48 protein-coding genes (1 of these 48 running past the window's edge) are annotated in these 56,537 nt (G+C 69.4%); 21 read left to right on the plus strand and 27 right to left on the minus strand.

The window, feature by feature from the left end; translation table 11 throughout:
- Positions 1-479 precede the first annotated feature (479 nt).
- Both ligD and ACOJUJ_RS16345 read right to left on the minus strand, forming a co-directional pair.
- Positions 480-3,260: a DNA ligase D gene (gene ligD, locus ACOJUJ_RS16340; protein WP_420127963.1), complete on the minus strand. Its 2,781-nt coding sequence runs from the start codon at positions 3,258-3,260 to the stop codon at positions 480-482.
- 11 nt (positions 3,261-3,271) lie between these two features.
- Positions 3,272-4,432, minus strand: coding sequence for a Ku protein (locus tag ACOJUJ_RS16345; protein WP_420127964.1), 1,161 nt, complete (start codon positions 4,430-4,432; stop codon positions 3,272-3,274).
- A gap of 1,029 nt (positions 4,433-5,461) precedes the next feature.
- Between ACOJUJ_RS16345 and ACOJUJ_RS16350 the strand changes: the two genes are divergently transcribed.
- Positions 5,462-6,589: a carboxypeptidase-like regulatory domain-containing protein gene (locus tag ACOJUJ_RS16350; RefSeq protein ID WP_420127965.1), complete on the plus strand. Its 1,128-nt coding sequence runs from the start codon at positions 5,462-5,464 to the stop codon at positions 6,587-6,589.
- 81 nt (positions 6,590-6,670) lie between these two features.
- Here the strand turns inward: ACOJUJ_RS16350 and ACOJUJ_RS16355 are convergent, their stop codons facing one another.
- Entirely contained in the window at positions 6,671-8,428 is a 1,758-nt protein-coding gene (locus tag ACOJUJ_RS16355) for a HEAT repeat domain-containing protein (protein ID WP_420127966.1), read from the minus strand.
- Positions 8,429-9,213: 785 nt separating this feature from the next.
- On the opposite strand from ACOJUJ_RS16355, the gene ACOJUJ_RS16360 reads away from it, so the two are divergent.
- The 3 genes from ACOJUJ_RS16360 to ACOJUJ_RS16370 are packed head-to-tail and all read left to right on the plus strand — an operon-like array spanning position 9,214 to position 11,257.
- Positions 9,214-9,756 carry an RNA polymerase sigma factor gene (locus ACOJUJ_RS16360; RefSeq protein WP_420127967.1) on the plus strand — a complete coding sequence of 181 codons (543 nt, stop codon included), beginning with the start codon at positions 9,214-9,216 and terminating at the stop codon, positions 9,754-9,756.
- A gap of 2 nt (positions 9,757-9,758) precedes the next feature.
- On the plus strand, positions 9,759-10,433 hold the full coding sequence (locus tag ACOJUJ_RS16365; protein ID WP_420127968.1) for a zf-HC2 domain-containing protein: 675 nt from the start codon (positions 9,759-9,761) through the stop codon (positions 10,431-10,433).
- 11 nt (positions 10,434-10,444) lie between these two features.
- A complete protein-coding gene (locus tag ACOJUJ_RS16370; RefSeq protein ID WP_420127969.1) occupies positions 10,445-11,257 on the plus strand; it encodes a PDZ domain-containing protein in 813 nt (270 codons plus the stop codon).
- Between the two features lie 58 nt (positions 11,258-11,315).
- On the opposite strand, the gene ACOJUJ_RS16375 is transcribed toward ACOJUJ_RS16370, so the two are convergent.
- Together ACOJUJ_RS16375 and ACOJUJ_RS16380 are read right to left on the minus strand one after the other, a co-directional pair.
- The gene (locus tag ACOJUJ_RS16375) at positions 11,316-11,702 is read right to left on the minus strand and encodes a type II toxin-antitoxin system HicB family antitoxin (RefSeq protein ID WP_420127970.1); all 387 of its coding nucleotides are present in this window, start codon (positions 11,700-11,702) and stop codon (positions 11,316-11,318) included.
- Positions 11,659-11,958: a type II toxin-antitoxin system HicA family toxin gene (locus ACOJUJ_RS16380; RefSeq protein ID WP_420127971.1), complete on the minus strand. Its 300-nt coding sequence runs from the start codon at positions 11,956-11,958 to the stop codon at positions 11,659-11,661. The genes ACOJUJ_RS16375 and ACOJUJ_RS16380 overlap by 44 nt, the downstream gene beginning before the upstream one ends.
- Positions 11,959-12,463: 505 nt before the next feature.
- On the opposite strand from ACOJUJ_RS16380, the gene ACOJUJ_RS16385 reads away from it, so the two are divergent.
- Both ACOJUJ_RS16385 and ACOJUJ_RS16390 read left to right on the plus strand, forming a co-directional pair.
- The gene (locus ACOJUJ_RS16385; RefSeq protein ID WP_420127972.1) at positions 12,464-14,911 is read left to right on the plus strand and encodes a zinc-dependent metalloprotease; all 2,448 of its coding nucleotides are present in this window, start codon (positions 12,464-12,466) and stop codon (positions 14,909-14,911) included.
- Between the two features lie 303 nt (positions 14,912-15,214).
- Positions 15,215-15,958, plus strand: a complete 744-nt coding sequence (locus ACOJUJ_RS16390; RefSeq protein WP_420127973.1) for a carboxypeptidase regulatory-like domain-containing protein — start codon at positions 15,215-15,217, stop codon at positions 15,956-15,958.
- A gap of 75 nt (positions 15,959-16,033) precedes the next feature.
- Here ACOJUJ_RS16390 and ACOJUJ_RS16395 read toward each other — a convergent pair whose 3' ends face one another.
- Complete coding sequence (locus ACOJUJ_RS16395) at positions 16,034-17,344, minus strand: NRAMP family divalent metal transporter (protein ID WP_420127974.1); 1,311 nt, start codon at positions 17,342-17,344, stop codon at positions 16,034-16,036.
- 152 nt (positions 17,345-17,496) lie between these two features.
- Here ACOJUJ_RS16395 and ACOJUJ_RS16400 point away from each other — a divergent pair, with 152 nt between their 5' ends.
- Positions 17,497-17,862, plus strand: a complete 366-nt coding sequence (locus ACOJUJ_RS16400) for a hypothetical protein (RefSeq protein ID WP_420127975.1) — start codon at positions 17,497-17,499, stop codon at positions 17,860-17,862.
- Between the two features lie 50 nt (positions 17,863-17,912).
- Here ACOJUJ_RS16400 and ACOJUJ_RS16405 read toward each other — a convergent pair whose 3' ends face one another.
- The 4 genes from ACOJUJ_RS16405 to ACOJUJ_RS16420 all read right to left on the minus strand — a co-directional run bounded on the left by ACOJUJ_RS16405 (position 17,913) and on the right by ACOJUJ_RS16420 (position 23,722).
- Positions 17,913-18,074 (minus strand): hypothetical protein, encoded by a 162-nt coding sequence (locus ACOJUJ_RS16405; RefSeq protein WP_420127976.1) that lies wholly within the window; start codon positions 18,072-18,074, stop codon positions 17,913-17,915.
- A 257-nt stretch (positions 18,075-18,331) separates the two neighbouring features.
- Positions 18,332-19,246 carry a hypothetical protein gene (locus ACOJUJ_RS16410; protein ID WP_420127977.1) on the minus strand — a complete coding sequence of 305 codons (915 nt, stop codon included), beginning with the start codon at positions 19,244-19,246 and terminating at the stop codon, positions 18,332-18,334.
- A 90-nt stretch (positions 19,247-19,336) separates the two neighbouring features.
- Positions 19,337-23,152: a hydantoinase B/oxoprolinase family protein gene (locus ACOJUJ_RS16415; RefSeq protein WP_420127978.1), complete on the minus strand. Its 3,816-nt coding sequence runs from the start codon at positions 23,150-23,152 to the stop codon at positions 19,337-19,339.
- A gap of 189 nt (positions 23,153-23,341) precedes the next feature.
- Positions 23,342-23,722: a hypothetical protein gene (locus tag ACOJUJ_RS16420; protein ID WP_420127979.1), complete on the minus strand. Its 381-nt coding sequence runs from the start codon at positions 23,720-23,722 to the stop codon at positions 23,342-23,344.
- A gap of 147 nt (positions 23,723-23,869) precedes the next feature.
- Here ACOJUJ_RS16420 and ACOJUJ_RS16425 point away from each other — a divergent pair, with 147 nt between their 5' ends.
- From ACOJUJ_RS16425 to ACOJUJ_RS16440, 4 genes are all read left to right on the plus strand, one after another.
- Complete coding sequence (locus tag ACOJUJ_RS16425; RefSeq protein ID WP_420127980.1) at positions 23,870-25,039, plus strand: DUF2911 domain-containing protein; 1,170 nt, start codon at positions 23,870-23,872, stop codon at positions 25,037-25,039.
- Positions 25,036-25,344, plus strand: a complete 309-nt coding sequence (locus ACOJUJ_RS16430) for a DUF971 domain-containing protein (RefSeq protein ID WP_420127981.1) — start codon at positions 25,036-25,038, stop codon at positions 25,342-25,344. The genes ACOJUJ_RS16425 and ACOJUJ_RS16430 overlap by 4 nt, the downstream gene beginning before the upstream one ends.
- A gap of 123 nt (positions 25,345-25,467) precedes the next feature.
- A complete protein-coding gene (locus tag ACOJUJ_RS16435) occupies positions 25,468-25,695 on the plus strand; it encodes an AbrB/MazE/SpoVT family DNA-binding domain-containing protein (RefSeq protein WP_420127982.1) in 228 nt (75 codons plus the stop codon).
- Complete coding sequence (locus ACOJUJ_RS16440) at positions 25,692-26,105, plus strand: type II toxin-antitoxin system death-on-curing family toxin (protein ID WP_420127983.1); 414 nt, start codon at positions 25,692-25,694, stop codon at positions 26,103-26,105. Before ACOJUJ_RS16435 ends, ACOJUJ_RS16440 begins: the two co-directional genes overlap by 4 nt.
- Before the next feature lie 125 nt (positions 26,106-26,230).
- Here ACOJUJ_RS16440 and ACOJUJ_RS16445 read toward each other — a convergent pair whose 3' ends face one another.
- Positions 26,231-28,633: an aldehyde dehydrogenase family protein gene (locus ACOJUJ_RS16445; protein WP_420127984.1), complete on the minus strand. Its 2,403-nt coding sequence runs from the start codon at positions 28,631-28,633 to the stop codon at positions 26,231-26,233.
- A gap of 458 nt (positions 28,634-29,091) precedes the next feature.
- On the opposite strand from ACOJUJ_RS16445, the gene ACOJUJ_RS16450 reads away from it, so the two are divergent.
- Positions 29,092-30,648, plus strand: a complete 1,557-nt coding sequence (locus ACOJUJ_RS16450) for an Ig-like domain-containing protein (RefSeq protein WP_420127985.1) — start codon at positions 29,092-29,094, stop codon at positions 30,646-30,648.
- 383 nt (positions 30,649-31,031) lie between these two features.
- Here ACOJUJ_RS16450 and ACOJUJ_RS16455 read toward each other — a convergent pair whose 3' ends face one another.
- Both ACOJUJ_RS16455 and ACOJUJ_RS16460 read right to left on the minus strand, forming a co-directional pair.
- Complete coding sequence (locus ACOJUJ_RS16455; RefSeq protein ID WP_420127986.1) at positions 31,032-31,535, minus strand: MarR family winged helix-turn-helix transcriptional regulator; 504 nt, start codon at positions 31,533-31,535, stop codon at positions 31,032-31,034.
- Entirely contained in the window at positions 31,532-32,179 is a 648-nt protein-coding gene (locus ACOJUJ_RS16460) for a type 1 glutamine amidotransferase family protein (RefSeq protein WP_420127987.1), read from the minus strand. Before ACOJUJ_RS16460 ends, ACOJUJ_RS16455 begins: the two co-directional genes overlap by 4 nt.
- A 252-nt stretch (positions 32,180-32,431) precedes the next feature.
- Here ACOJUJ_RS16460 and ACOJUJ_RS16465 point away from each other — a divergent pair, with 252 nt between their 5' ends.
- Positions 32,432-33,367, plus strand: coding sequence for a peptidoglycan-binding protein (locus tag ACOJUJ_RS16465; protein ID WP_420127988.1), 936 nt, complete (start codon positions 32,432-32,434; stop codon positions 33,365-33,367).
- 88 nt (positions 33,368-33,455) lie between these two features.
- On the opposite strand, the gene ACOJUJ_RS16470 is transcribed toward ACOJUJ_RS16465, so the two are convergent.
- Positions 33,456-34,541: a hypothetical protein gene (locus ACOJUJ_RS16470; RefSeq protein ID WP_420127989.1), complete on the minus strand. Its 1,086-nt coding sequence runs from the start codon at positions 34,539-34,541 to the stop codon at positions 33,456-33,458.
- A 305-nt stretch (positions 34,542-34,846) separates the two neighbouring features.
- Here ACOJUJ_RS16470 and ACOJUJ_RS16475 point away from each other — a divergent pair, with 305 nt between their 5' ends.
- From ACOJUJ_RS16475 to ACOJUJ_RS16495, 5 genes are all read left to right on the plus strand, one after another.
- Positions 34,847-36,016: an acyl-CoA dehydrogenase gene (locus ACOJUJ_RS16475; RefSeq protein WP_420127990.1), complete on the plus strand. Its 1,170-nt coding sequence runs from the start codon at positions 34,847-34,849 to the stop codon at positions 36,014-36,016.
- A 141-nt stretch (positions 36,017-36,157) separates the two neighbouring features.
- Positions 36,158-37,198 carry a type IV toxin-antitoxin system AbiEi family antitoxin gene (locus tag ACOJUJ_RS16480; RefSeq protein ID WP_420127991.1) on the plus strand — a complete coding sequence of 347 codons (1,041 nt, stop codon included), beginning with the start codon at positions 36,158-36,160 and terminating at the stop codon, positions 37,196-37,198.
- Complete coding sequence (locus ACOJUJ_RS16485; RefSeq protein ID WP_420127992.1) at positions 37,198-38,103, plus strand: GSU2403 family nucleotidyltransferase fold protein; 906 nt, start codon at positions 37,198-37,200, stop codon at positions 38,101-38,103. Before ACOJUJ_RS16480 ends, ACOJUJ_RS16485 begins: the two co-directional genes overlap by 1 nt.
- Positions 38,104-38,229: 126 nt before the next feature.
- Positions 38,230-39,498, plus strand: a complete 1,269-nt coding sequence (locus ACOJUJ_RS16490; RefSeq protein ID WP_420127993.1) for a P1 family peptidase — start codon at positions 38,230-38,232, stop codon at positions 39,496-39,498.
- A 287-nt stretch (positions 39,499-39,785) separates the two neighbouring features.
- On the plus strand, positions 39,786-41,183 hold the full coding sequence (locus ACOJUJ_RS16495) for a S8/S53 family peptidase (RefSeq protein ID WP_420127994.1): 1,398 nt from the start codon (positions 39,786-39,788) through the stop codon (positions 41,181-41,183).
- 428 nt (positions 41,184-41,611) lie between these two features.
- Here the strand turns inward: ACOJUJ_RS16495 and ACOJUJ_RS16500 are convergent, their stop codons facing one another.
- From ACOJUJ_RS16500 to ACOJUJ_RS16510, 3 genes are all read right to left on the minus strand, one after another.
- A complete protein-coding gene (locus ACOJUJ_RS16500; protein ID WP_420127995.1) occupies positions 41,612-41,896 on the minus strand; it encodes a DUF427 domain-containing protein in 285 nt (94 codons plus the stop codon).
- Positions 41,897-41,934: 38 nt separating this feature from the next.
- Entirely contained in the window at positions 41,935-42,678 is a 744-nt protein-coding gene (locus tag ACOJUJ_RS16505; protein WP_420127996.1) for a hypothetical protein, read from the minus strand.
- A gap of 208 nt (positions 42,679-42,886) precedes the next feature.
- Complete coding sequence (locus ACOJUJ_RS16510; RefSeq protein WP_420127997.1) at positions 42,887-45,253, minus strand: transglycosylase SLT domain-containing protein; 2,367 nt, start codon at positions 45,251-45,253, stop codon at positions 42,887-42,889.
- A gap of 117 nt (positions 45,254-45,370) precedes the next feature.
- Between ACOJUJ_RS16510 and ACOJUJ_RS16515 the strand changes: the two genes are divergently transcribed.
- On the plus strand, positions 45,371-45,799 hold the full coding sequence (locus ACOJUJ_RS16515) for a DUF1622 domain-containing protein (RefSeq protein ID WP_420127998.1): 429 nt from the start codon (positions 45,371-45,373) through the stop codon (positions 45,797-45,799).
- A 270-nt stretch (positions 45,800-46,069) separates the two neighbouring features.
- Here ACOJUJ_RS16515 and ACOJUJ_RS16520 read toward each other — a convergent pair whose 3' ends face one another.
- From ACOJUJ_RS16520 to ACOJUJ_RS16535, 4 genes are all read right to left on the minus strand, one after another.
- Positions 46,070-46,264 carry a DUF4440 domain-containing protein gene (locus tag ACOJUJ_RS16520; RefSeq protein ID WP_420128023.1) on the minus strand — a complete coding sequence of 65 codons (195 nt, stop codon included), beginning with the start codon at positions 46,262-46,264 and terminating at the stop codon, positions 46,070-46,072.
- Between the two features lie 11 nt (positions 46,265-46,275).
- A complete protein-coding gene (locus ACOJUJ_RS16525; protein ID WP_420128024.1) occupies positions 46,276-46,416 on the minus strand; it encodes a hypothetical protein in 141 nt (46 codons plus the stop codon).
- Between the two features lie 105 nt (positions 46,417-46,521).
- Entirely contained in the window at positions 46,522-47,109 is a 588-nt protein-coding gene (locus tag ACOJUJ_RS16530; protein ID WP_420127999.1) for a diacylglycerol/polyprenol kinase family protein, read from the minus strand.
- Positions 47,110-47,159: 50 nt separating this feature from the next.
- Complete coding sequence (locus tag ACOJUJ_RS16535; RefSeq protein ID WP_420128000.1) at positions 47,160-48,029, minus strand: alpha/beta fold hydrolase; 870 nt, start codon at positions 48,027-48,029, stop codon at positions 47,160-47,162.
- 233 nt (positions 48,030-48,262) lie between these two features.
- Between ACOJUJ_RS16535 and ACOJUJ_RS16540 the strand changes: the two genes are divergently transcribed.
- Positions 48,263-48,895 (plus strand): NYN domain-containing protein, encoded by a 633-nt coding sequence (locus ACOJUJ_RS16540; RefSeq protein ID WP_420128001.1) that lies wholly within the window; start codon positions 48,263-48,265, stop codon positions 48,893-48,895.
- Between the two features lie 78 nt (positions 48,896-48,973).
- Here the strand turns inward: ACOJUJ_RS16540 and ACOJUJ_RS16545 are convergent, their stop codons facing one another.
- From ACOJUJ_RS16545 to ACOJUJ_RS16565, 5 genes are all read right to left on the minus strand, one after another.
- Positions 48,974-50,002, minus strand: a complete 1,029-nt coding sequence (locus ACOJUJ_RS16545; RefSeq protein ID WP_420128002.1) for a slipin family protein — start codon at positions 50,000-50,002, stop codon at positions 48,974-48,976.
- 21 nt (positions 50,003-50,023) lie between these two features.
- Positions 50,024-50,392: a GntR family transcriptional regulator gene (locus ACOJUJ_RS16550; protein WP_420128003.1), complete on the minus strand. Its 369-nt coding sequence runs from the start codon at positions 50,390-50,392 to the stop codon at positions 50,024-50,026.
- A gap of 510 nt (positions 50,393-50,902) precedes the next feature.
- Complete coding sequence (locus tag ACOJUJ_RS16555) at positions 50,903-52,033, minus strand: alpha/beta hydrolase (protein ID WP_420128004.1); 1,131 nt, start codon at positions 52,031-52,033, stop codon at positions 50,903-50,905.
- Positions 52,034-52,106: 73 nt separating this feature from the next.
- Positions 52,107-52,316, minus strand: a complete 210-nt coding sequence (locus ACOJUJ_RS16560) for a hypothetical protein (RefSeq protein ID WP_420128005.1) — start codon at positions 52,314-52,316, stop codon at positions 52,107-52,109.
- 457 nt (positions 52,317-52,773) lie between these two features.
- A complete protein-coding gene (locus tag ACOJUJ_RS16565; RefSeq protein ID WP_420128006.1) occupies positions 52,774-54,360 on the minus strand; it encodes a peptide MFS transporter in 1,587 nt (528 codons plus the stop codon).
- 206 nt (positions 54,361-54,566) lie between these two features.
- Between ACOJUJ_RS16565 and ACOJUJ_RS16570 the strand changes: the two genes are divergently transcribed.
- Positions 54,567-55,403, plus strand: a complete 837-nt coding sequence (locus ACOJUJ_RS16570) for an inositol monophosphatase family protein (protein ID WP_420128007.1) — start codon at positions 54,567-54,569, stop codon at positions 55,401-55,403.
- A 456-nt stretch (positions 55,404-55,859) separates the two neighbouring features.
- Here the strand turns inward: ACOJUJ_RS16570 and ACOJUJ_RS16575 are convergent, their stop codons facing one another.
- Positions 55,860-56,537: the 3' end of a hypothetical protein gene (locus ACOJUJ_RS16575; RefSeq protein ID WP_420128008.1), read on the minus strand. 1,737 nt of this gene lie beyond the right edge of the window; the window shows 678 of its 2,415 coding nt (coding positions 1,738-2,415); its start codon lies beyond the right edge, outside the window — the gene reads right to left on this strand; it ends in the stop codon at positions 55,860-55,862.

Here is a 56,537-nt window from a genome sequence, read left to right on the forward strand (position 1 = left end):
GACGCTGGCGTACAACCTGAGGCGGGTTTTGAGCCTGCTTGGGGTGGAGTGTCTCCTGGAAGCACTCAGGACGGGCAAGATGCCCGTCCCGCAGCCCGTGTGAGCCCTTTCGGCGCGTTTTTCCGGGCTTTGAGGAGCCCCGTACGGCCTCCGAGGTGACTCTCAGAGGCTCATCGGCTGAAAATCGCGCCTTCCTCGCGCGCGCGAGGCGCGGCGGCCGTCGTTAGAGACTCAGAATGGAGTTTTGAAACGGCCTCTCCCTGAGAATGACAGTTTTGTCGGATCTGGTATCAGGCCTAAACCCACGCCGTTGATTTCCTGAGGTAGCGACGCGGGAATCCTCGCGCTTCACGAGCAGTCGATGTCGACGCCGGTATATTCCGCGTTCACACCGGAGCGCGAGGACAAAACAAACGGCGGCACCACGAAGTCGATTCGTGATGCCGCCGCCAGGACGCACGGGGGAAGGGAAGGCGCCGCTACGCCTTCATGCCCACGGCCGTGCGCATCGTCTTCGTAATCGACTGCTTCGAGGTCCAGAAGCCGTCCCACGGGTCGCGCTTGAGCTTGGCCACGCGGCGGATGACGGCTTCGGGCGTGAACGTGTCGGGATCGATCGCGGGGCTCAGCTCCTCCCACGTCAGCGGGACGGAGATGGCGGCCGTGGGCTTGGAGCGCACGCAAAAGGCGCTGATGGCCGTGGCGCCGCGGCCGTTGCGCAGGTAGTCGATGAAGATCTTTCCCTTGCGCGCCGCGATGTTCGCCTTGGTAAGGTACTTTCCCGGGTTCCGCGCGCTCAGGTCCGTGGAGAAGGCCCTGGTGAAGTCCTTGATCTCGTCCCAGCCGTGGCGGCGGGCCAGGGGTACGACCACGTGCAACCCCTTGCCGCCCGTGGTCTTGACCCAGCTGTCCAGGCCGATCTCGGCCAGCCGGTCGCGCACCTGGAACGCGGAGGCCACCGTACGCGCCCAGGGCACGTCCGTCGCGGGGTCCAGGTCGATGACGAAGCGGTCCGGCCGCTCGAAGTTGTCGCGCCGCGCGTTGCTGGTGTGCAGCTCGATCACCCCCATCTGCACCATGCCGACGAGCGCGGCGGCGGAGTCCACGTAGGTGTAGACCTTCACCTCGCCGTCGTTCTCGGGGATGGGAGTGCGGCCGATGGACTCGTGAAAGTGCTGGTCGCCGTGCTTCTGGTAGAAGCAGTCGCCGCCCACGCCGTCGGGGCAGCGCACCAGCGTGAGCGGGCGGTCCTGGATGTACGGCAGGATCCAGGGGCCCACCGTTTCGTAGTAGTGCGCCAGCTCCAGCTTGGTGATTCCCAGGGCAGGGTAGAGCACCTTTTCCGGGCTGGTGAGCCGCACGCCCAGCACCTCGGTGTCCTCGCCCTTGCCGCGGCGCGGATTCGTCCGGCGGGTGCTGGGCGGAACCGGGCGCGAGCGCGGGGCGGGGGGCGCGTCGCGGTCGCTGGTGCGCGCGGCCGCGTGCTCCGCGGCGCGGGCGTGGCCGGCCCGCCTGGGCGCGTCGGACGCGGCCGCCTTTTCGCCGGCGGGAAGGTGCGCCGGGTTCTCGCGCACCACGTCGCTGGCGGGCTTGTCCTCGCGCAGCCCCTGGAACACCGGGTGGCGCAGGATGCCTTCCTCCGTCCACTCGGTGAACGCGATCTCGCAGACCAGCGTGGGGTCGATCCAGTGCACGCCGGCCAGCTTGCGGCCCCTGCGCCCGTGGTTGACGAAGGGCGAGTCGCCGCGTTCCAGCGCCCGCAGCCGCGCGTACACGTCGCGCAGCCGCGACTCATCGAAGCCGGTGCCCACCTTGCCGGCGTACACCAGGTCGCCCTTTGCATCGTGCACGCCCAGCAGCAGCGCGCCAAAGTGCGAGCGCGACCCACGTGGCTCCGTGTATCCGCCGATCACGAACTCCTGGCGCAGCAGGCACTTTACCTTGAGCCAGTCGTTGTTGCGCTTGTGCACGTAGGGCGAATCGGCGCGCTTGCTGATGATCCCCTCCAGCCCCATCCCGCACGCCTGGCGGTAGAACTCGCCCCCCGCGCCCTGAATGTGGTCGCTGAAGCGGATCAGCCCGCCGTCCGCCGCCAGCAGCCCGCGCAGCGCGGCCTTGCGGTCCAGCAGGGAAGCGCCGCGCAGGTCCATCCCTTCCAGGTACGGCAGGTCGAATGCGTAGAACACCAGCTCGCCGCCGCGCCCGGAGCTAAGCACGTTCTGCAGCGCCTGAAAGCTGGTGGTGCCGCGCGCGGTGAGGACCACCAGCTCACCGTCCAGCACCGCGGACTTCGCGGGGAGCGCCTCCAGCGCGGCGGCGACGGCGGGGAACTTGTCCGTCCAGTCGTTGCCGTTGCGGGTGATGAGGCGCGCCTTGCCGCGCTGCACCATGGCGACCAGGCGGTAGCCGTCGTACTTGAGCTCGTGGATCCAGTCGCCGCCGGCGGGCACCTGGTCCACCAGCGTGGCCAGCTGCGGGATGAACGGTTTGGGGAACGCCGCCTTTTTTGCGCCCGCGACCGCCGGAGCGGGGAAGCCCGCCGCCTTTTTCGCCCGGGAGGCCGACTTGGCGGCCGGCTTCTTCGCCCCGTCCGCCGCCTTTATCGCGGCCGATTTCGCCGCCGGTTTCGACGGCTTGCCGTGGCGCGTCATGGCCTGGTCGGCGGGGGCGCGGGAGTCCCAGCTGGCGTCTTTGTCCGCGGCGATCTCCTCCATCGTCCGCCCGGTGGCGACGCTGGTCATGAACTCCTCGGTGACGATCCCCTCGGCCTCGGGGCGGGCCACGTCGTCATCGTCCTTGAACAGCAGCCACTGCTCCTTCTGGCCCTCCTCGCCGCGGCGGGAGCGCACCAGGTGCCATCCGCCGGAAAGCCGCTCCCCCTGCAGGTGAAAGCGCAGGTGGCCCTTTTTGTACCCCTTGTGGGCGTCGTCGTCGGGGGTCCAGGTGCCGCGGTCCCACAGCATCACCGTGCCGCCGCCGTACTCCTTTTTGGGGATGATCCCTTCAAAGACGCCGTACTCGATGGGGTGGTCCTCCACGTGGACGGCCAGGCGCTTGATGGAGGGATCCAGGCTTGGCCCCTTGGGGACGGCCCAGCTTTTCAGGACGCCGTCCAGCTCCAGGCGAAAGTCGTAGTGAAGGTGGCTGGCGGCGTGTTTCTGGATGCAGAAGGAGAGCACGTCCCCCTGGGGGTGGACGTGCCCTTCCGGTTCAGCGGTGACGCGAAAGTCGCGCTTTCGCTTGTATTCGTCGAGACCCATTCAGTCGCGCCTCACGCGGTCTTGCGCTGCTTGGCGCGCGGCTTGGATGCCGCCACGGCCGAGCGGGGCGCGGGCTTGGCGATCGGCTCGCCGGCTGGTTTGCCGGCTCCCCGCGCGGCCGGCCGGGCAGGCTTCGCGGGCGCCTCGTCTTCCCAGGGAAGCACGTCGTCCATCGTGGGCGCGGGCGCGACTTTCGGAGCCTTTGCGGCAACGCGCGCGGGCCTGGCCGGTTTAGCGGGTGCCTCGTCGTCCCACGGGAACGCCTCATCAGCCTTGACCGCCGCGGCGGGTGCGGGCTCCGGCTCGGCCTTGGCCTTTTTGGGCTTCTTCGCGGACGGCGCGCGCTCGGTGTCGGCGGCGATGCGCTCGCCGCGGCCAGTGGCCTCCACGCTGCGCTTGAGCAGGGCCATGATGTCGATCACGTCGCCCTTGGCCTCGGACTCCTCCTCTACGGGCGTCTCGTCGGGCACGTTGGTGTTGCCGCTGTCGATGCGCCCCTGGATAAGCTCCATCAGGTCGTCGCGGTAGGTGTCCTTGTACTTGGAGGGCTCCCACTCCGCCGTCATCCCCTGAACCAGCTGCTCCGCCATGGCCAGCTCGCGCTCGCTTACGCCCAGCTCCTGCGCCTCGCCGCGCGGCACCTCCAGGTCGTCGGCGGCGCGGATCTCGTGCGGGTAGCGCAGGATCTCCAGCAGCAGCACGTCGTTCTGGGGCACCACCGCGGACAGGTACTCGCGGGAGCGGATGACCACCTTGGCGATGCCCACCTTGCCGGTGCGCTTGAGCGCCTCGCGCAGCAGCGCGTACGCCTTTTTGTTCTTGCCGGTGGGCGCCAGGTAGTACGGCTTGTCAAAGTAGACGGCATCGATGTCGTCCAGATCCACGAAGTCGGTGATCTCGACGGTCTGCGTTTTTTCGGGGTTGGCGCGGCGAAGGTCTTCGTCGCTCAGCACCACGTAGCTGCCGCTCTCGTACTCGTAGCCTTTGACGATGTCGTCGCCCTCGACGTCTTCGCCGGTGTTCTTGTTGTACTTCTTGTAGCCGATGGGCGACATGTTGCGCTTGTCGAGCTGCCGAAAGCTCAGCTCGTCGGGCGACGAGGCAGAGAACAGCCCTACGGGGATCTGCACCAGGCCAAAGCTGATGCTGCCTTTCCAGATCGCGCGCGCCATGTGTAGCTCCTGAAACCTGGGATGCCTCACCAAGTCTCCAGACCCGCGTTTGGATGCGGGATGACTTGGGATGCATCCCAAGCGCAAGGATTACTCCACTTCGTATAATATGCATTATGTAAACTAGAGCGTGTGGAAAGATGTGGAAAAGCGCCGTGGGACGTGGAGATGTGTGGATTCCCCACCTCCGGCTGCTCTCGATGGGTTTCGTCCCAGGTTGTACGGCTTACGCCACCGCGTGACGCCGGATCATCCGCGGGATGCCGTGCGGCGGTGTGTGGGTGGATGGCTGGCGGCCGTGAGTATCGTTGTGGCCTCGTCGCCCATCGGAGGTGATCCAACGAATTGGGAGGATTGCGGTTGAGCGGGTCGCCTGCCCTGGGCGGGAGCGAGTACACTCGCCGCAACAACAGCGGAAAGCCCCGCAAACCGCGCGGGGCTTCACCACCTCGACGGCCGAACGCCGAAAACGGCCCAGAATCGCTTCAGAGCGCCGCGGGGCGTGCCGGTGGATTCCCCCAGACGCGTTTTTGCGTCCTGCGCGATTCTCGAAAGCCGATTTTTCGCAATTGAAGCCTCGGAAGCGGATTTGTGCCGGCGGCAGGTGCTGCGGGGCGCCGACGCCCCAGGTGTGTCACTTGCGCGCTGCAGAAATGGCGGATTTCCGGGGTTAGGTGGGCTTCGCGAGGTCCGGAGCCCCACCTCCCCAGTCGCGGGCGGCGTGTGAGGAACGGATCGGGTCATCCTGCGGATCCGCAGTAGTCCGCAGACACTGTCCCATTCGTGCCTCATGTCGAGCGATCATGTCCCGCACCGGCAAAGCTACCGAGCGAGCACGACGTGATGTAAGCTGCTTAGAGAAAAGTGTTTAGAACAGTTTCTCGGCAGATTCGCCGTTCGGCACGGGCGATGCGAATGGCCGGGTTGGATCGAGACAGCAGGGACAGCTTCCGATCCGCGGTTCCCTCCTTCCGAACGGGTGCTCACCCGATCTCGATTGTCCCTTCCCTTTCATGCAGGAGCAACATCATGAGGCTCCATCGAACATTCCGTGTGGTCCTGCCCTGCGCCACGGCGCTTGCCGCGGCAGCCGCCTGCGCCTCGGGCATGAGCGGCGGCTCGGGCGTCTGGGTGCCGGGCAGCGTAAGCGGACGCGTGGTGGACGTGGCCGGATCTCCCATCGCCAATGCGGCCGTCCGTGCGTCGGGCGGTGCCGCGACCGTCACCGACGGCAACGGCGAGTTCCGGCTGCCGGGGCTGCCCGCCGGGCAGCGGGCCCGGGTGAACGTCAGCGCGGCCAACTTTGCGGAGACGACCAAGGTGTTCCCGGTCGTCGCGGGACGCGACACGCGGCAGGACGCCATCGTCCTCATCTCCCAGGGCGCGCCGGTACGGTTCGATGCCCGTGCGGGCACCACGCTGTCGCTGGCGATGGGAGGCCAGGTGCGCATCCCCGCCAACGCGCTGGTACGGGCGAACGGCCAGCCGGCCGCGGGGATGGCGGTGGCCCAGGTGGCGACCATCGATCCGCGCGACTTCGGCCAGCTGGCGGGCGGCCCCGGCGAGCTGAGCGTGGGGAGCGGGGCGCAGCAGCGTCCGCTGGTTTCCGGAGGGATGCTGCGCGTGCAGCTTACCGACGAGGGCACGGGCGAGCGGCTGGACCTGGCCCCCGGACAGCGGGCGGAAATCCAGCTTCCCGCCGACATGGTGACACGCGACAGCTGGCCGATCCTGGGCGAGCGGGACCAGGGCCGGAACATCGAATCCGACACCGTTCCCGTTACCGCCATCTACCTGTTCGACCTGAACGTGGGCGAGTGGAGGTGGATCGACACCCTGACCGCCACGCCGGGCTCCAACTTTGTGACGGGGTTCACGCCCACACTGGGCCCGTGGATCAACCTGGACAAGCCCGCGGTGCGCACGTGCGTCCAGGTGCAGGTGCTGCAGACGGGCGGTGCCCCGCGGCCCAACGTGCTGGTGGCCGCGTTCGGGGTGGACTACAACGGCTACACCCAGGGCTACACCGACGACGCCGGACGGGCGACGCTCCTGGCCCGGCGAAATTCGCTGGTCCTGGTGACCTCCGGTGGAAAACAGCAGACCGTGGTCACACCCGGGGTGGAAACTCCCTGCGTGGACGCCGGGACGCTGTAGCGGCCGGAGCCCGTACAGAACGGCAGCCACCGCCCGGTCGTGGGCGGTGGCTGCCGTTTTTCGCACCCGTTCCGGACTTCGCTACACCGACGCAGCCAGGATGCGGCGGGCCTCCTCGGCCATCTCGTCGCGGCCCTGGGAGATGGAGGCCAGGGCTTCGCGGGCGGCGGGCGTGTCGATTTTCGCGATGGCCTGCAGGGCGGCCATCTTGCCGCGCGTGGCCTTTTTGAGCTGCAGCAGCGAGCGCTTCTGCACCACGGCCAGCAGCGCCGGCAGCGCCTCGCCGGAGCCGATGCGGCCCAGCGACGCGGCGGCGGCGGCCTGCAGCTCCTCGTCGCCCTCGTTGAGCAGGCGCGCCAGAAACGGAACGGCGGCGGATTCGCCCAGGGTGCCCAGCCCGGCGATGGCCTCGCGGCGCACCAGGCGCTCGGGGTCGTTCAGCAGGTCCACCAGCGCGCGCATGGCCCCGCGGCCGCCCTGCGCCGCCAGGGCACGGGCGGCCTCTACGCGCACGCCCGGCTCGCGGTGGGCGGCGGCCTCCGCCGCCCAGCGGCGCGCGATCTCGGGATCGGTGCCGGCCTGCAGCGCCAGCTCCAGCAGCGTGCGGGTGCGCACGGGATTGGGGTCCTGCACGGCGTGGGCGACCAGCCGGTCCGGCAGCCCGTCCACCGCCACCAGCTCGCGGAAGATGGCGGCGCGCAGGTCGGGATCGCCCGCGCGGTACAGCAGCCCCTCCAGCATCAGCAGCGCGTCCGCGCCCATGAAGACGAAGAAGCGCAGGATGCGGTCGCGGTCCTCACCCCCGTACGGCAGGCGGTCCAGCAGCCGGTGCAGCGTGGGCGTGGCCCCCGCGCGCCGCAGCGCCTGCAGCGCGCTCTCGCGAAAAAAGCGGGTGCGGTCCGGGCGCTCGGCCTCGCGCACCAGCACGTCCAGCAGCTCGACGGCCGGCGCGGGCGCGTCGGTCTTGAGCAGCGTGAGCGCGGTGCGCGCGGCGCTCTCCGCCAGCTCGTCGAAGCGCGTTACGGTCGACGCCTCGTGCAGCAGCCGCGGCAGCGCCTCGGCCTGCTGGTCGCGGGAGTCGGTGGCGCGGAAAAAGTGGTACATGTCGCTGCTGGGCGGCTCCTCGCGCCCCGGAGCATCCCCCGCCTTCGCAAAACTGGACGGTCCTCCACCCTGCCCCACTTCCCCCACCGGCGCGGCGCCGGGCAGTTCCGCCAACTCGTCGATGAACTCGAACTCCGCCAGCTCCGTGCTCTCCAGCTCCTCGTCCCACGGCATCCCCAACCCGGCCGACGGGGGCGCGGGGGCGGGCCGGGCATCCGCGGCGGGCGCGGGTTCAGCGGACGGAGCGGGCTCGGCAGGTGGCGCCGACTCCGCGGCCGGCGCCGCATCCACAGGCGCGGCGGGAGCGGCGGCGCGGGCGGGGGGCTTGTAGACGTCCCCTGCCCCGGTGCTGGCGTAGAGTCCATACGGCCGCGCCTGCACCAGCGCGCCGATGGCGCCCGCGACACCCAGCTCGGCCGACGAGCGGGAAACGATGGATCCGAACGCCTCCAGGTCCTCGACGGACGCGTCGGGGGTAAAGCCGACGCGGTTGAGCCGAAGCGTGATCAGGTGTCCGGTGGCGCGGAGAACCAGCGGATCCACCCCGCCAACGAGCTGACCCTTCTGCGAGAAGCCGGTGAACTGGACGTCCAGCACCAGGCTCTTTTGCGTGGCCAGCACCTCGCGCAGCGCGTCGTGCGCCTGCTGCGCGCGCGCGGAAGCGTCGCCATCGCGCAGAACGAGGGCGGCGAGCGCGCGGACGAAGCGTGCGGCGGCTTCGGAGGCGTCGGACATCAGGCAGCGTGCGGGGTGGCGGAAAGTGCGGAGCGAAGGTTCAAGCGCCCCTCAGGCCAGCATACGGATCCAGCACTACGTCGATCACTTCCTGAGAGAGGGGCCGCGCAGAACCCGCGGCAATCGTCCGGTCAGGCGCTGATCGAAGGACCTCGCCGGCAGAACCGTGGGGCTGGTTCGAGGCACTGATTCCAGCCCCGACGTGGCCGAGAGGAGGTCCTTCGGTCGCGCCCTGGCCGCGGTGCCATCGGCCAGCTTTGACGCAACGCTCCCTCAGAGGGTGTTGTGAACCCGGTGCACGAAGTACAGTCATCCTGAGGGAGCGCACCTCGTGGAACCTGCGGTCAGTAAACCTTTTGCGCGCGACCGAAGGACCTTCTGTCCGACGGCTTGAACGCCGCCACGCCGCTCCAGACTGTCGGGTTCCGCCCCTGTCGGACACGCCGTTGCCGCTTCGGCCGGGTTCAAGCAAGCCGGGAGAGGGTCCTTCGGTCGCGCGCAAGCGTTTGTCTGATGGACGGTTACGCGTGGCGCTCCCTCAGGATGACTGAGCGCGGTCTTTCGTCCGAGTTCATAACACCCTCTTACGGGTACGCGTGGGTGCTCCCTCCGGGAATCCACGTCGTGGGATCGAGGGGCATCCACCACACCGCCGGGTTAGACGGCGATTACGATCGGTCATCCACCCCTGTCTCCGCTGTTCCTCATCCTCCGGTTCCAACATTTTCGTCCGCTGCGGCAACCTATCCTCCGAACGCCCCGACGAAAGTCCCCGAGCCGAGCCCGTGACCGCAACCGCACCGCCGGAGCCCGCCCTGCTCGACGCACCCGCCGCCGCGCCGCGCGATCCCGCCGCTTTCGAAGCCCTGTACCGTGCGCACTACCGGCACGTGTACGCGGTCACGCTGCGGATGACGTGCGACGTGTCGCGGGCCGAAGACCTTACGCAGGAGGTCTTTGTGCGCGTGTGGCAGAAGCTGCCCACCTTTCGCGGCGAAAGCGCGCTCAGCACCTGGATTCACACGGTGGCGGTGCGCACCACGCTGGAGAGCATGCGCAGCGAGTCGCGCCGCGAGGCGCGTGTCACGATCACGGACGACCCCGGCCGCTACGCCGCGGAGGCCAAACGCGCCATGCCGGAGACGGCGGTGGACCTGGAGCGCGCCATCGCGGCCCTTCCGCCCGGCGCCCGCAAGGTGCTGCTGCTGCACGACGTAACGGGATACCGGTACCACGAGATCGCGGAAATGCTGGGCGTGAGCCTGGGCACGGTCAAAAGCCAGCTGAACCGCGCGCGGCGCCTGATGATGGAGGCCCTGGAACGATGACGATGCACCTTTCCGACGACGACCTGCACGACTACGCCGGCGGCGAGCTTTCGCCCGAGCGGATGGCGGGGGCGGCCGCGCACCTGGACGTGTGCGACGCCTGCCGCGCCGCCGCCGAGCCGGTGATCGCGCTGACCGCGCGGCTGGCCGCGCTCCCCCGCGCCGCCGACACGTCGGGCGACCTGTGGCCGTCGCTGCACGCCCGCCTGCTGGTGGACGAGCGCCCGGCGCAGGTGCCGGTGACGAAGGTGATCTCGCTGGACGAGCACCGGAAGCGGCGGACGATGCCGGCGTGGGCCGCGCACGCCGCCGCGGCCGCGGTGATCTTCACCATCGGCTTTGGCGGCGGGCGGCTTTCGGGGACGGGCGACGCGGCCACCGTGCTGGCCGCCGCGGACACCGTGGCGACGGCCATGGACGCGGCCATCCGCGTGCAGCGCGCGGGAACGGAGTACGTGGCCGCCGTGGCGCAGTTTGTCGCCTTTTCGCGCGGGCGCGACAGCCTGTCCGTGGCGCAGGGGCGCGAGGCCACCATCGCGGCGTGCTACGGCGCCTCGCGCGAGCTCACGCGCCTGCGCAACGACGACAGCTCGGCGGTAAACCTGTTCCGGACGGTGTCCACCACGCGGCACGGTGCGCTGCAGCCGGACACGCCGTCCGCGCCGGTGGTGTTCTGAGGATGCGGATGATGCGGAGCGCGACGCGGAAGTTCGGCCGGCGGCTGGCGGCGGCGCTGGCGCTGGGTCTCGTCGCCCAGACGGCCCGGGCGCAGCAGTGCGGGGAGGGGCTTCCGCGCACGGCGACGCTGGGGATCGGGCTGCTTCAGTGCGTGGGCGGATTGTGCACGCTCAACGCGCGCGACGGCGCCGGCCGCACACACGACTTTTCCACCGAGCCGAAAGTCTGGCGGCTGGAGGCGGACGGGCCCGCCGCCGGCGTGCTGCGCGACGGCGACCAGATCCTGGCCATCGACGGCGCGCTGATCACCACGCGCGACGGCGGGCGGCGGCTGGCCAACCTGCGCGCCGGGGTGCCGGTGTCGCTGCGCATTCGTCGCGGCGGGTCGGAGATGCGGGTTTCGGTGACGCCGCGGCCCGGGTGCAACACCCCCGCGCTGGCGGTGACGCCGACGGGAGGGCGGCCGGATGCGCCCCCCGCATCCGCCGAAGGACGCCCGGGCGACGAGGGGGGTCCGCGCATCTACTTCGGGATGGAGCTGGACTGCGGGGACTGCGGCTGGCGGCGGGAGGGAGACAGCTGGCGCTGGCATTCCAGCCAGCCGATGCTGATCAAGGCGGCCGTCCCCGGCAGCCCCGCCCACCGCGCCGGCCTGCGCGCCGGCGACGTGGTGCTGCGCATCAACGGCCACCTGCTCACGGACCGCGGCGCCGGCCAGTTCTTCGACCGACTGAGCCCCGGCAGCGCCGTGCGCTTCGAGGTGCGGCGCGGCGGCCGCACCCTTACCATCCCCATCGTCCCGGAGATCCGCCGCGGGCCGTGACGAAGGTGGCGGGACAGAGCGCAAAATGGGCCGGGGATGAAATCCCCGGCCCGCTTTACTATGCGGCCGGCTTCTTCGCCGACTGCGCTTTCCGGCGCGCCAGGCTGGCTGGTCGCTTTTCCTTTGCCGCCAGCCGCATCTGGATGGCACCCATGATCCAGCCGTTCAGACTCTCGTCCTGAGTCCGCGCCGCGGCGGCGGCTTCGCGGTGCATCTCGGGCGTGATCCGCAGGACGAACTTGCCCGAGCAGGGTCGCTGTGCCTCCACACCCTGCTCGGCGCAGGTTTCGAGATAGACATCCACTGAATCGCGGAAGGCAACCTCCAGTTCCTCGACGCTATCACCTTCGAAGGTGACGATGTCGGTGATGTCGTCGACCGTGCCGAAGAACACCCGGTCGTCAGGTTCGTACTCGACGGATCCCGTGTACCCCTTGTACTTCATCTTCAGGCTCCAATCCGGCGTTGACGAGCAGTTGCCGCAGCTTGCGGATCGCCCACCGTCGCCCCTCCTTTTGGGGATGCGGCCGGTGAAAGACGGCCCATTTACCATTGATGCCGATGGTGATCCGCGATCCTCTGCCGGGGAGGATTTCGGCACCATAGTGAACGAGCATCGCTTCTATGTCGGCCCAGACGATCGTTCCGCTGACCGGATCGCGGAATACCGCCTCCAAGATGCGTCGGTGGTAGCCGCTCATCGGATAGTACTATGTTATGGTATCATAGGCAAGAGCCATTGCTGCCGGCCCGGACGGGTTGAGGACTGGAATTACCTCGGCAGAACGTGCTGAGTCAATCCCGCGCCAGAACACGGCCAGCCGTGAGCACGCGTGTTCGGGATCGGGCCAGAAACACGCGCCAGAACACGGCCAGCGGTGGGCATGCGTGTTCGCGATCGGGCTAAAAACGAGCGCCCGCCACTCGGAAGTGAGCGGCGGGCACACATGGCGGCGTTGCTTTCGGATCAGTCTCCAGGGTGACGGCGGACCTCCCACGTACCGCCGCGGACACATCCATCATCTCCCTGAAAACCGCCCGCCATACACGCCAGCGTGGATCCGCAGGTGCTCCATCCTTCTGCACGGTGTCCATCCGGGGGCGGTCATCTGTGACAACCGCCAAAGCAGTTGCCGGACACGGTGTTGCGCAACTATTCTTTGCGGCCTGTACGCCTCTCACGACCCCGGTCCCGCACTGTTCACGATGCGACCCACTCCGCGTTTCACGGCGCTCGCCGCGCTGTGCCTGGCCATGCTGTGCGCCGGCCCTCTCCGCGCGCAGACCCCGCTTCCGTCCATCGCTGAAAAGACGCGGGGGATGGAAAAGCGCGACGGCTTTCTCCCTGTGTACTGGGACGCGGCCGCCGGCAGGCTGTGGCTGGAGATCCCGCGCACGGGGCAGGAGCTGATCTACGTCGTCTCGCTTCCGGCCGGCCTGGGCTCCAACGATATCGGCCTGGACCGCGGGCAGCTGGGCGGCGAGCGGCTGGTGCGCTTTGATCGCGTGGGGCCGCGGGTGCTGATGGTGCAGCCCAACCAGGCGTACCGCGCCACCACCGACAACCCGGCCGAGCGCCGCGCCGTGGAGGAGTCGTTCGCGCAGTCGGTGCTGTGGGGCTTCGAGGTCAAGGCCGAGTCGGACGGGCGGGTGCTGGTGGATGCCACCGACTTCGTGGTCCGCGACGCGCACGGGGTGGTCCCCGCCCTGCGCCGCGCGCGCCAGGGCGAGTACAGGCTGGACGCCACGCGCAGCGCCCTGTATCCGCAGAACACGAAAGCCTTTCCGCGCAACACGGAGATCGAGGCGACCCTCACCTTTACCGGCGACAACCCCGGCCAGTTCGTCCGCGACGTGACGCCCACGCCGGAGGCCATCAGCGTGCGGCAGCGGCACTCGTTCGTGGCGCTGCCGCCGCCGGGGTACCAGCCGCGGCGCAGCGACCCGCGGGCCGGGTTCTTCGGCATCGACTACTTCGACTTTTCATCTCCCGTGGGCGAAGAGATCACGCAGCGGTTCATCAGCCGGCACCGGCTGGAGAAGCGCGACCCGGGCGCGGCGGTCAGCGACCCGGTGGAGCCCATCGTCTACTACGTGGACGCGGGCGCGCCGGAGCCGATCCGTGGCGCGCTGCTGGACGGCGCGCGGTGGTGGAACCAGGCGTTCGAGGCGGCGGGCTACCGCAACGCGTTCCGGGTGGAGGTGATGCCCGACAGCGTCGATCCCATGGACGCACGCTTCAACACCATCCAGTGGGTGCACCGCTCCACGCGCGGATGGAGCTACGGCTCAACGGTTTCGGACCCGCGCACGGGCGAGATCATCAAAGGGCACGTGACGCTGGGAAGCCTGCGCGTGCGGCAGGACTACCTGCTGGCCGAGGGGCTGCTGGCGCCGTACGAGACGGGGACGGAGGTGCCGCCGGAGATGGAGCGGATGGCGCTGGCCCGCATTCGCCAGCTGTCCGCGCACGAGATCGGGCACACGCTGGGGCTGGCGCACAACTACGTCAGCAGCGCGGAGAACCGCGCCTCGGTGATGGACTATCCCCATCCCCTGGCCCGCCTGCGCGAAGACGGGACGATCGACCTGTCGGAGGCGTACACGGCGGAGATCGGGCCGTGGGACAAGATCGCGATCACCTGGGGGTACCAGGACTTTCCCGCGGGCACGGACGAGCGGGCGGCGCTGGACCGCATGCTGGTGGAGGCGCGGGCGCGCAACCTGACCTTTCTGACGGACCAGGACGCGCGCTCGCCGGGGAGCGTGCACCCGCGGGCGCACCTGTGGGACAACGGGACCGACGCGGCGGAGGAGCTGCGGCGCGTGCTGCGCGTGCGGCGCGCGGCGCTGGAGCGCTTTGGCGAGCGGGCCATCCGCGCGGGACGCCCGATGGCCACGCTGGAGGAAGTGCTGGTCCCGCTGTACCTGCACCACCGCTACCAGACGGAGGCCACGGCCAAGGTGCTGGGCGGCCAGGAGTACACCTACGCGCTGCGCGGCGACGAGCAGGTGCCGCTGCGGACCGTTGGCGGCGACGTGCAGCGCGCGGCGTTCGAGGCGCTGCTGGCCACGCTGGACCCGGCTGAGCTGGCCATGCCGCGCTCCCTGCTGACGCTGATCCCCCCGCGGCCGTTCACCTACGGCGCGCACCGCGAGCTGTTCGGGCGCTACACGGGGACGTCGTTCGACGCGGTGTCGCCGGCGGTTTCGGCCGCGGACCTTACGCTGGGGCTGCTCCTGAACCCCGAGCGCGCGACGCGGCTGGTGGAGCAGAGCGCGACCGACCGGTCTCTCCCCAGCCTGCAGTGGACGCTGGACCGGCTGATGGCGGCTACCTTCGCCCGCAATCACACCGACCCCTACCTGGCGGAGATCGACCGCGGCATCGAGTACGCCCTGGTGCGCCGCCTGATGACGTTGGCCGCGGACGCGCCGATGCCGCAGGTGCGGGCCCTGGCGCAGCAGGGGCTGATGCAGATTCGCGCACACTGGGCCGCCGGCGCCGTTCCGGAGAACGTCGTCGGCGCCCACCGCGCGCTGCTGGCGGGCGAGATCACGCGCTTTCTGGAGCGCCCGTGGGTCCCCGACGCCCGCTCGCCGCTCCCCGACCTGCCGCCCGGCCAGCCCATCGGCGACGAGGCGGAGTGGTGACGGTCACCGGCTGAAAGACGAACGGCTCCAGCGCATCCGCTGGAGCCGTTTCGCTTCTCATACCGTTTCTGCTAATTCGCTGTGCATTCTGGCCTTTACAACTGCATCTCACGCGGAGGCGCGGAGAAGCGTGATTTTCTCCGCGTCTCCGCGTGAGCCCGGCAGTAGAACTCGGAGTGAACATCGAATCATGGAATCGGTTTCAGAACATAGGTGCGTGTGTATGATCTTCAGCGGGAGACGTTCTATCGATCGAACGAATCCCACCCCTCCGGTCCGCCGTGATATCCCTGAAAATTCGCGATGAGCCTTGCCCGGATCCTCATCCTGACGATGTCGCTGGCCCTTCCCGCCGCCGCGTCCGCGCAGGCGGTGCAGGGGCGGCTGATCGGGCGTGGGACGCAGGCGCCGGTGCACGGGGGGACGGTGCACCTGATGGCGGCGGACTCGCAGGTGGTGGCGCAGGCGCAGACGGACTCGGCGGGGCGCTTTACGCTGCAGGCGCCGGGGCGCTACTGGCTGCTGGGGAGCGCGCCCGGCTACGAGGCGTCGGAGACGGACCTCTTTCCGGTGGAGGCGCAGGGCGCGCGAGTGAGCTTCGTGATCGGCAGGTCGGCGGTGGTGCTGGAGACGGTGACGGCGACGGGGCTAGGCGCGGAGGACCGGCTGTGGTACGGCGGCTTTCACCAGCGGATGGACGAGCGCAACGGCGGCCGCTTCATCACCGCGGAGCAGATCGACCGCCAGCGCTTCATGCAGATGATCGACCTGCTGCGGTCCATCCCCAGCTTCGAGGTGATCGTGGGCGCGTCAGGCGGCGACTCGCGGTCGTTCCGGGTGCGGATGCGGCATCCGCTTTCCATCCGCGGCCATTGCTGGACCAACATCTACCTGAACGGGATGCGCGTCGAAGCGGAATCCATCCAGAACCTGAACCCCGCCGAAGTGGAAGGGGTGGAGATCTACACCAGCGCCATCCCCGCGCAGTTCAACTCATCCATGGGTGGCGCGTGCGGCGTTATCGTCATCTGGATGAAAGCGCGCTGACGGTCGCTCAAAAGCATGACGCGGCGGAGGAACGAAGATCCTCGGCCGCGTCTTTTCTCTGCGCGGCGATTCGCGTCAGGACGCAGCCGCGGGCGTGATGGAGCGCGCGCGGCGCACCCAAAGGAACAGCGGCACCAGCAGCAGCGCGGCGATGACGGCGGCGGTGCCCAGGATCTGCCCTTCGGTGGTCGTGCGGCCGAAGGTGGTGGCGGCGGCGCGCAGCACGCCGGACACGCCCAGCACCAGCGTGACGGCGACGACGGCGGCGGTGACGGCGTTGGTCACGGGGCCGTTGATCCCGGCGTCGCCCATCAGCCCGCGGTCGTTGACGATGACGAGCAGGAACACCGCGGCGAACGGCAGCACCACGCCGTTGAGCGCCTGCGCCAGGATGATGGCCGGGATCGGCCGCACGCCCGCCAGCCCGAACCCCACGCCGACGGCCAGCACGCCCAGCCACACGGCCCGGTACCGACACGAGCGCGGCTCCCACCGGTCCGTCTCCTGACCAAAGAGGCCGCGCGCGGTGACGGCGGCAGCCAGCGGCGCGGTGATGGCGGACGAGAACCCCGCGGCGAACAGCCCCCACGCGAAGAGCGGCCCCGCCCATCCCCCCAGCCGCGCCGAAAGCATGGCCGACACGGCCTCGTAGCTGAACGTGCCTTCCAGGTCCGCGCCCGCGATCAGGATTCCCATCGAGATCAGCCCACCCAGCAGCACCGCCACGGTCAGCCCGAAGCGAATGTCGCGCAGGTTCTGCCCGCGGGCGATCCCCGAGCCCAGGAACAGGTTGTACGGCACCACGGTGGTGCCCACCAGGCCCAGCAGCAGCAGGCCCGACCCCGCCGGCACCGCCGGGACCACGCTGCCGCGCAGCACCTCTCCCACGGGCGGCCGCAGCAGGAACGCGGTGACCAGGAACGCGATGCCCATGAACGCGACGGTCGCCGCCAGCACCGTCGTCACCACGCGCGGGGTGCCCACCCACAGCACCGCGGCCGCCACCGCGCCGATCAGCAGCGTGGCCACGCGCGCGTCCACCGGCGACCCCAGTGCCGCGCCCGCGGACGCGCCCAGCACGTTGCCGGCCTCGTACGCCGCGTTCCCCAGCACCACGGCGCCCAGGACCAGCAGCAGCACCAGCAGGCCGGTGGCTCCGCCGCGAAACCGGTCGCGGATGGCCTCGGCCAGGTTGCGCCCGGAGATGATGGTCACGCGTGCGCTGGCCTCCTGCAGCACTACCGTAGCGATGGTGGAAAAGGTGAGCGCCCACAGCAGCGCGTAGCCGAACCCCGCGCCGGCCGACGCACACGTGGTCACCGTCCCCGGGCCGATGAACGCGGCCGGGATCACGGACCAGAAGAGGATCTGCAGGATGCGCTTCATGCTGCGGGATGCTGGGGAGGCAGGGCGGGCGGGGAGTGGCGACATGATATACGGTCAGCGGGGCACGCCGCCAGCGTCTCTGCTCGCGTCGGACGCGCCAGCCGAGCGAATCGTCCCGCCCTGTGTAAACGTCCGTCATCCGGCACGCATCGGTGGCGCTAAACTACATGGAGCGGCCGGGCTTTTACGGCGCCGGGCTGCGGATCTCCGACTTTCCGCTGGGGAACACCAAGGAGTGGTTAGCGGCGCAGGACTCCATCGAGCGGCTTCCCGAGACCGAACGGAATGCGGCGCGGCTGCCGCTGCGGCGGCGGTTCATGAGCGAGGACCAGTGGGAGATCAACCGCGTGTTCGTGGGGCAGGAGCAGGGTGTGGCGGGCATGCGCATTCACGACCGCGCCGGCCGCACTCGCATCCGCATCGCCGTGGATTCACTGGACGTGCCGCGCCTGGAGTTCAGGACGCGCAGGGCAACGTGGTGCAGACGTTTCCCGAAGCGCGGTAGCCGCAGACGATGACGGCCCCGCCGAATGCTCGACGGGGCCCGTCCCTCATCGAAGAACCGCGATCAAAGGTTGGAGACCGCCTGCTGGTAAACCCAGCACCCGCCGCTGCCGGTGAGCAGGTACGCCTGCACCGCCGCCACCACGGTGTTGCCGGTGAGGTTGGGATCGTACAGGTCGCTGAAGGCCAGCACACTCACCAAGACGGCTGACGACGGGTGCGTCATTGCGTCAGAAGAGGTTGTGATATGAAAGAGCATTGGCCACTCTCCACCTGCCCTGAGAGTGGCCGGTGCTTACTTCTTTTTCGCTGGGGGAAGGTGCTTGCGAGCCCAATCCTGCAGATCCTCCACCTGGCGTTCGCTGAGCTTGGGAACCGGTGGGATCGGCGGTTTTGACCCGCCTCTTGGCGTCGAGGCCGAGCGTCCGGCGCTCGACGGGTTTCCGGGGTGATTTTCCATGAAGCATCCCAAGGTCTCGAGGTTCATTCAATCATAGCCGGATTCAACTCCTGCCGGTAGTAATGCTTCCGCTCAACCCACTTGAAGCCCTGATGCCTCATGATCGCGGCGATGTCGATAGGTGGGGCGACAGTCGGCGCCCCTTGTTTGAACCGGATGTACCCGACAGTAACATCAGCCAGGTATCTCACCAGATCAATCGCATCCTGGATCGGCATGCCCGGGTGTGCCAGGTCCGTCAACGACAGCAGGAACTGATCTGCAGCCTCCGGGTTAAGCCCCGCGGCAATCAGGCGCTGGTGGGCCTCCGGTGACCAGCCGTACACCAGCCGGTACAGCGCCTCCGGCTGTCCCCAGAAGTTTACGACGCCCGAAACGAACCTATCGTACTGGCAGACGGGGCCTGTGCAGACACCGTTGATGATCTCGATCGTCCAGACCTGCGTGTAGTGGTCCTGTGCCGAAATACCTGCGACAACGAACCCTAAATCCGGATACGGTGGCGCCTTCTCGCCCGGAGTTCCGCCCACGTCGGGGCTCAGCGGTTGTTCTTCCTCGGTGCCCTGGGCCCCGGCGCCTGGCTGTGGTAACGGCCCGAACTCGGCATCATACAAAGCTTCATAGAAAAACTCCCGTACCCGTCCGGCGACTTCATGAAGGGTATACGTAGAGGGATTAAGGGCCCAGTCCGATAATTCGGGATCGTTGCCGGACAGGCGCTCCCGCAGATCCCGGGCGAGCGCCCCAATCGACAGCCCAGCCATGCCGCCCAGTCCATATGTCATCAGACCGATGGGAAGACCTTTAACGAGATTGAAGGTTTTTTCGGCAGTATTGTAGACGTTGAAGTATCGATCGTTCTCGCCGATGAGCGACGATGCGCTATCTGTCCCGAGAACGACCCCATCCCCAACCTTCAGACAGATTGCGATCGTCATTCGATTGTCTCCCCGCCCGTGACCTTGTGAACAAAGCGTACAGAGGGGAAGATACACGAAACTCACCGACGCGCAACAACTGTCCATTTTTCACTCCACCGCGCCCCACCCGCCGCCGCCCGGCGTCTCCAGCAGCAGCCGGTCGCCGGCTTCCACTTCCGTCCCATCTACCGAGCCCAGTTCCAGCACCTCGCCGGATGCGCGGATGACGCGCTGGCGGCCGGGGGCGCCGGGGTGGCCGCCGGCGACGCCGTACGGGCCTTTGGCGCGGTGCTGGGTGAGGACGGAGAGCGACATGGGCTCCAGGAAGGTGAGCTCGCGCACGGCGCCGTCGCCGCCGCGGTGCGCGCCCGCGCCGCCGGAGCCCGCGCGGATGCCGAATCGCTCCACACGCACCGGATAGCGGTGCTCCACCACCTCGGGGTCGGTAATGCGCGTGTTGGTCATGTGGCTGTGCACCGCGCTCGCGCCGTCCCACCCCGGCCCCGCGCCCGTCCCGCCGCACACCGTCTCGTAGTAGCCAAAGCGCTCCGAACCCCACAGCACGTTGTTCATCGTCCCCTGGCCGCAGGCGGCGAGGCCGAGTGCCTTGAGCAGCGTATCCGTCAGCCGCTGGCTCACTTCGGTGTTGCCGCCGACCACCGCGGGATCGAGCGACGGATCGGTCCCGAACGGCGGGTTCAGCAGGCCGGGGGGGACGATCAGCTCCACCGCGCGCAGCAGCCCCTCGTTCAGCGGCAGCGGCTCGCGGACGAGCAGACGAAGCACGTAGAGGACGACACTGCGGACGATGGCGGGCGTGGCGTTCAGGTTGCCCGGATGCACCTGCGCCGATCTCGCGAAGTCGATGGTCGCGCGGTCGCCCGCCACGTCGATGCGGACGCGGAGCGGAGAGCCGTCGTCCAGCCGCTCCAGCGCCTGGTACGTGCCGTCGGGTATGCGGCGCAGGGCGTCGCGGATGCCGGCCTCCGCGCGCTGCTTGAGCGCGTCCATGTAGTCCGCGACCGCGCCGCGCCCGTGCTCACGGGCGAGCGCGCGCAGCATCTCCGCGCCGCGGTGGTTGGCGGCGACGGCGGCGGCCAGGTCGGCCAGGTTGTCGTCGATGGACCGCGACGGATGCGGCCCGCCCGCCAGCACATCGCGCATCGCATCCCAATCCGCCTCGCCGCCGCGGACCAGGTGCATGGGGGCGATGACGACGCCCTCCTCCGCCAGCGTGCGCGCGGCGGGCGGCATGGAGCCGGGCCGCGTGCCGCCAATCTCCGCGTGGTGCGCGCGGCTGGCCACGTAGCCGATCAGCACCGCCTCGTCGTCGTGGACGGGGGTGATGACGGTCACGTCGGGGAGGTGCGATCCGCCGAAACCGGGGTGATTGGTGACGACAACGTCGCCCGGGCGCATCTCCACCGCGTCGCGGACGGCGCGGACGCAGAGGCCCATGGCCCCCAGGTGCACGGGGATGTGGGGCGCATTCACCACCAGCTCGCCCGCCGCGTCCAGCAACGCGCATGAGAAGTCGAGGCGTTCTTTGACGTTGGTCGAGAGTGCCGTGCGCCGCAGCATCTCGCCCATCTCGCCAACCAGCGCGCGGAAGCGGGAGACGAAGAGCTCCAGGCGGACGGCTTGAGGGACGGCTGTGCGAGAGTGCGAAGGTGCGAAAGTGCGAGAGTGGGTGTCGGCGGAGTTCGTCGCGCTCTCGTCAGCGTTCGCGGTGAGGACGAGGTTCGCGGCGCCGTCGACAGCCGTGATCCACCCCGCGGCGACGTACGTGGCGCTATGGCGCTCGGCGATCAGCGCGGGGCCGGCGAGGCGGGCGCCGGCGACCAGTCGGTCTCGTTCGTAGACGGGGACGGACATCCAGGCGCCGCCGATCCACGCTTCGCGTGTGCCGGCGGGGATGGCGTCGTGCCGATCGGACGCAGGTGCGGCTGGGGTTTCGTGCGTCTGGGTGGATGCGATCGCGCGGACGGATTCCACCTCGATGGGGCGGGATGCGGGGCGGTGGCCGTAGACGGCGGCGTAGCGCGCTTCGAATGCATCCCGCAAAGAAACCGATCGGTCCCATTCGATAGTCAGCGTGGAATCCTGCCCCACGTAGCGCAGGTTGGCGATGCGGCGGCGGATGGAGATCTCGTCGCGCGGCACGCCCTCGCGCGCGACGGCGTCCGCGGCCTCGGCGGAAAGGGCGTCGAAGGTCGATTCGATGTCATCCTCCACCTCGTCCAGGCGGCGCAGGACCTGGCGCTCGGCGAAGCGCTCCAGCGGCGCGTGGCCAATGCCCAGCGCGCTCAGCAGCCCCGCGTCCGTGGGCACGATGACGGTGCCGATCCCCAGGCGCGACGCCACGCCGCACGCGTGCTGCGCCCCCGCCCCGCCGAAAGCCACCAGCGCGTACTCCGACGGATCGTAGCCGCGGCGCAGGCTGATGCTGCGGATCGCGTCCGCCATCCGCTCGTCGGCGAGGTCGATCAACCCCGCCAGCAGCGCCTGCCGGTCCACCGCCTCGCCCGTCACGGCGCGGACGCGGGCGGCGAGGGCGTCGGCGGCCGCGGCGGCGGGGGCGGGGTCGACGGGGATGGCGAAGCGCGCCGGATCCAGTCGGCCCAGAAGCAGGTTGCAGTCGGTGACGGTGAGCGGTCCGCCCGCGCCGTAGCACGCCGGCCCGGGGGATGCGCCCGCGCTCTCCGGCCCCACGCGCACGCCCTGCGCGTCGAAGGCGCAGATGGAGCCGCCGCCCGCCGCCACGCTTTCGATGGCCAGCGCCGGCGCGACGATGCGGGCTCCGCCCACCTCGTGCTCCCACACGTACTCGAAGTCGCCGTCCACGCGCGCCACGTCGGTGCTGGTGCCGCCCATGTCGAACGCGATCACCCGCGCGTATCCCGCGCGCCGCCCCGCCAGCGCCGCGCCCACCACGCCGCCTGCCGGGCCGCTGAGCAGCGAATCTTTCGCGCGGAAGTCCTCCGGCCGCACCAGCCCGCCGGCGCTGGTCATCACGTGCAGCCGCCCGCCACCCAGTTCCCGCCGCACGCCCTCAAGGTATCCGCCGATCACCGGCCCCAGGTACGCGTCCACCACCGCCGTCTCCGCGCGCGCCAGCAGTCCGATGAACGGCGCCAGGTCGGACGAGATGGAGACGTGCTGGAACCCCGCCGCACGCAACGCGTCCGCCAGTGCGCGTTCGTGCGCGGGGTCGCGAAAGGCGTGCGCCAGCGCGACGGCGGCGGAGCGGATTCCGGTGGATGCGATGCGCTCCGCCGCGGCGGCGCGCGCGGCTTCGATGTCCAGCCGCACCAGCACGGAACCGTCCGCCGCGCGCCGCTCATCGACCTCGATCGACTCGGCGTACAGCGGCTCCGGCTTGCGCACGTCCAGCGCGAACAGGTCGGGCCGCTGCTGCGTGCCGATGCGCAGCAGGTCGCCGAAGCCACGCGTAATGAACAGCGCCGTCGCCGCGCCGCGCCGCTCCAGCAGGGCGTTGGTGCCGCGCGTGGTCGCCAGCCGCATGGCCAGCGGCGGCAGCGCGGCGCCGTAAGCCGTCCCCGTCACCAGCCGTGCCGCCAGCACCGGCGCCTCATCTGGTGAGCGCACTTCGATCGCCGCGCCGGGGCGCAGTCCATCCACCCCCCGCACCAGCCGCATCCGCCCGCTCGCGGGATCGTACGACGCGATGCGCACCGGCTCCGCGTCCCCCGAAAGCACGCGCAGCTCCAGCCCGTCCACCACGCCCGGCGCCGCGCCCCAGTCCTCCGCGATGCGCAGCGTGTCAGCGGCTTCCACCTCCGCGACAACGGCGCGCAACGCGCTGCTGCTGAGCACCTTGGCCCGCCGCAGCGTGCCGGCGGGGTCCAGCGCCAGGCAGTCCGTAAACGTGCCGCCGGTGTCGATCCAGATGTGCCAGGGCAAAGAGGTACGAAAGTACGAGGGTACGGAGTACGGAACGGCGACTGGCCGTAGAATAGCGGTGTGATGGGCGGAATGCAGCGGGGAGGGGATTTCACAAACGAAAGCGGCGTCCACACTCCGGACGCCGCCACACGGGAACCGTACTTTCGTACCCCGTACTTTCGTACCTTCGTACCCTCAGTCGTACCCTCACTCCTTCCGCGGCGCCTCCGCCAGCGGCGTCATGTGCACGGACAGCGGGCTGCGGTCGCCCTCGGCGCCCACGACGACGTCGTAAAAGAATCCGCTTCCCGACAGCCGCTGCACCTCGTCCGCCGTGATCCCCAGCTCGCCCGCGCCGCCCAGGACGCGGATGGGGCGGCCGGCCTCCACCTCGCGGGCGGTGAACAGCTCCGCCAGGTACAGCCCGCCGGGCGAGCCCTGGCGCAGCATGCGCCCCGCCGTATCCTCGATGAACGCGGAAAGCACGTCCATCACCCCGTCTGCCCCCGTGGGCTGGCCGTTCTCCGTGCGCACCAGCGTCGCCACCCGCCGCCCCGCCTCAACGAACTGGATCACCCCGTACGCCATCCGTCCTCCTCGACCGGTTCCGAACCCGCGTGAGCGGCCACGCGGGTGCAACCGGCGGGCCGCCGCCCTTGTCCGGCCGCGCCGCGCCCGGCACTTTGCTACGCCGCCGCAGGACCGCATCCCCAAGAGCCACTGGAGCCACGTTCGATGAAGATGCCCGCGCGCACCGCCCTGGCCGCGCTTGCGCTGTCGCTTTTCGCCGCCCCCGCCGCCGCGCAGGAGAGTGGCGCGTACGTCGTACGGCTGGGCCGCGACACGGTGCTGGTGGAGCAGTTCACCCGCACCGCCGACCGGATCGAGGGGACGATCGTCGGGCGCACGCCGCGCACGGCGGTCCGCAGCTACACCGCGACGCTGCGCCCGGACGGCGGCATCAGCCGGCTGGAGGTGGTGACGCGCATTCCCGCCGCGCCGGAGCTGCTGCCGCAGACGCTGACGGTGACGATGGGCGCCGACAGCGCGCAATGGCGTACGCAGCGCGGCGACACCGTGCGCGAGGGGACGATGGCGATTACGGCGGACGCGTCGCCCTGGATCGGCAACGCGTGGGGGCTGGCGCAGCCGACGCTCGGCGCGGCGTACGCGCGGGGCGCGGACTCGGTCGCGGTGCCGGTGGTGCAGGCGGGCGCGCGGCAGACCGGGACCGTCAGCTTTATCCGCAAGGGCGCGGATTCGCTGCTCATCCGCTCACCCAACGGTGTGACGCGGGCGCGGGTGGACGCACAGGGGCGCATCGTGGGCGCGCACAGCCCGGAGAGCACCTTCAAGGCCGAGGTAGAGCGAGTGGCGTCCGTAGATGCGAACGCCATCGCGGCGGCATGGGCGGCGCGCGACCAGGCGGGGCAGCAGGTAGGCTCGCTCTCGCCGCGCGACTCGGTGGCGGCCGACATCAGCGGCGCGAACGTCTCCGTGGCGTATGGGCGGCCGTCGCTGCGTGGCCGGACGGGCGTGGGCGGCCTGCTGGTGCCGTACGGGCAGGTGTGGCGCACCGGCGCAAACGAGGCCACGCACTTTCGCGCGGACCGCGACCTGATGTTCGGCGACACGCGGGTGCCGGCGGGGAGCTACACCCTGTGGACTGTCCCGGCGGCGGAAGGGTGGACGGTGATCTTCAACCGGCAGACAGGCCAGTGGGGGACGGTGTACGATCCGGCGCAGGACCTGGCCCGCATCCCCGCCTCCACGGACCGCGCGCCCGGCGGCCCGGTGGAGCAGTTCACCATGCGCATCGAGCCGTCGGAGTGCGGCGACGGCGGCACGCTGCGGATGATGTGGGAGAACACGCGGGTGTCGGTGCCGTTTACGGTGGCCCGGTGAGCGACGAGACCACGCCGGTGGAGGTGGGGCCGTCGGAGGACGGCTCCGCGCTGCGCATCCGCTGGAAGGACGGCGCCGTGTCGGACTATCCGCCGCGCTACCTGCGGCTGATGTGCCCGTGCGCCGGGTGCGTGGAGGAGATGACGAGCCGCCCCACCCTGAACCCCGCCACGGTGCCCATGGACGTGCATCCGCTCACGGTGGAGTACGTGGGCGAGTACGCGCTGCGCTTCGACTGGAGCGACGGCCATAAGACGGGCATCTACCCGTTCGATTTTCTGCGCGACATCGCCCTGGGGACGTGACCCAGATTACAGAAGACGTGACCCAGATTACAGAATAAGGGTGGAGCTTGACCGGTATAACTTTTGTATGTACGCTTCATGGTGTATCTCGTCAAGGGATCCGGAACTGCTCAGGGGGAAAGCATGCACAAGGAAATCAAGATGCAGAAGGTCGGCGGGTCTGCATCCGCAACTCTGCCGAAGGCGATGCTCGATCGACACCAGATCGAGGCTGGAGATCAGGTGTTCGCCGTCGATACGGATGCTGGCATCCTCATCACTCCCTATGATCCGGACTTTGCCGAGGCAATGATGATCTCGGACCGGATCACCAAGAAGTACCGCAACGCGCTCCGGGAACTCGCCAAGTGAACTTTGCCGAGTCCGCTCCGGAACCAAGGTGGTTGGGGCGGCGGCTGGTTGATTACATCCAGCAGAACCAGATCGTTCTTTTCGGCGGAGCGTACGGGGTTCGAGATTCAGGGCTGATCGAATCAGCCCTGATGCGTCCCCGGAACAAGTGGGACTTCGCTGACGAGCATGACCTGTGTTCCTTGGCGGCAGCCTATGGGTACGGCCTTGCGACGAACCACGGATATGTGGACGGGAACAAGCGCGTCGCCTTCGTGGCGATGACAACGTTCCTGGAATTGAACGGATTGTTGTTCGATGCGCTCGAACCCGAGGTCGTGAGATTTATGGTGGGTGTCGCGGCGGGAGAGAATGCTGAAGACAGCATCGCGGAATGGCTGCGCCGATGGACCGAGCCGTTGATCGGGTGAGTGGATCTCCACGTGATCGGCGGTGCTGAATAGACTGAGGGCCCAAGCTGTATGTTTGGGCCCTCAGTCGTTGGCGTGCGCCTCGTTACACAGTGCAACGAGGCCGGCGAGTCGCCAAGCCAGCCCTACTCCCCGTACGGTACCCAGATGTTCTTGACCTGGGTGGCCTGGCGCAGGAACTCGCGGCCTTCGCCCTGCTCGGCGTCGAACCAGTCACGGTCGCGGCCGTAGCTTACCCAGGTGCGCTTCATGTTGCCGGCGGAAAGGCGCTCCACCAGGGTGCTGCCCTCGGCGCCGCCAAAGTACCAGACGGCGTCCACGTCGTCGTGGGCGGCCAGCGTTTCGGCCAGCTCATCGCGCTTGCCGGTGACGATGTTCACCACGCCGCCGGGCACGTCGCTGGTATCCAGCACCTGGTAGAAGTCCGTGGCCGCCAGCGGCCAGCGTTCGGACGGGACCACGACGACCGCGTTGCCCATGGCGATCGCCGGCGCGATGGCGCTCACAAAGCCCAGCAACGGCGCCGCATCGGGGCACGCCACGCCGATCACGCCGATGGGCTCGTTCATCGCCAGCGTCACGTTGCGCATGGGCGCGGCGTGCACCAGGCCGTCGTACTTGTCCGCCCAGGCGGCGTACGTGTACAGGCGGCGGATGCTGGCGTCCACCTCGCGCTCGGCGCCGGCCTCGTCGCCCGTCATCTGCGCGATGCGGCGGGCGAACTCGTCGGTGCGGGCGGCCAGGTTCTCGGCCAGGTAGTACAGCACCTGCGCGCGGTTGTGCGCCGTCCCCCTGGCCCAGCCGCCCGCCTTGTGCGCCGCCTCGACCGCGTTGCGCACGTCTTTGCGGTTGCCCAGCCCCACGTCGCCCACCAGCCGCTCGCCCGCGCCGGTCACCGGCAGCGAGTAGCCGCTGTCCGGCCGCGCCTGCTTCCCGCCGATGTACAGCTTGGCCGTGCGGTCGATGGGCGGCAGCGACGGCCCGCCGTTGCGCCCCTTGTCCTTGGACGGCTTGGACTTGCGGTCATCCTTGCGCGACGCGGCGCCGTTCTTCGCCTCCGCCTCCCAGCGCGGCTTTACGTACTCCCACAGCCCTTCCTTGCCGCCCTCGCGCCCAAAGCCGCTTTCCTTGTATCCACCGAACCCCGCGCCGGCGTCGAACAGGTTGGTGCTGTTGATCCACACCGTCCCCGCCTGCACCCTGGGCGCGATATCCAGCGCCAGGTTGATGCTCTCCGTCCACACGCTGGCGGCCAGCCCGTACGGCGTGTTGTTGGACAGCGCCACGGCCTCGGAGGGCGTGCGGAAGGTCATCAGCACCACCACGGGGCCAAAGATCTCCACCTGCGCGATGGTGGACGAAGGCGCCACGTCCGTGAACAGCGTGGGCGGAAAGAAGCACCCCTCCTGCGGGCAGCTCCACGACGGCTGCCACAGGGTCGCGCCCTCGTCGCGCCCCTGCTGCACCAGCTCGCCGATCTTCTGCAGCTGAACGGGGGCCACGATGGCGCCGATGTCCACGCCCTTGTCCAGCGGGTCGCCCACGCGCAGCGTCTCCATCCGCTCCCGCAGCCGCTGCGTCAGCTTGTCCGCGATCCCCTCCTGCGCCAGGATGCGCGAGCCCGCACAGCACACCTGCCCCTGGTTGAACCAGATGGCGTCGACCACGCCCTCGATCACGCTCTCCAGGTCCGCGTCGTCAAAGACGATAAAGGGCGACTTGCCGCCCAGCTCCAGCGACAGCTTCTTTCCGCTCCCCGCCGTGGCCACGCGGATGATGCGGCCCACGTCGGTGGATCCCGTAAAGGCGATCTTGTCCACGCCCGGGTGCTCCACGATCCCCGCGCCCGTGCGCCCGTCGCCGGTGATGATGTTCACGACGCCCGGCGGCAGCCCCGCGTCGCGGCACACCTCGGCGAAGAGCAGCGCCGTGAGCGAGGTGAACTCGGCGGGCTTGAGCACCACCGTGTTCCCCATCGCCAGCGCCGGCGCGATTTTCCACGCCATCATCAGCAGCGGAAAGTTCCACGGGATGATCTGCCCCACGACGCCGATCCCCGTGTAGCCGGGCATCTCGGCGTCCATCAGCTGCGCCCAGCCGGCGTGGTGGTAAAAGTGCCGCGCCACCAGGGGAATGTCGATGTCGCGCGACTCGCGGATCGGCTTGCCGTTGTCCATCGTCTCCAGGACGGCAAACAGGCGCGAGTGCCGCTGGATGTGCCGCGCCAGCGCGTACAGGTAGCGGGCGCGCCCGTGGCCGTCGAGCGCCTGCCACGCGGGAAGCGCCTCGCGGGCCGCGCGCACCGCCGCGTCCACGTCCGCCGCCCCGCCCTGCGCGATGCGGGCGAGCGGCTGGTTGGTGGCGGGGTTGGTGGTGTCGAACCACTCCCCCTCTGCCGGGTTGCGCCACTCGCCGCCGATGAAGTGCCCGAAGGTGCGCCCCCGCTCCTCGAGCCAGCGCACGGCGGGCGAGGCGCTTTCGGGGGCGGGGCCGTATTCCATGGTCTCGAAGATCTCGGCGATGCTCATGGGTGCCGCGGGATGGTAAGGGGTCATGCTTCGCCCGCGCTCCCGTGCGCGCGACGCTCACCGCCCAATCTACGCACCCGCCGCCGTTTGCGCATGATGCACGGCGCCGACGGATTGCGTGCGGCGGTCAGGGGATGGATTCAACGCAGCGTTTGCGGCGTTCGAACGGAGAGTAGCAGAAGACGGCCGACGTGATCGCCGCAGTCTCGTCGTCCGCTCCACGGGCCCCACGTTGCCGGATGGGACATGGATGGTGAGGCGTCCCCGTCCCGATGCCGCACATCCGCCGCCGCCCGCTCCTGACGTGCGCGGCGAGCCATGCGGCACAAGCCACGTTCCCGCAGCGGCTTCCGATCCCACGTAAATCCAGGTGTTTCACGGCCTTGCGATTGCACGCGCAAGTGCCGTCATCCCGCCCCAAAGATTCCCGCACGCCGTCCATCCGTCAGGAGATTGTCATGCGCCGCATGATCGGTCCCGCTTTGTCCGCCGCGGCGGCCCTGCTGTTCGCCGCCGGCTGCTCCGAGCCCACCGTTCCGGATCTTCCCTACGAGTTGGCCTCCGCGCCGCTGCCGCCTTCCCGCACGGTGGTGGTCGATTCCACCCGCCTGGAACTGGCCGGCGACCCAGCGGAGCGGGCTGGCGGCGTCTACCGGTTCGCGGTCATCGGCCAGCCGCAGGAGATCGCGGCGGGTGACGTGATCATAGGCGCGCAGAGTCAGGGGTTCCTGCGGCGTGTGAACAGCGCGCACCTGTCGGACGGCCAGCTGGTGCTTTCCACGCGCGCCGCGGGGCTGGACGAGGCGGTGGGACAGGGCAGCTTTCACGGCTCGGCGGCGCTGAGCGTGGACGCGGGCGCGGTGCGCGGGCCCTCGTACACGCTGGGGCCCGTGACCACGGAGGCGGTGGCGAGCGGGATCACGCTGGACAAGGCGGGGCTGCGCTTCAACAGCGTGCGGATCTTTGACGCGCGCAAGTGCGGCACGCCGGGGGGCACCTGCGGCCAGATCACCTTTGGGGTCACCAACGGGTACGCGGGCTTTACCTCCCGGCTGGACATGGACGGCAAGGCCACGCTGGCGGGCGGCATTACCGAGGCGCACCTGTCCGTGTCCGGCACGGCGACGATGAACGTGGACGCGTACGCCCAGGTGGACGGCGCGGTGCAGGGCGGGCCCTGGAAGCGAACGCTGCTCTCGCAGTCGAGGCCGTTCGTGATGATGGTGGCCGGCCTGCCCGTGGCGGGCACGGTGACGGTGGAGCTGATCGGGGAGCTGTCGGCGGAGATCGCGGGGCCGGCGCGCATTGACGCCGGCGTCACCAGCACCACCGCCGCCAGCGTGGGGGCCGGATGGACGCGCCGATCGGGGTTCTACCGCATCCTCTCGCGCAACCCGCAGACCTCCGCCCGGCCGGTGCGGATCACGGACTATCCCAGGGCCGGGTTCACCTTCACCATCGAGCCCAAGGTGACGGTGTCGCTGCTGGCGGGGACGGCGGAGTCCTACGCGGGCCTCCGGCCTTACCTGGCCTTTCAGCTGTCCCCGTTCCCCGGGCTGGACGTCGCGCGTACCCGGGTAGAGTTCGGGCTCGGGGCCGAAGCCGGGGTAGACTTCAACGTGTTCAGCACCAACCTGGGAAGCTATGCCTACCGGGTGCACATCATGGAAACGCTGGTAAGCCTGGACGAGTTCGCCATTCCGCGCATCCCCACCGGGATCGCGCGAAAGTCGAGCAACCTGCAGCGAAACTACCCCGGCATGCAGCTTCGCGAGCCCATCATCGCCAAGGTGGTGAACAACTGGGGCAGAGGCGTTCCCGGGGTGCGCGTGAACTTCGTGGTCACCTCGGGGCGAGGTACGCTCTCCGCCGCCTCCGGCATCAGCGACGAGCTGGGGCAGGTGCAGGTGCGATGGACGCTGGGTCCCGTCATCGGCACCCAGACGGTGGTGGCTTCGTCGCCCTCCATCCCCGGCGCCACGGCGCAGTTCCGCGCAACCGCGGTCCGGCCGTAACGCGTCGGATGATGGTGGTTGATCGCGTCTGATTCATCGCTACGCCGTTCGTCTGCCAGGGCGAACAGGGATTCGCGGCTTCGTCCGCAGCCAGGCGCGATTTCGATTGGAGGCGTGCGGTCCGCTCGCGGAAGCGAATGAATTCGCCGCTGGAAAATCGCAAAGTCCGCCTTCGCGGACTCGGCGGCCCTGCGGTTTGCGGCGTCCCCGGCACCTGCGCGTCCGCAGCCATGCGACTCCGGTCGGCCCGGCCCCGGGCGATTGAAATCGAAGCTACGACGTCACAAAGTCCACCTTCGTGGACTCGGCGGCCCGGCGGTTTGCGGCGTCCCCGGCACCTGTGCGTCCGCAGCCGAAAAGGCGTGAGCTTGCGCCGGGGAGGATCAGTCTGCCGTCGCATCGCCCGGGCGCCAAGGATCGTCCTCCAGCTTTGCGATCAGCCGGTCCATGAGGGCCACGGCCTGGCGCAACTCGTCCGCGTCGATCCGCTCCGTCACCTGATGGGTAAAGGCGTGCTGCAGGGGGCGGATGACGTCGATGGCGTCCCAGCCGGCCTGCGTGGGGCGCAACAGCCTGGCGCGGCGATGGCGTGGGTTGTCGACGTACTCCGCCATGCCGTCGTGCACCAGCGCGTCCGCCAGCCGCTGCACGCTTTGCCGCGTAAGCCCCATCGCCCGCGCGGCGTCGCTGACGGTAAGCGGTTCGCGGAGAACCGCGCCCAGCACCTGCCAGCGCGCGGCCGTGAGCCCGGCCGGCCGCGCCATCTCCTCTGCCACAGCCAGAAATAGCCCGTTCAGGCGAAAGGTGCGGATCACCAGGTCCGTCAGCGCATCCCCGGCGGCGGAGCGCGCCTGGTCCGCCCGGCTCGCCTCGTCCAGCCGGCTCACGCCGCGGTGCCTTCGGCCGGCGCGCCCTCGGCGGCCATGAGGGCGTAGAAGCCAGCCGCGTCACCGTGCTTGTAGAGGCTGTACCACGCGTCCAGCACCGGCGGCGCGTACAGACCCAGCCGCTCAAAGATCGCCCGCGCAAAGTCCACGGGCGCCGTGGCGCTGGAGGTGATCAGGTCGCCGTCCCGGTGCGCGGGCGCGTCCACGTAGTGCTCGCCGCCAGTATATCCCGCGATCGGCGACAGGTATTCGGGCGCGTTGCTGGTGTGCGGGCGCGCGTTCAGCAGGCCGCCGTTCGCCAGCGCCCACGTGGCGCCGCAGATGGCCGCAACCGGCACGCCCGCGTCCAGAAAAGTGCGCGCAGCTTCGACGGCATCGGCGTGCGCGCCTTCTTCCCACGCGGTGGAGCCGGGGAGGATGAGCATCGCACTCTCCTCCGGCCGCAGCTCCGCCAGCGCCATGTCGGGGACGATGCTCAGCCCGCCCATCGTCCGCACCGGATCCTTCGTAGGGCCAACCGTCCGGACGGTGAAGCGCCCGGGGTTCAGCTGAAACATCGGCTGGTTGATCCCCACGACCGCATAGCTGTACTCCCAATCCGCCATCATGTCCAGGACGAAGAGGTGCACCGTCTGCCGTTCCATGATCATCGCTCCGGTGAGTGGATCCAGGCGCACTTTGACAGAGTGCTGTCAACCTCACTCGGAAGGTAAATCGATGACAGGATGCTGTCAATGATTCAGGAATGCGATGCTCCACGCGGCCCGCAAATGAGGTGCATTCAACCGTTCCCCCGTAGGGAAGCACGGAGAGGAACCGCCCGAGGATGCGAACGGGCGCGAGTCAGCCCATCCAACGAGTGAAGGGCCGCGTGTTCACCCTCCATGGATCCTGTCATGACTCGCATTCTCTTTCAGCGCGCTCCCGAGGGCTTTCGCACCGTCCGCGGTGGTTTGATCAAGGACCTGCAGATCAGGCTGGCCGCCGCTGGTTCATCACCCGGAATGCTGGACGGCATCTACGGGCGTGATACCGAGCAGGCCATCCGCGCGTGGGAAGCCGGGCAGGGCCGGTCGCCGACGGGCAAGGTGACGGACGATGCCTGGCTGGAGCTGTTCGGCGCGCCACCGCCGATCTTCGATCGCTGCCTGCAGCTGACCGCCGCGTTCGAGGGGCACGGGTACGAACTGGTAGCGGGCAACTTTGACGACGCGTGGATCACCTGGGGCATCATCGGCTTCACGCTCAAGCATGGTGAGCTGGGACGCATGCTCAAGCAGATCCGGGTCAGCCACTCGGCACTGTTCAGCGACGCATTCGGTGGGCTGGAAGCGGAGTTGGTGAGCGTGCTGGACGGTAGCGACGCACGCAAACGGGACTGGGCCAACTCCATCTCCATCGGCCAGAACCGCCAGCGCGTGCGCGAAGACTGGAGCGCCGCGTTCCGGCGGCTGGGCTCACGGCGGGAAGTACAGGAGATCCAGCGCCATTTTGCCCACGGGTACTGGGACATCGCGCTGAACGACGCAAAGCGGTTCGGGTTGAAAACGGAGATGGGGCTGGCGCTGGCGTTCGACGTAGCGGTGCAGAACGGCGGCGCCGACGCAGGCGACGTGGCCCGCATCCGCGCCAAACTGCAGAACAACCCGCCGCAGACGGAGCAGGACCTGCGGATCATCGTGGCCAACGGCATCGCCGAAGGAAGCAAGCCGCAGTGGATCACCGACGTCCGCCGCCGCAAGCTGGCCATCGCCACCGGGAGCGGAACCGTGCACAAGGCCAGGTACGCCGTGAAGACGTGGGGCCTGGACGAGTTCAACGCCGGGATCTAGCCCCGGCGCCTGCCGACGGGGCGGATGCAAACGGAAGCGCGCCGGGTGAGGTGCCCGGCGCGCTCGTTCGTGTGGATCAGCCGAAGCCTCAGTAGGCCGGCGGATCGCCCTGGCGCGAGCCGCCGCCGTGCTCCATCGGCGGGTCGGAGCGCTTGGTGTCTTCACCCATCTCGGGGAAGTTCGTCCCCGAGCCGGTGCCCGCGCCGTACGCCGTCGATCCCGTCGACGTGGGGCCGCTGGTGGAGCCGGACGCGCCGTATCCACCACCCGTGCCCGAGCCGCCGCTGGTACCGCCCAGCCCGGAGCCGCCCGTCGTTCCGCCCGTGCCGCCGCCGTAGCCGCCGCCCGTCGAACCGCCGGTGCCCGATCCGCCCAGCCCGGAGCCGCCGCCGGTCGAGCCGAGGCCGCCGGTGCCGCCACCGACGCCGCTGTCACCCAGCCCGGCGCCTCCCAGCCCGGAGCCGCCCACACCGGAGCCGCCGGTGCTGGTGCCCGAGCCGATTACGCCGCTGGCGCCGCCGGAGCCGCCGGACTCCGAGCTGGAACCGCCGCCGCGGCGCTCATCGAAATCCTTGCGGATGCCGTCCAGGGCGCCCTGAATGCGCGAGAGCAGCGAGTCGATGCGCGGCTGCACATCGGCGATGAACTCGTCCACCTTGGGCTTGGCCTTGTCGCGCGCGTCCTGCAGGCGCGGCTTGAGCTCCTCTACCACGCCTTCGACGCGGGCTTCCACGTCCTGGAACATTTGCTTCACGCGCGGCCGCAGGTCACCCAGCACGGCCTCGATGCGCGAGTTCAGCTCCTCGAACGGGCTGCTGTCCCCGCCGCCCGTCGATCCACCCGTGCCGCCCGTGGAGCCGCCGGTGCCGGTCGATCCGCCGGTCCCCGCGGAGCCGAAGGCGTCGCTGGTGCCGCCGGTCCCCGTGCCGCCCGTCGAACCGCCGGTGGTTCCACCCGTCGAGCCGCCGGTCGTCCCCGAGCCGAACCCGCCGCCGGTGCTTCCGCCGGTGGCACCCGTGGAGCCGGAGCCGAACCCGCTGGAACCTCCGGTGCCGGCGCCGCCGGTGGATGAACTGCCAAAGCCGCTGGATCCGCCGGTACCGCCCGCAGATCCCCCTGGCGTGCCGCCGGTACCAGAGGTATCGCCAGGGCCGCCGTAAGGGTTGTTGTCCATGGTCCGTCTCCCGTGCTGAGCGAAAATGTGGGGTGCCCGGCCCGATGCCGCGGCCCCTGCCGACTACGTCATGCACACGCGGAACACCCTACGCACCCGCCGTGCCGGTGTTTCCGGAAAACGGCGCGAGGGTACCAAAGGCACGGTGTGCGGCGGAGAGTGAGCCCCAGGGCAACGTGCCTTCCGTACCCGCGCATCGCCGTACCGTCCACGGCCTTTCGCGCCACCCGCAACCCGTGCCATATTGCGCGGTTGCAACCGCCGGGGCGGCGGGCGCGCACTTCCCTGTGAGAGTTTTGAGACCGATGGCGACTGTTGAATTGCCGGCTGCCGGGGCCCCGCTCACGGCGCTCAGCGAAGATGAGGTGATGTTCCGCGACGCCGTACGCCAGTTCGCGGAAGAGGACGTGCGCCCCCGCGTGCACTCCATGGACGAAAAGCAGCAGATGGATCCGGCGCTCATCCCCCAGTTCTTTGAGCTGGGGCTGATGGGCATCGAGGTGCCCGAGGAGTTCGGCGGCACCGGCGCATCGTTCTTTACCGCCGCGCTGGTGGTGGAAGAGCTGAGCCGCGTGGACGCCAGCGTGGGCGTGGTGGTGGACGTGCAGAACACGCTCGTCAACAACGCGTTCCTGCGCTGGGGCTCGGAAGACCTGAAGGCCAAGTACCTGCCGCAGCTGACCAGCGAAAAGGTGGGCGCCTACGCCCTTTCCGAGGCCGGCTCCGGCTCCGACGCATTCGCGCTGGCCACGCGCGCCGTCGCTGCGGACGGCGGATTCCGCCTGCAGGGCCGCAAGCTGTGGATCACCAACGGCGGCGAGGCGGAGATCTTCATCGTCTTCGCCAACGCCGATCCGTCGGCCGGCTACAAGGGGATCACCGCGTTCATCGTGGAAAAGGAGTTCGGCGGGTTTTCCGTGGGCAAAAAGGAGGACAAGCTGGGCATCCGCGCGTCGTCCACCACCGAGCTGGTGCTGGAGGACGTGTTCGTCCCCGCCGAGAACGTGCTGGGCGAGGTAGGCAAGGGCTACAAGACGGCCATCGAGACGCTGAACGAGGGCCGCATCGGCATCGGCGCGCAGATGATCGGCATCGGGCAGGGGTCGCTGGACGCCACGGTGAAGTACGTGCAGGAGCGCGAGCAGTTCGGCAAGCGCATCGGCGACTTTCAGGGCGTGCAGTTCCAGCTTGCACAGATGGCCACGGAACTGGAAGCGGCGCGGCTGATGGTGTACAACGCCGCGCGCCTCAAGGACGCCGGCCAGCCGTTCCTGCAGGAGGCGGCAATGGCCAAGCTGTTCAGCAGCCAGGTGGCGCAGCGCATCACCAGCACCTGCATCGACCTGTACGGCGGCTACGGCTTTACCCGCGAGTACCCCGTGGAGAAGTTCTACCGCGACAGCAAGATCGGCACGATCTACGAAGGCACCAGCAACATGCAGCTGCAGACCATCGCCAAGAACCTGATGAAGTAAGGTCGATCAGGCGCTGGACGAAGCACGACGAAGCCCCGGCCACTCGTTCGGCCGGGGCTTTCTTCGTTCAGTAGAGTCCCGCTCTTGCAATTGTTTCACTGTGTATGCATTGTTTCATCAACACGAAACGATGGTGATTGCATGAAACAATCGTCGGCGTCGAAGACTGCGGAGCATCTCGTATTGAACCTGTTACGGCAGGCGCTCGGCACGCATGGGTCCGTTGATGCCATCCGCCGCTCCGGACGTGAGACCCGGGTGGACATCGTGCTTCGGCTGGGTGACGGACCGGAGCTGTACATGGATCTCAAGACCGCGGACATCCCGCGGAAGCCGCTACGGAGCGATGCGATTCAGCTTCTTGTGCTTCGCCGCGCTACGCGGCGGCTGCACGATGAGCTGCGACGTGCCGGTGTGAGCTTTGTCGATACGGCCGGTATGGTTCACCTCTCCCTCCCGAACGTGCTGGTGGACCGGGCAAACCTGCGGGTGCCCACGCGCGGCACGGCTGTCCGCAGGCATTTCGACCCGTTCTCTGATCGTGGCTCTCTGATCCTTCGCACGCTCATGGAGCCGGGTGCCGATCGGCGTGTGTGGGGTGTCCGCGAATTGGCAGCCGCGGCGGGGGCCAGCCCCGCTACGGCGACCCGCGTTCTCCGCGAACTGGAGACGGCCGGCCTTGAGGTCGTGCGTAGCGGGCGGACGGCGCGCGTGCGCCTGGTAGACTCCATGGCGCTGTTCGGGGCGTGGACGCGGGCATACGACTGGACGCGTAACGCAAGCGTCGCCTTCAACGCTCCCATGGGCGACGTCACGCGGTTTCTGACCCGCATGAGCCGTGCGTGGAGCGGACCCCGATGGGCGCTTACGCTCCAGGCGGGGGCCGCGCGCCTGGCTCCGCTCGCTACGTGGAACCGGGCCCATGTCTACGTTGACGTGCCCGACGTTTCCGCCCTGATGGGGGTGGGGCAAGCCCAGGGGTGGGAACCGGCCGAAGGAGGCAATGTGGTGCTGCTCAAGCCCTGGTACCGCACATCGGCCTGGCACGGGATACGGGAGATCTCCGGAGTTCCGGTGGTGAGCCCGCTGCAGCTCGCCCTGGATCTGTGGCACTATCCCCTGCGTGGCCGCGAGCAGGCCGAGCATCTGATGGAAACGATGCTGTCCGGGAGATCGCTCTGATGCAGCAAGCCGATCTGGAAAGCAGGCTGCGCACCATCCTCGAGGATCTGGAGGCGTACAGGTCCGACATGGTGCTCATCGGCGGCTGGGTGCCGTACCTGTACCGGCACTACGGCGGATTCGCTTCGTGGAGCGGTGAGGACACGCTCACATTCGAGCTGGATGTGCTCGTCGACCGTCCCCTCCCTGCCCATGGCAGGCCAGGCTTGGCCAAGGTGCTGCGGGACGCGGGTTTTCATCCCGTCGACGACGACCGACGTGCGGCCGCGGTATGGGTCCGCGACGCCGGGCTGGGTGAAAAGGTCGAGTTCATCACCGTTCACCGTGGGGTGGCGCACGGTCAAGGACGGGTGGTGCCGCTGACGGACCAACCCGGGCTGGGTGCCTTTCCGCTCGTCGATCTGGAGGTGATCCGGGCTCACACCCGCATGCTCCTCCTTCCACGCCGGGCGGGGATGCGGCCGGTGGAGGTACAGGTTCCCACGCTGGGAGCGTACGTTGTGAACAAGGCTCTCACGTTCATCCGCAGACGCCCGCACACGGACGAGGTCGCAACGCCCAAGCTGGCGAAGGACCTCCTGTACCTTCGCGATCTGGCCGCCGCTGGCGAATACGTAACGGCAGCCATTCGTGAAGACGCCGAGATCATCGCCCGTTCGCCCGGGGGCGCCGATCAGCTCAGGACCGCCGCGACCAACCTCCAGTTGGCGGCCGAGGACCACCTTCGGCACCATCTTGCCACTACGGCAATGATGGTCGTGGAACGTCGCGCTGAGCACAGCATCCAGCTGGAGGAAGCGCGTACCCGCGCCTTTCTGCTCGACGTGCGCGAACTGCTGATGGAAGCCGCTGATCGCCACGCCCCGATGGAGACCGTCACACTCGATTTCGATGCGGATGAATGACGCTGCGCAAGCACTTGATCATGATGCAGTTCCAAGGGGGCCCTGGCTGGCTGACCACGTGCCTCTTTGCTATTCTGCCGGCGTTGTTCCACGGCGAATCCATCCATCCCCGGCCCTGCTCCGACGATGAAGACCATCCCCATGCGTGCGCGCCGCATACTGCACCTGCTGGCCCTCGCCGCCTTATCGCTCGCCCTGCACGCACCCGCGGAGGCGCAGGAGCGGGCGCGGGACCTGGGCATCCACCTGCCGGGAACGCCGGGGCCGCTGAACGCCATCACCGACGTGCCGGGGGTGGAGGTGGGGCACGCGACCCTCATCCGCGGCGACGGGCGGCTGGTGCGGGGCCAGGGGCCGGTGCGCACCGGGGTAACGGCCATTCTGCCGCGCGGACGCACGGGGCCGGACAGCGTGTTCGCCGCGTGGTTCGCGCTCAACGGCAATGGCGAGATGACGGGCACCACGTGGATCCAGGAATCCGGCGTGCTGGAGGGGCCCGTGCTCATCACCAACACGCACAGCGTGGGCGTGGTGCGCGACGCCACGGTCGACTGGATGTCGCGCAACGGCCGCGCACCCATTTTTGCCCTCCCCGTGGTGGCGGAAACGTTCGACGGGGCGCTGAACGACGACCTGGGTTTTCACGTGCGCCCGGAGCACGCGTTCGCGGCGCTGGACGGCGCCCGCGGCGGAGCCGTGCCCGAGGGGAACGTGGGCGGCGGCACGGGGATGATCTGCCACTTCTTCAAGGGCGGCATTGGCACCGCGTCGCGGCGGGTGACGGTGGGCGACTCGGTCTACTCGGTGGGCGTGCTGGTGCAGTGCAACTACGGCGGACGCCGCCCCCTGCGCGTGGACGGCGTACCCGTGGGCGAGGAGATCCGCGACCTGATGCCGTGCATCGCCGGCGGCCTTGCACCGTCGCGCGAATGGCTGGCCGGCGTTCCCGCCTGCCCAGCAGGCGGCACCCAGGGCGCGGCCACGCCGCCGGCGGCGCCCGCGTCGCGCATCGAGGGGATGGGCTCCATCATCGTGGTCGTGGCCACGGACGCGCCGCTGCTGCCGCACCAGCTCAAGCGGATGGCGACCCGCGTGTCGCTGGGCATCGGGCGGATGGGCGGCTTTGGCGAGAACTCGTCGGGCGACATCTTTCTGGCCTTCAGCACCGCCAACCGCGGCGCGTCGGTCACCGAGGGGATCGGTGACCTGCGGATGCTCTCCAACGAGGAGATCAGCCCCTTCTTCTCCGCCACGGCGTACGCCACGGAGGAGGCGATCCTCAACGCCATGCTGGCCGCCGAGACCATGACCGGCGCCGACGGCTTTCGCGTCCACGCCCTCCCCCACGATCGCCTGGTGGAGGTGATGCGCCGCCATCACCGCATCCGCGACTGATCCCGATCCGCGGAAACCATCGCGTGGAGGAGGGAGGAACTGGAGAGAGACGCGGAGAACGACTTGATCCGGCGTCCCTTCTTTGTCCTCCGCGCCTCGCGTGAAGTCCATCTCCACTACGCACCTCCGAAATCCGCCTACGCGATGTCGTATAACTTGCGGCGGAAAGGGAGTTGCGTTACTCTCCATGCGCTCAACTCCATAAACATGCGGCTTTTCACCGGCGCCGGTCCCGACGTCTCGGGCTTCGTTCGCCGTTCCTCTCCCCTGTTGATCTGAGGACGCCCATGCCCATCCGTCGCATCACCCCCTCGGTGCTGGCCCTGGCCGTGCTGGCCGCCTGCTCCGACGGCACGCCTTCCGGGCCGGACCTGGATCCGTCGCTGGCCAGCGCGGGCCAGCAGATCCCCAGCCGGCAGGAGCAGCACCCCGGCACGTTCATCGAAAAGAGCGACGCGGAGCTGTGGACGCACGTGCAGGCGTCGGGAGGGCGCGTGGCGGTGGGGCTGCGGGTGCCGGGGGTGGCGCGTGGCGTGTGGCGCGGCAAGATCCTGGTCGACCGCAACCAGAAGTCGCAGGGGCGCGCGGCCGTGCTGGCGCAGCGCGGCGTGCAGCTGCTGGCCGAAGACGACCTGCTTCCGGTGATCGAGGTGCGGCTGGCGGACCAGGCGGCGCTTGGCGCCATCCGCAAGCTTCCGTTCGTGGACTACGTGGAGCCGGTCATCATCCCGCAGGAACTGCCGCAGTTCGCGGGCATCGGCGGGTGCGGCTGGGGAAGCACGTGGACGGGCGACCGCCAGTACACCTCCACCGGCGACGTGTACTCGCAAAAGTTCACGGCGATGGGCATTCCGGCCGCGTGGAGCCTCAGCAGCGGCGCGGGGATCAAGGTCGGCCTGATCGACAGCGGCATCTCGTCGGGGCAGGGGCAGTTCGTCAGCACGTTCACCAGCGGATCCAGCTCCGGCCGCACGCTCAGCCTGCAGCGGATTTCGTCGCAGGCCTCCGTCTATGACGACTGCGGCCACGGCACGCGCATGGCCGGCATCATCGCCGCGCCGTGGGACGGGCAGAGCGTGGGCGGCATTGCGTACAAGAGCAGCCTGGTGAGCGTGCGTCACGCCAGCGGCGTGGCGGCGGTCAACAGCAGCGACGCCAAGGCCAGCGTGCGCCTGGCCAACCAGCAGGGCGCGCAGGTGATCGTGATGGCGTGGGAGTCGCTCAACTGGCTGTGGCAGGTGTCGGACGAGATCGAGTACTGGCACTACGGGCGGCAGGTGATATTCATGGGTGCGGCGGGCACCAGCGGCTGCTGGGACGGCATCCTGGACAGCAACGTGATCTTCCCGGCCGACATGCCCGAGGTGGTGGCGGTGACGGGCGTTACCTATCCCAGCGGCGGCGTGCCCTGCGGCATTCACCACGGCAGCGACGTGGAGCTCACCTCGTACCTGGACGTGCCCAGCACGGGTCGCTACACGGGCGACGTGGTGGGGATGGGCGGCAGCAGCAACGCCACGGCGGTGGCGGGCGGCATCGCGGCGCTGGTGTGGAGCCGCAACCCCACCATGACCCGCGACCAGGTGCGCGCGCGGCTTCAGCAGACGGCGCAATACTATCCGAACCGCAACTCGGAAGAAGGCTACGGGCTGATGAACGCGGTCAAGGCCGTGCGCGGCTACTAGCCGGCGGGACGCAATGCGTGTGGAAAGTACGAAAGTACGAAAGTGCGAGAGTACGAAGTAACGGGTTGAGCGCTTCGTAGACCGCATTTCGGCTCTGGCTCGGGGACAACAGAAGGGGCACGCGATCGGGCGTGCCCCTTCTGTTGTCATGCCGCCGGCATCGTCCCGGGCGGTTGATGGTCGCGCGTCTATCCAGCACACGCTGTCCGTCAGCAGGAGAGAACGATCAGGATCGATGCTGATCCAATTACGAGCCGTCCCGCCTGCAGGAGCGAATCAATTCGCCGCTACAACGTCGCAAAGTCCGCCTCCGCGGACTCGGCGGCCCGGCTGCATCGGGCGACCCAGGCACCCGCGCGTCCGCTACCGGTCATCCATCGACCCGATCACCCCCCTGCACTTTCGCACTTTCGCACTTTCGCACTTCCCTACCGCTCCACCTCCACACCCTTCCAGAACGCCACGTGGTCGCGGATGTTCGCGGCGGCGGCCATGGGGTCGGGATAGTACCAGGCGGCGTCGGCGTTGGCCTTGCCGTCCACCACCAGGTCGTAGTAGCTGGCGGTGCCCTTCCAGCCGCAGACGGTGTGCGTCTCGCTCGCCTGCAGGTACTCGCGCTTCACGCTGCGCGGGGGAAAGTACACGTTCCCCTCCACCACCTCCACCTGATCGCTCTCGGCGATCACGGCGCCGTTCCATATCGCACGTGCCATTCGGCGTCTCTGCTCCGTTCGATGGTTGATGATGATGATCAGCGCCGCAGGATCTGCCCCGCCCGCTCCGCCGCCGAATCCAGCGCCGCGTACGGCGCCAGCTGCCCCGACGCCACGTCGTAGATGAAGGCGCGCTGGCCCATGCGGTCCTCGTCCACCGCGGCACCCCGTGGCGGCTCCAGCGCGTACACCAGCATTCGCCCCGCGTCCAGCGCATGGAAGGAACGAAGGCGAAGCGGCGGGCGCAGCACGGGTCGCAGGCTTCGCCCCTCCACGTCCGTCACGTACAGCGTGGTGGCGTCGCGCCGGTCGAGCCTGGCGTCACCATTGGTGTCATCGAACGCGATCTGGTAGGCGATCCATCGCTGAACATCCTGTGCGGTGCGCGGATAATGGATGCTCGCGACATGGGCCGGGCGGTCCAGCAGCAGCCGCGCCCCCTGCGCATCCAGAAAGATGACGTTCGCCACCACCTCGCTGGTGTACCGCGCGCCAGAGGCGTACCCGCCCCCGTCCGGCTGGTATGCGCGCCCGTACTCCACGGGAATGAGCCGCGTGGAGGTGCCCCGGATGGCCTGGGGCGCGGGATAGCGCACGGCCCGCGGTTCCTCCCGTGGTGCGCGGTCCTCGCTGGCGATCTGCACTGCCGCGTCGCCCGCGCCGGCGTTGCCGATCACCTGCGACAGGATCATCACGCCGCCCGCGGCAAGAAAAAGCAGGAGCAGCGCGCCGATCAACAGCCAGAGCAGCTTGAGGGTGCGGTCCAGGGACGGCTTCTTCATCGCGGAACGTGCGGAGGGAGGGCGGAACCCATGGGAAAGGTGAGCGGGGCGCGGCTCCCCGGCAAGGAGGGCCGCGCCCGGCGTCCATCATCCATCCGGTCCGTTTACGGCGCCGCCGCGGACGTGACGAACCGCGACAGGTACGGCTCGGCGGAAACCCGGTCCAGAGAAGCCGCGGCCGTACCTGGATATACGTCCGCGCGGGGTCCTACTTCGCGAACTCGTACAGGCCGCGGTAGACGGCGGTGTTACGGGTGAGGATTTTGACGTAGTCGCGCGTTTCGGCGAAGGGGATGCGCTCGGTGAACAGCTCCTCATCGCGGTACTCGGGAAGGCGGCTCCAGGTGCGGATGCGGCCTGGGCCCGCGTTGTACGCGCCATAGACACTGGGAAGCGAGCCGTCGTAGGCGCGCATCTGGTCCGCCAGAAAGCGCGTGCCCAGCGCCACGTTGATCTCCGGGTTGAAGAGCAGGTCCGCGTCCCACTGGCGGATGCCGGCGCCCGTGGCCAGGCCGCGCCCCGTCTCCGGCATCACCTGCATCAGCCCCCGCGCGCCGGGGCCCGAGACGGCGGTGGCGTTGAACCACGACTCCTGGCGGATCATCGCCGCCACCTGCGCAGGCTCCAGCCCCCGCAGCCGCGCCTCGCCTTCGATGATGCCGCGGTAGGGCAGCGGGTACAGGATGCGCAGGAAGCGCAGGCTCACCGGCTCCTTGCGCTCCTGCAGCGCCAGCGCGATGCGGATGCCCTGCGAGGTGTAGCCGCGCTCGTTGATGGACTCCGCCAGCGGATACAGCAGCGCGCGGTCCTCGCCCGCCTCCTTTACCCGCCGCTCCACCTCCGCCTTCGCTTCCGCGTCCAGGCCGGCGGCGCGGAGAAGGTCGACGGCGTACATCCACCCCGCCACGGTGCGCCGCGCGTCCGCCTGGTCCGGCACGGAATCCGTCAGGGGAACCGGCCAGAACGGCTGCTTCAGCCGCTCGGCGGAGCGCAGGGCGTAGTACGAAAGCGGCTCGCGCGTGCGCACCTCGCGGTACAGCGCGGCGGCACCTTCCTCGTCGCCGCGAGCGGCGCGGGCGCGGGCGGCCCAGTACGTGGCCTGCGCCCAGTACGCGGGGACGGTGCGGCCGCGGTCGTAGGCGGTCTGCGCGGCGGTGTAGTCGCGCGCGTTCATCGCCATCCCGCCCAGCCGCATGAGCGCCAACCCCGCGCGCTCGGTCCCCGGCGCGCGGTCCGCCGTCCGCTGGTAGCCCGCGCGCGCACCCGCCGCATCCCCCGCGTCGTGCGCCATGTCGCCGATCAGGAACAGCGCCTCGGCGGCGGAGGGCGTGCCGGGAAAGCGCTCCGCGGTGCGCAGAAAGGTCGCCCGCGCCTCGGTCCGCGCGTCGCGGCGATACTGCGCGCGGCCGGTGAGGAACAGGGCCTCGGCGCCCACGGCCGGCGCCGCCCCGTACAGCGGCGACGCGGCGGCGGCCACGTCCGTGTAGCGCCCGGCGGCGAACAGCGCGCGAACCAGCCGCAGCCGCACGTCCTGGTTTCCCGGGTTCGCCGCCAGAAAGGCGCGATAGCCGTCCACCGCGCGCTGCTTGTTGCCGGCGCGATCGTACACGGTGGCGATGGCCAGGCGATCGTTGGCGTTCAATCCGCCCAGGCCGTTCAGCAGCCGCGCCGCATCCACCGACGGCGACGCGGCCAGGGCGGCGCGCAGCGCCTGGCGGGCGCCGGCGGTGTCGCGCAGCTGCAGCATGGCCTGAGCGGCGGCCACGTCCAGCGCGGCCCGCTCCGCCGGCACCTCCGTTTCCCGCGCGAACGCCAGCGCCAGCGCACGGGCGCCGGCCACGTCGCGCGCGGCCAGGTGCGCCTTGAGCCGCGCGGCGCGGGCGCGGGCGGGCACCGGCAGCTCGTCCTCCTCCGCCGCCAGAAATGCGCGGACGCGGGCCGTGTCGCCACGCTCGGCCAGCGCCTCGGCCGCCAGCGTGGCGATCCACCCTCCCACGGCCGGAATCCGTTCACGCGCGTGGTCCAGTGCCCGCACGCCCTCGTCCTCGCGTCCCGCGCGCAGCAGCGCCAGCGCGTGGCGAAGCTGGCCTACCGCCCGCTCGCCGCGGTGCTGCGCGCTCCCCGTATCCGCACGCAGCGACACGTACTTGCCGTACGCCTGCGCCGCGCGCTCCCACTGGTTCGAGTGCTCCCACGCGCGGCCCAGCAGGTACCAGCCATCGCCGCCGCCGGTGCGGTCCAGCCACGGCTTGTCGCCCAGCAGGTCAAAGACGTTCTCCCACCCGCCCCACGCCGCCTCGGCCTTGGCGGCCACCAGCAGCAGCTCGGGATCGCTCTGTGGCGTGGTGAGCTCGCGCAGCCGGCGCGCGGCGCGCCAGTTACGCTCCTGCGCCAGCAGGCGCGCGACGTCTTCGGGAAGCTGGGGGCCGCGCACCAGCGCGGTGGCGGCGGCCGCGGGCGCGCGGGGGCGCTCGGCGGGCGTGTCGGGCTCGCCCAGGCGGGTGGCGGCCCACACCAGCACGGGCACCAGCACCACCCCGGCGGCGACGAGAATCTGGTTGCGTTGCGTCATCATCGCCGCGTGCTGGCTGCGAATCGTGTGCCTCCGAACTCAGGGAATAGGGAACAGGGAATAGGGAATAGCGGGAAACGGCACCGGGGTTGCCGTCTTCGGGCACGGGGATTCAGGGGGATGACGACGGATAAGGAGCAGGGGATGATTCAGGCCGCGGGAAAGCCGGAGATCGTGGAGCGGGCGGTGCACGGCGTGGCACTGGCGGTGGAGATCGGCGGGGTGCTGATGCTGGTGCTCACCGCCATCGTCGCCACCGGGCTGCTGTTTCTGGACTGGCGCCGAGAAGGGACGTTCGCCCCCGCGTACAAGGCCTACCGGCGCAATCTTGGCCGTGGAATCCTGCTGGGGCTGGAGTTCCTGGTGATCGCCGACATCATCGGCACCGTCGCCATCGAGCCCACGTTCCGCAACCTGGGCGTGCTGGGCCTTATCGTCCTCATCCGCACCTTCCTGAGCTTTTCGCTGGAAGTGGAGATCGAAGGAAAGCTGCCGTGGAAAAGCGCGGAGAGGGAGGGAGGCCCGCGCGACGCCAGCGCGACGGTGTAGGTCGCCCCGGCCAGTCCCCAGCAAACTGCGCCGGGCGAGGGGGAGAAGTGCATCAGACGCGTTTACGAACCGCTAGGTACGCCGCGCGCATCCCAACGTGAGCGAATGATGCTCATTGAGAATCTGAACTGGTCACGTGCCGGCCGCCTGCAGGAGCGAATAAATTCGCCGCTACAACTGCACAAAGTCCACCTTCGTGGACTCGGCGGCCCGGCTGTGGAGCGCGCTCCTGGCGCCTGCGCGTCCGCAGCCGGGCGATCCGTCGCCGGATTACTGCGCGGCGACGCTGACGTTGCGGACGTCGCGGTAGATCTTCCACTGGCCGCCGGGCTGGCGCTGCCACGCGACCAGGTACTTTCCGTGGTTCGTCACCGTCTGCCCGCCGGCATCGTGCGTCATCACGGTGGTCCCCGTCTCCAACGCGTAATCGCCAAAGAACTGCATCACCTGCACGTTCGCCACGATGCTCCGGTACTTTACCGCGGGAAGAAGCCGGCCAGCGCCTGCTGGATGGCCGCCTTGCCCCGGACCTGCGGTACGCCGTTCAGCATCAGCACCGCGTCGTCCGCAACGAGTTCCGCGGCCGCCGCGTCTCCCGCGACGACAGGTCGCGACAAGGCGGGCGTTGGTGCGGTCGATGCCTGGCGGATGCCGATCGGCGCCGCGACCCCCCGTCTTGTGCCGCCCGTAGGACGGCGGGAGCCCGGCGGATTGTTCGACGGCTAGAACAGGCTCAATCCCAGCATCATCCCCGCCCCGCCGGCGAGTGTCACGCGCAGGTTGTCGTCCAGCGGCAGCGGCGCGAACTCCACCGTCGCCGCGATCAGGGCTCCCATCACCCCCGCCGCCAGCGGCACCGTCCCCGGCGCGAGCACCCACGCCCCCACGCCGATCGCCAGATCCACCGCCAGCCCCGCGGCAAAGCCTTCCCAGCTTTTGCCCCACGCCGTGCGGTGCCGCCCCCACCGCTTGCCGACAAGGGCCGCCGCCGCGTCGCCCAGACCGTTGAACAGCATGGCCGCCACGGCGACGGGCTTGGGAAAGAGCACGGCCGCCGCGGCGTAGGCAATCGCCATCCACGTGGCGCCCGCCAGCCCGCGCCGCTCGTGCGGGCGCAGCATGGTGCGGGTGTGGCGCAGAAAGTGGTAGCGGAACGGGCGGATGCGGTGGCGGGCGAAATCGATCGTCAGCGCCAGCAGCGCCACCGGCACCAGCAGCGCGATGGCGACGCGGTGCGGCAGCAGCCACACCAGCAGCGGCACCGCCGTGGACGAAACGTGGATCGCCTTGCGGGCCAGCTCGCGCTTCATCCGCGGCGGCGGATCGGGAGGTCGGAATGCATGTGCGCCAAGCTAGGCGCTCACGGGGCGCGAAGGAAGCCGGTGAGCAGTTCCGCCACCTTTTCCGGGAACTCCGCGGCCACCCAGTGGCTGGCCTCCGGCAGGCATTCGATGCGGATGTTGGGCACCCATTCCTCCAGCCCGCACGTAAGCTGCACCCGCAGCGCCTGGTCGCGCTCGCCCCAGACAAGCAGCGTGGGATGCGGGATGATGCGCGTCTCCGGACGCGGCGAGCGGCCGGCGGCGCGGTAGTAGTTGATCATCGCGGTCAGCGCCCCCGGCCGCGCGGCCGCTTCCTTGTAGCGGCGGATGTCGTCGTCCGTGAACGCGCCGGGGCGCACGGACTCCGCGCGAAACACGGCCTCCAGCAGCGCGAAGTTCCTGGCGCGGATCGCCAGCTCCGGCAGGACGGGCAGCTGAAAGGCCATGGCGTACCACGAGCGGCGCATCTGGTCCGGCGTGCGGATCTCTCGCCCGAACGCCCTGGGATGCGGCGCGTTCAGGATCGCCAGCCGGTCCACGCGCTCCGGCGCCGTCATCGCCAGCCACCACGCGACAATGCCGCCCCAGTCGTGCCCCACCACGTGCGCCCGGTCCGCGCCGGTGTGGCGGATGAGCGCCGCCACGTCCGCCACCAGCGCCTGGATGCGGTACGCCGCCACGCCGCGCGGCTTTTCCGACAGGTTGTAGCCGCGCAGGTCCGGCGCGATCACGCGAAAGCCGGCGTCCGCCAGCGGCTGGATCTGCCGTCGCCATCCCCACCAGAACTCGGGGAACCCGTGCAGCAGCACCACCGGCGGCCCATCGCCCGCCTCCACCCAGTGCAGCCGCACGCCGTTGATCCGCTCCTCGTGGTGCGCCCACCCCGCCTGCTCCGCCGCCGTTTTCATCCGCCCTCCACGTCGTGTGTCCGCTCTCACACCGACAACCAGAAGCAACGACGGGGCCCACGCGTGTAGCTCCGGCGGGTGATTGAATCGCGTGATCGGGACCCTTGACGCGAGGGTTGAGGGGTTGTATACTTCGTTCAGTTACACCCCTCGCCTGTAGTACTGGGTGAGCATTACAGCCCCGGGGAGCTTCGGCTCCCCGTTTTTTTGTCTCACCCTTCACCTCGCTCCTTATGCCTACTCGCGTAAGGATCTTCATCGACTTCTGGAACTTTCAGCTGTCGTGGAACGAGTTCCACGCGCGGCGCGGCAGCAGGCAGCTGGTGCGCATCCCGTGGTGGCCGCAGCTGCCCACCGTGCTGGTGCGGCGCATCGCGGACGACGCGGTGTACGCCGGCACACACGTCTACGCATCACACAACGGCGGGCCGACCGATCAGAAGCTGCGGCGGTTCTTCAACGTGATGGACGGGTTCACCGGCTACGACGTGATCCTGAAGGAGCGGGCCCCTCGCAGCCCTTCGCGCTGCCCCAATCCGGGCTGCCACCGGCCCATCTCCACCTGCCCACACTGCCAGCTGCCCATTGAGCGAACGGTGGAAAAGGGGATCGACACGGCGCTGGCGACGGACCTGATCCGCTTTGGGCTGGACGGGCACTACGACCGCGCCATCCTGATCGCGGCGGATGCGGACCACGTCCCCGCGGTGGAGTTCCTGGGCAACCGGGCAAAGCAGATCACGCACGCATGGTTCCGCGGGCAGGCCATGGAGCTGCGGAACGCCTGCTGGGAACACGTGCACCTGGACGACATGATGCCGGAGCTGCTGGGTTGGCCCGTGGAGCGCGAGAACCGCGCGGCTTGATCTTGGTGCAGCACCATGAACGACGAACCCGCCCCGGCAGGCTGCCGGGGCGGGTTCGTTCGTTGGGTCGGCGGAGCGTCAGGAGTCGCCGCCAAAAACGGGAAGGTCGGGGATCACGCGCAGGGGCGTGTCGTCGTCCGGCTGGCCGTTGCTCGAAGCCGGGGGAAGCCGTTCGGCCTGCGCCTGGGTCTGCTGGTTCTGCTGCATCATCGAGGTGGCGGCCATCACGCCGGCGGGACCCATGGACTCCACCATGGTGCTGGGGACCACCATCATCCCGCCCTTCTGCTTGAGGCCTTCGTACAGGATGTTCATCTGCCGCAGCTGCAGGGCCACCGGGTTGGCCTGGTAGGGCTGCGCCGCCTGTTCGAACAGCTTCGCGATCTCCACCTCGGCCTCGCCCAGGATGATGCGCGCCTGCTTTTCGCGCGCGGCCTGCGCCTCGCGCGACATGGCGTCCTGCAGCGACGCGGGGATCACCACGTCGCGCATCTCCACGGAATGCACGCTCACGCCCCACGGGGTGGTGCGCTCGTCGATCAGCGCCTGCAGCTCCTTTTCGATGTGCAACCGCCCGCGCAGCAGCTCGGTAAGCGAGGTGCGGCCGATGATGTCGCGCAGCGCGGTCTGCGCGGCCCAGCTGACGGCCTGCCGGTAGTCCTGCACCTCCAGCGCGGCCTTTTCGGGGTCGTACACGGTCCAGAACAGCACCGCGTCCACGTTTACCGGCACCGCGTCGCTGGTAAGCGTCTGCTCGGCGGCAAAGGGCGTGGTGACGGTGCGCTGGTCGATCCACGCGGCCACGGTGTGCACGCCGGGGATCACCCAGAACACGCCGGGGCCCTGCATCCCCACGTAGCGGCCGAACTTGAGGACGACCGCGCGTTCCCACTGGTTGGCGATCTTGGGGGAGAACATGGCCACCGCGCCGATGGCCGCGCCCACCAGCGCCGCCGCGACACTCCCCGTGGCCGCGGCGGTGGCGATCCCCGCGGCGGTGGGGCCCACGGCGGCCAGCGTAGCCAGCACGTTGCCGCGCGGCGCCTTGTTCTCGGGCGAGACAATCCCGGTGCTGGACGTCTTGAAGGGAACCAGGTCGGTTGCCATGGAAAATGCGCTCCTTGCGGGTTACGGCGTGCGCCGGCTGTCCAGGTGAATGATCACGTCGTCCATCGAGAACCCCAGCTCCGCCGCCTGGCGCAGGAAGGTGTCTTCCAGGGCGCACAGCTCGTCGTACAGCTCTTCGCGGCGAATGGACTCGGGCGACGCTCTCACTACGGTGCCAACCCCGCCCACGGTTTCGAGTACCTGCTGCCGCTCCAGCTCGGCGTAGGCGCGGGCGACGGCGTTGGCGCCCACGCGCAGGTCCACCGCCAGCTGCCGCACGGTGGGCATGGGCTGGCCAGGGATCAGCAGCCCCGCCCCCAGCGCCGAGCGCACGGTGCGAACGATCTGCGCCTCGGCGGGCGTGGGGTCGGACGGATCGATGTGGAACATGCGGTTGCGATGCGGGGACGTCTGCGTGATGAAGGGATGCCGGTTCCGCGCGCCTGAGTCAAGGCGTGGGGGGAAGGACCGCGTCACATCAGCCTCGGCAAAGACGAATCAATTCGCCGCAACAACCACACGAAGTCCGCCCCGCAGACTGGTGGGGCCCGGAGAGTGGGAGATGATGAGGTGGACGTGGCGGATCGATGCGAGGTCGCCTCCGGTTGCGGACACGCAGGTGCCTGGGATGCCGCACGCAGTCAGGCCGCCGAATCCGCGACAAGAGCGAATGAATTCGCCGCTGGAAAATCGCGAAGTCCGCCCTCGCGGACTGTACCCGCGAGTGCCGCGCGCTTCGACACGCCACAGTGCAGGCCGCTGTCCCGGTTGCGGACGCGCAGGTGCCTGGAACGCCGCAAACCGCCGGGCCGCCGAGTCCACGCAGGTGGACTTTGTGTGGTTGTTGCAGCGAATTGATTCGCCCTTGCGGGCCTGCGGCACCCTCACGGTCCGGAGCCGCTACTGCACCACCAACTCCCCCTCCGCCGGACGCCGGCCGGTGGCGGCCCAGGCGCGCAGGGCGTCAAAGGCGGTGCCCACCTGCGCGGGGGTAAAGGCGCAGTGTCCGTCGCCGACCACGTACGCGGCGGCAAAGCGATTCTCCGTACGCGCAAGCTGGACGATGGTGCGGTAGCGGTCCATCTGCTCGGGCGCCACCGCGGCGTCGTAGGTGGTGTGGACGGCAAGCACGGGATCCGCGATGCGCCCCGTCGGCGTGTAGCGCGAGCGCAGGTACTCCACCGCGGCGGGACGGGCGGCGTAGCGGCGGACACCGCGGGCGCTGGCGGTGTCGTTGCCCAGGCCGCGGTACACGGTGCCGCGGTTGTCGAACGGATTGCCGCCGGCGCGCTCCTCCACCTCACGGAAGATGGCGGCGTAGAACCACACCAGGCCCGGGATGCTGCGGGGATGCAGGGCGAAGCGCCGCGCCAGCGCCTCCGCGCGCTCCGGGTCCGCACGCACGGCGGCTGCGATGGGGTCGCGCTCCGGCGCCGGCGCGGCGGGAAGATCCACCAGCCCGCGCGGGGACTGCGTCAGCACGCCGGGATACAGGTAGTCGAACGAGACCAGCAGGTCGAACATCGTCCGCATCCATTCCAGCGTGGGACTCAACACGCCGCACAGCGGGAGCGCGCCCTGGTACTCCGCCGGGCGCCCCTCGATGGTGGCCAGGGCGATCAGGCCGCCCATGGAGTGGCCTGTGACAAAGGTGCTGTCGGGCCGGCCGTAGCGGCGGATGAAGTGGCGGCGCAGCGCCTCGGTGTCGTCGATCCCCTCGCGCACCGCCCAGCCCTGCGCGCGGTACCACGACTGCGCGAACGCAAACCCGCGCGAGGTGAACGCCTCGCGGAACTGCGCGTGGCGCGGCGCCAGCGGCTCGAAAGGCGTGCCCGCGATCTCGTAGCCGTGCGCGTACATCACCAGCCCGCCGTTCCATCCCGCCGGTATCTCGATGCGGTACGGCGCGCCGCCAATGGTGCCGGTGTCGGCGACCGCCTGAGTGAAAGCGGAAGGTGTGGCGGCGGGCGGGGCGGATGCGCACGCCGCGCAGAGCACGGTCAGCGCGGCAAGCAGGCGGTGCGGACGCATGGGTGCGGAATGCGGGGCGGCGGATACGCGGGAGGGTGAGGATAGCGCGCCGCCGGGGCGCGCGGCAATCCGCCTACTCCCCCTCGTGGTCCTCGCCCAGCGCCAGGGTGCGCAAGGCGGCTTTGCGGCGGGTTTCCATGGGCGCGTTGTCCAGCGCCTCGATCCCTTCCATGGTGAACCCGTCCGCGGGGTCAAAGCCCAGCGTGGCCATCAGCTCGCGGATGTAGTCCTCCTCCAGCCCGCGGTCGCGGATGCGCTCTCCGATCTCGTCGTCCGTCATCATCTCCGTTCTCCGTCTCGATGGATCCTCCCGCCCCGTACACTGCGGATTTCAGGCCGTGCCGGGGACAGGTGAACGGGTGAACGGGTGAACGGGTGAACGGGTGAACGGGTGAACGGGTGAACGGGTGAACGGGTGAACGGGTGAACGGGTGAACGGGTGAACGGGTGAGCGGGTGAGCGGGTGAGCGGGTGAGCGGGTGAGCGGGTGAGCGGGTGAGCGGGTGACGGGACAAGGTAACCAGGTGATGATGATGCCGGGCAGGGGATCAATCCGTCAGATGAGCTCTCCACGTGCACCCAGCTGTCATTACCCCGCGGCCCGCCAATCCGCGAAGGCGGATTTCGTGTGGTTGTTGCCGCGAATTTATTCGCCCTTCCCGGCCCGTTCACCCGTTCACGAAGAAGCGCCGCGCACCCGACCGGGCGCGCGGCGCTTTCCCAAACACCGAAACCCAGCCTCAGGAGCTCGCCGCCGGGCGCTCCTGCATCATGCGGCGGATGGGGACGATGAGGGCGGCCAGCACGGCGGCGGCGATCATCAGCGACAGCGTGGTGGTGGTGAACAGCCGCGGCATCTGGTCCAGCTTCTCCGGGTCCACGTGGCCGCCCACCAGGCCGCCGATCAGCGTGCCCACCGACGACGCCAGGAACCAGATCCCCATCATCTGCCCCACGAACTTGCGGGGGGACAGCTTGGTCATGGAGCTAAGACCCACCGGGCTAAGGCACAGCTCTCCGACGGTCTGGAAGAAGTAGCTGCCCACCAGCCACCAGGGCGAAACCAGCACGTTGCCGCCCCCGGCCACCACCTTGTTGGCGGCGAAGATCATGAGGAGAAAGCCCAGGCCGGCGAAGAACAGGCCGGCGGAGAACTTGGCCGGGCTGCTCAGGTCGCCGCGGTTGCGGGCCAGCGTGACCCACAGCGCCGCGAACACGGGCGCCAGCAGGATGACGAAGGCGGAGTTGATGGACTGGAACCAGGTGGCGGGCATCTCGAAGCCGCCGATGGTGCGGTCGGTAAAGTCGGCCGCGAACAGGTTCAGCGAGGTGGGCGCCTGCTCGAACGCCGACCAGAAGATGGCCGCGAACACGAACAGCACCACGATCACCGCCACCCGCTTCTTTTCGCCCCCGTCCAGCTCGCCGAACATGAAGATGTAGGCGAAGTAGACCACCGCCGTCCCCACCAGCACGAACGTCATGTATCCGCCGATGACCTGCGCGTCCAGCGAGATCATCCCCAGCGCCGCCAGGATGAAGACCAGCGCGATGACGGCGGCGATCCCCATCAGCACCATCTTGATCTGCCCCTCCTGCCGCGCCTGCACGGCGGGGTCGGGGTGCAGCGTGGGCTTGGAGCCCAGGTCGCCCAGGGTGCCCGGGGCGCGCAGGGTGTAGATGACCAGGCCGGCCAGCATGCCCACGCCCGCCGCGGTGAACCCCCAGTGCCAGCCGATGCGCTCACCCAGAAAGCCGGTGATCAGCTGGCCCGCGAAGGCGCCCAGATTGATGCCCATGTAGAAGATGGAGAAGCCCGCGTCGCGCCGGGCGCCGCCCTCGGGGTACAGGTCGCCCACGATGGCGCTGATGTTGGGCTTGAGGAGCCCGGTACCGCAGACGATGAGCAGCAGGCCCAGGAAAAAGCACACCTTGCCCGCCGTCCCCTGCCCCGCGAGGCCGGAAAGGCCGATGGAAAAGTGGCCGGCGGTGATGAGCACGGCGCCCCACCAGATGGCGCGCCGCAGCCCCAGCAGCCGGTCGGCCACCCACCCGCCGGGAAGCGAGGCCAGGTACACCAGCGACCCGTAGATGCCCACGATGGCCGACGCCTGCCCGCGGTCGAAGCCAAAGCCGCCCTGGGCCAGCGACGCCGCCATGAACAGCACCAGCAGGGGGCGCAGCCCGTAGTACGAGAAGCGCTCCCACATCTCGGTAAAGAACAGCGTGGACAGGCCGCGCGGGTGGCCAAAAAAGCCGGTGTCCTGCGAAGCCGCGTGCGGGATTCCGCCGCCGCCTGCGTACGCCTGGGAGGGGTGCTTGCTCATGCGGGTCGAAAAGGGTCGGGGTTGGCCGGCGCGCGCATGGATGCACGCGTCCGCGGCAGGAAGCCGCGGTGGTGGCTGCGAGTGTGTTACGGGTTTTCTTGCGTGCGGACGGCGCAATGTACAGGTTGCCGCGGCCCCGCGCCACCGCCGCGTGGGGCGGCGCATTGGGCGCTCTGCGTACCGCCGGCGGACGACCGGAGTTCCGGATGACGGATGACACGGCGCCGTTCGCGCCCGAGCTTGAAACCGCGCTGCAGGCCGCCTCGGCCGCGGCCGCCCTGATCCTGGGCCGCGGCGGCGCCGAAGAGGTGCGCGAAAAGGGGCGCGCGGACCTCGTTACCGCAGTGGACGAGGCGGCCGAGCGCACCATCGCCCACGTGATCCGCGCCCGCTTTCCCGGCGACCGCATCATCGGTGAGGAGCTTTCGTCCGAGCGGGTGCACGCGGGGCGGCGCTGGTACGTGGACCCCATCGACGGGACCACCAACTTCATCCACGGGCACCCGTTCGTCTGCGTGAGCATCGGCTTCGCGGACGACGAGGGGCTGGCGGCGGGGGTGATCCACGCGCCGCTGCTGGGCGAGGTGTACCGCGCCACCCGCGGCGGCGGCGCCTGGATGAACGGCGCGCGGATCCGCGTCACCGAGACGGACGATCCCACCCGCGCGCTGCTGGCGACGGGCTTTCCCTTCAAGCGCGGCAAGGGCGAGCTGGACGCCTACATGCTCCTGGTCGCCGACGCCATCCGCGGCTCGCGCGACGTGCGGCGTGCCGGCAGCGCGGCGCTGGACCTGGCGTTCGTGGCGGCGGGGCGGGTGGACGGGTTCTTCGAGATCGGCCTGGCGCCGTGGGACGTGGCGGCGGGGATGCTCCTCGTCCACGAAGCGGGCGGACTCGTGACCGGCTGGCCGGGCGACGCGGATCCGCCGCTGCACACCGGCCGCGTGCTGGCCACCAACGGCGGCATCCACGGCTGGCTGGACGCGCTCGCGGCAAAGCACCTGCCGCGCCTCGGCACCGGTGGCGAGGCGCCAGGGGAATAGGCCTCACACGGAGTCAACGGAGTCAACGGAGTTTTCTCGTGCCGTTTCCTCCGGGTTCGCGGTGTGAGACAAAAGAATGGGCCTCACACAGAGTCAACAGGGTCAACAGAGTTTGTTCGTAGCGTTTTCCCGGACCTCGCGGCAGGAAGCCGGATTCCTGGTGTCGGGTGCAGATGGGGGATGTCGACGAGGCGTGATCTTTGGTAAGAGCTTCGGGAACGGGTAGTGGACGGAATGCGGCAGGGGGCCATCCGCGTTTTTTGGGGGGAAGGCATGCGGATCGGCGGATGATCTCCGGAGCGCATGGACGGGTGTCGATCGCACCACCTGATGCGCGATCTGGAGAACCGTCCGCGAACTCCATGGCCAAGGGGAGGCGGAACGGAATGAGGACGCGGAGATGGATCGAATCCACCTCCGCGTCCTCTGATGCTTATAGCGGCGCGCCGCGGAAGGTCAGCGCCGGCCGCGCATGATGGCGCCGCCTTCGCCCACCGCCCACACGTGGCGCGGACCCAGGCCCACGATGTCGTGGAGGTTGCTGGCGGTCTCGATGTTGGCTTCGGTCCACGTGCTGCCGTTGTAGTGCAGGGTCTGGCTGCCCACCACGTAGACGTCGTCGGGCCCGCTTCCCCACACCCCCAGCCCCTGGTAGTTGTTGCGCGGATAGAAGCTGCTCCACGCGGTGCCGTTCCAGTGCGCCACGCGGCCGCCCGCCAGGAACACGTTGTCGGGCCCGCTGCCCCACACGTCGCGGAAGTTGTCGCTCCACTCGTGCACGTACTGCCGGCTCCACCAGATGCCATTCCAGCGCAGCACCATGGTGCCCACCACCCACACGTCGTCCGGCGAGCTGGCCCACACACCGTACAGCTGGCCGCCGCCCATCTCCGCGGGGATCACCATCTCCGTCCAGGCGGCTCCGTCCCACACAAAGGCGCGCGGCACCTGCTGCCCCTGGTTGTTTCCGTAGCCCACCGCGTAGACGTGCGTGGAATCCAGCCCCCACACGCCGGTCAGGTACTGCACGTCCGGAATCCAGGTGCGGGTCCACTGGCTGCCGTCCCAGCGCACCACCAGCCCTTGCGCGTACGGGAGCATGCTTTCTCCCGAGATTCCGGAGCCCACCGCGAA

This window comes from Longimicrobium sp. (assembly GCF_048594345.1).
Classification (GTDB): Bacteria; Gemmatimonadota; Gemmatimonadetes; order Longimicrobiales; family Longimicrobiaceae; genus Longimicrobium.

Excerpts from the sequence above, each read along its gene's own strand:
- ligD (WP_420127963.1), bottom strand. The coding sequence starts at position 3,260 with ATGGGTCTCGACGAATACAAGCGAAAGCGCGACTTTCGCGTCACCGCT.
- ACOJUJ_RS16345 (WP_420127964.1), bottom strand. The coding sequence starts at position 4,432 with ATGGCGCGCGCGATCTGGAAAGGCAGCATCAGCTTTGGCCTGGTGCAG.
- ACOJUJ_RS16350 (WP_420127965.1), top strand. The coding sequence starts at position 5,462 with ATGAGGCTCCATCGAACATTCCGTGTGGTCCTGCCCTGCGCCACGGCG.
- ACOJUJ_RS16355 (WP_420127966.1), bottom strand. The coding sequence starts at position 8,428 with ATGTCCGACGCCTCCGAAGCCGCCGCACGCTTCGTCCGCGCGCTCGCC.
- ACOJUJ_RS16365 (WP_420127968.1), top strand. The coding sequence starts at position 9,759 with ATGCACCTTTCCGACGACGACCTGCACGACTACGCCGGCGGCGAGCTT.
- ACOJUJ_RS16370 (WP_420127969.1), top strand. The coding sequence starts at position 10,445 with ATGCGGAGCGCGACGCGGAAGTTCGGCCGGCGGCTGGCGGCGGCGCTG.
- ACOJUJ_RS16375 (WP_420127970.1), bottom strand. The coding sequence starts at position 11,702 with ATGAAGTACAAGGGGTACACGGGATCCGTCGAGTACGAACCTGACGAC.
- ACOJUJ_RS16380 (WP_420127971.1), bottom strand. The coding sequence starts at position 11,958 with ATGAGCGGCTACCACCGACGCATCTTGGAGGCGGTATTCCGCGATCCG.
- ACOJUJ_RS16385 (WP_420127972.1), top strand. The coding sequence starts at position 12,464 with ATGCGACCCACTCCGCGTTTCACGGCGCTCGCCGCGCTGTGCCTGGCC.
- ACOJUJ_RS16390 (WP_420127973.1), top strand. The coding sequence starts at position 15,215 with ATGAGCCTTGCCCGGATCCTCATCCTGACGATGTCGCTGGCCCTTCCC.
- ACOJUJ_RS16395 (WP_420127974.1), bottom strand. The coding sequence starts at position 17,344 with ATGAAGCGCATCCTGCAGATCCTCTTCTGGTCCGTGATCCCGGCCGCG.
- ACOJUJ_RS16405 (WP_420127976.1), bottom strand. The coding sequence starts at position 18,074 with ATGACGCACCCGTCGTCAGCCGTCTTGGTGAGTGTGCTGGCCTTCAGC.
- ACOJUJ_RS16410 (WP_420127977.1), bottom strand. The coding sequence starts at position 19,246 with ATGACGATCGCAATCTGTCTGAAGGTTGGGGATGGGGTCGTTCTCGGG.
- ACOJUJ_RS16420 (WP_420127979.1), bottom strand. The coding sequence starts at position 23,722 with ATGGCGTACGGGGTGATCCAGTTCGTTGAGGCGGGGCGGCGGGTGGCG.
- ACOJUJ_RS16425 (WP_420127980.1), top strand. The coding sequence starts at position 23,870 with ATGAAGATGCCCGCGCGCACCGCCCTGGCCGCGCTTGCGCTGTCGCTT.
- ACOJUJ_RS16435 (WP_420127982.1), top strand. The coding sequence starts at position 25,468 with ATGCACAAGGAAATCAAGATGCAGAAGGTCGGCGGGTCTGCATCCGCA.
- ACOJUJ_RS16445 (WP_420127984.1), bottom strand. The coding sequence starts at position 28,633 with ATGAGCATCGCCGAGATCTTCGAGACCATGGAATACGGCCCCGCCCCC.
- ACOJUJ_RS16450 (WP_420127985.1), top strand. The coding sequence starts at position 29,092 with ATGCGCCGCATGATCGGTCCCGCTTTGTCCGCCGCGGCGGCCCTGCTG.
- ACOJUJ_RS16460 (WP_420127987.1), bottom strand. The coding sequence starts at position 32,179 with ATGGAACGGCAGACGGTGCACCTCTTCGTCCTGGACATGATGGCGGAT.
- ACOJUJ_RS16465 (WP_420127988.1), top strand. The coding sequence starts at position 32,432 with ATGACTCGCATTCTCTTTCAGCGCGCTCCCGAGGGCTTTCGCACCGTC.
- ACOJUJ_RS16470 (WP_420127989.1), bottom strand. The coding sequence starts at position 34,541 with ATGGACAACAACCCTTACGGCGGCCCTGGCGATACCTCTGGTACCGGC.
- ACOJUJ_RS16475 (WP_420127990.1), top strand. The coding sequence starts at position 34,847 with ATGGCGACTGTTGAATTGCCGGCTGCCGGGGCCCCGCTCACGGCGCTC.
- ACOJUJ_RS16480 (WP_420127991.1), top strand. The coding sequence starts at position 36,158 with ATGAAACAATCGTCGGCGTCGAAGACTGCGGAGCATCTCGTATTGAAC.
- ACOJUJ_RS16485 (WP_420127992.1), top strand. The coding sequence starts at position 37,198 with ATGCAGCAAGCCGATCTGGAAAGCAGGCTGCGCACCATCCTCGAGGAT.
- ACOJUJ_RS16490 (WP_420127993.1), top strand. The coding sequence starts at position 38,230 with ATGAAGACCATCCCCATGCGTGCGCGCCGCATACTGCACCTGCTGGCC.
- ACOJUJ_RS16495 (WP_420127994.1), top strand. The coding sequence starts at position 39,786 with ATGCCCATCCGTCGCATCACCCCCTCGGTGCTGGCCCTGGCCGTGCTG.
- ACOJUJ_RS16500 (WP_420127995.1), bottom strand. The coding sequence starts at position 41,896 with ATGGCACGTGCGATATGGAACGGCGCCGTGATCGCCGAGAGCGATCAG.
- ACOJUJ_RS16505 (WP_420127996.1), bottom strand. The coding sequence starts at position 42,678 with ATGAAGAAGCCGTCCCTGGACCGCACCCTCAAGCTGCTCTGGCTGTTG.
- ACOJUJ_RS16510 (WP_420127997.1), bottom strand. The coding sequence starts at position 45,253 with ATGATGACGCAACGCAACCAGATTCTCGTCGCCGCCGGGGTGGTGCTG.
- ACOJUJ_RS16515 (WP_420127998.1), top strand. The coding sequence starts at position 45,371 with ATGACGACGGATAAGGAGCAGGGGATGATTCAGGCCGCGGGAAAGCCG.
- ACOJUJ_RS16530 (WP_420127999.1), bottom strand. The coding sequence starts at position 47,109 with ATGAAGCGCGAGCTGGCCCGCAAGGCGATCCACGTTTCGTCCACGGCG.
- ACOJUJ_RS16535 (WP_420128000.1), bottom strand. The coding sequence starts at position 48,029 with ATGAAAACGGCGGCGGAGCAGGCGGGGTGGGCGCACCACGAGGAGCGG.
- ACOJUJ_RS16540 (WP_420128001.1), top strand. The coding sequence starts at position 48,263 with ATGCCTACTCGCGTAAGGATCTTCATCGACTTCTGGAACTTTCAGCTG.
- ACOJUJ_RS16545 (WP_420128002.1), bottom strand. The coding sequence starts at position 50,002 with ATGGCAACCGACCTGGTTCCCTTCAAGACGTCCAGCACCGGGATTGTC.
- ACOJUJ_RS16550 (WP_420128003.1), bottom strand. The coding sequence starts at position 50,392 with ATGTTCCACATCGATCCGTCCGACCCCACGCCCGCCGAGGCGCAGATC.
- ACOJUJ_RS16555 (WP_420128004.1), bottom strand. The coding sequence starts at position 52,033 with ATGCGTCCGCACCGCCTGCTTGCCGCGCTGACCGTGCTCTGCGCGGCG.
- ACOJUJ_RS16560 (WP_420128005.1), bottom strand. The coding sequence starts at position 52,316 with ATGATGACGGACGACGAGATCGGAGAGCGCATCCGCGACCGCGGGCTG.
- ACOJUJ_RS16565 (WP_420128006.1), bottom strand. The coding sequence starts at position 54,360 with ATGAGCAAGCACCCCTCCCAGGCGTACGCAGGCGGCGGCGGAATCCCG.
- ACOJUJ_RS16570 (WP_420128007.1), top strand. The coding sequence starts at position 54,567 with ATGACGGATGACACGGCGCCGTTCGCGCCCGAGCTTGAAACCGCGCTG.